Origin of the sequence: Legionella nagasakiensis (assembly GCF_900639915.1) — a bacterium.
GTDB lineage: Bacteria > Pseudomonadota > Gammaproteobacteria > Legionellales > Legionellaceae > Legionella_A > Legionella_A nagasakiensis.
This window is the reverse complement of sequence record NZ_CAAAID010000003.1, coordinates 173014-229497: the sequence shown is the minus strand read 5'-3', so window position 1 is coordinate 229497 and position 56484 is coordinate 173014. Positions and strand designations below refer to the sequence as shown.

The window sequence follows — 56484 nt, the reverse complement described above, 5'->3', positions numbered from 1 at the left end:
CAAATTGTAAAAAGACTTCGGTTTATTCATGTTGTGTCATTCAATCAGGATAATTTTGTATTGGATAAAGGGTAGCCTGGATAGCGCGCAGCGATATCCAGGGGCAATCAAACCCGGTTATTGCTGCACGTAACCAGGCTACATGGCTGAAATTAGCCTTCTTGCAATTTAACATTAATTAGTTAAAGCTTAAATAGATGTGAAATTATTTTTAAAAGGGAGTTAAAAATGAAAAAAATAATAATGGGTGGAACTGGCTTATTGATGTTGTTCAGTCTTGGTAATTTTGCTTATGCAGATGACAATGTCACCAAGCAAATACAATTATTAAATAGCCAAATCCAGGCGCAGTTGCAAAAAATTCAAGCGGATCAACAAAATCAAATCAAACAACTCAATACACAAATTCAAACCCAATTAAAGCAATTGCAACAACAGCTGCAAGATCAAATACAGAAGGTAAATACCGATACGCAAAAACAAATGCAAACCATGCAAACAACGTTAGAAAATCAGATCAAGCAAGTTCAGCAGCAAGCCACTCAGGCTGCCAAAAAGTAATTCAAATCATCAACGATGATTGACATCAAGTCTGCTGCTTTCCTTACAAAGAAAAGCAGCAGACTTGCATGCTTATCCAGGTTATGGTATTTAATTCATGAGCTTATGAATCACCATACCACCAGTTAAACGTTAAGATAGGGAACATCATGTTTAAAAAGCGCTATGCCATTCTGTTTCTTTCGATTTCTCCTTTCTTCAATACGGTCTATGCAGGTAACCCTGCTACCCAGCAATATGTGGATACCAAGGTGCAGGAGGTGTATGTGCAACTGCAATCACAAATTGCCACCATTCCTGTAGGGCCGCAAGGCCCGGCAGGCCCGCAAGGTCCAGCAGGTCCTCAGGGTGCGCAAGGTCCTCAAGGCGCACAAGGTCCTCAGGGTGTGTAAGGTCCTCAGGGTGCGCAAGGTCCTCAAGGCGTGCAAGGTCCAGCAGGGGAGGATGGTGAGGGGGTTCCAGCGGGAGGTACTGCCGGGCAAGTACTCGCTAAGATCGATGGTACTGATTTTAATACCGAATGGGTTGATCAAGGCGGACCGGTGTATGCCGTCGGTGACCCATATCCTGCTGGGGGTCCTCAGGAAGGCATTGTATTCTGGGTGGATGCCACCGGCCAGCATGGCTTGGTTGCGCAAGAAACGAATGTTCCAAATCCTATGTCCATGCCTGCCGATACATTTTCATGGGGAACAGGGCCAGGAGGAGCAGATGGATATCGAGGCACCCAGGCGGATGGGATTGGGATAGGGCAGGCCAATACAGCCGCGATTCTTGCAAATCCACCGCTGCCAGCTACTTTTCCAGCCGCCGATGCATGTAATGATCAAGGAAATGGCTGGTATTTGCCAAGCAAGACTGAGATTAGCCTCTTGTATCAACAACGGGATACAATAGGAGGATTACCAGCTCAGCCTGACAGGTATTGGAGTTCTACCGAGCAAAGTGGAATGGCACAAAGCGAGTTGGCATGGCAACAAAATACCTCCAGTGGAGAGCAACAACCGGGTAACAAGGTAGAGCCACTTCATGTTCGCTGCATCAAGGCCTTTTAATCTTCTCTATTTTTGGCCAGCCAGTAGCCTGGATAGCGCGCAGCGATATCCGGGAAGCTTTCCTCCCTACAGCAAACCTGGTTAACGCATAAACATTAACCAGGCTCCAAAATCATTTTAGCCATCATACAACCATTTAAATGTTAATCCACGCTTAATGTGATCCATTTATAATAGAACGCTAAAGAAATCATCAAAAAGAGTCATATACATGTTTGATGCGGATGTCTTACAGCAAACGGTTGCTCTCCTGTCCAGTTATGGCGGTAAAAGAAACGTTGATCCAGCGTTTGCACGATATCAACGAGGTATTAACGGTGCGTTTAAAGCATTTGTTACAAGCAGTATGGGACAGCCGCTTGCCGAGCAGCTTGCGTATATCGAACAGGAGATGAAGAAAAAAGACGGCATTAAGGCAACGCTTGAAACCGCAAGCAGTGGCAAGCGCACCTGGACGTTGGTGTTTGCCCTGGCGGCTGCAGCGGTTGAACGAAAAAATGCGTTGCCGGAAGATAGCCCGGAGAGAGAGCCTATTAATACACTCTTGTCTGGGTTAAGCAATGGTTGGATCAATGGTTTTGGCTCTTTAGGATTTGGCATTAAACTTAATCACGAGGCAATTAATGCACTATGTCAGGGATTGGATCGTTGGATTGAACAATATGATATTCATCAACTCGATCCAACAATAACTCAGGAAACACTGCTTTCTTCCTATGCCATTATGTGCTATTTCGAAGAAACCATGAAAACCAGTCGTATGGCAGGATTTTTGCCTGAAGATTTAAAGGTAATGTTACCTGCAGTAAAAGAAAAAATAGCAGCGAAATTCAATGCATTGCAAGAAACATTAACGGCAGAGAAGTCTGTAGAATCCAGCCATGCGGTGATCGGACGAAACCTGGTGGATGACGATAATCCATTGACCCGGTTTAAAGCGCAATTAGCGGGTGCAAAACGCCAACAGCAAGTGATTCAACGTAAGACGTCTGGTTTTGATGAAGCACAATGCGAGCGGATGCAGCAATTGCAGCAAGTATTACTCACCGATGATGATTCGTTACAACGTTTTTGGCAACATATTAATACGAAAGAAAAATTTACCCAACTGATGGATGATCTTCATATCCCTGATAATAAGCGAGCAGGCTGGCTTGAATATTTTAATTATCAGCATGGCAGTGTTGGTGGAAAACTTAAAGCCGCGTTCTGGACGGGAAGCTGGGGTATGCCGACGGCTTTAGGTGGGGTCGAAGCAGGAACAGTTTCTCGACAAGGATTGACCGCTTGCATGCATGAAACGTTGGCACGTCTTTCTTCTGAGGTGAGAGATTTAACAGGAGAAGAGCTGTCTGCCGATAAGCCTGAAGAGTTTAAACCCTATGCCCGGCGAGCACAAGAAAGGGCAGAGCGTTCTATTGTGCTTCTGGAAGATATGGAGGTGCAACTGGAAGCATTGGCTGATTTGCAACAAATGGATGTTGCATCGTTGACAGCGCACTGGGAAGGGCTTATAGAAAAATCTCAACCTGAAAACCATGATGTAAATGGAATTCGTGTTATTTATCAGCAAGTGCTTGAGGATATTGATAAGGCAAAAAGCATTTTATTTGCGCAAGAAGATAGGATTAACCGATTGGCAATGATTGAAGAAACGTTGACTTCATTGAGTGCACAAGGCTTGGATATTAAGGATTTACATAGCTCATTTGATGCAATTGTAAGCGAAGTTTATCAGAAGGCAATGGTTGATACGGGATTTGTGACTTCATCCAAACCATCTACTTCTAACGTGAAAATTAATGAGATGAGGGGCGCGATAAAAAGTGCTGCTGAGAACATGGTTTCGATGAAACATTCTATCAATGAGCTGGTTTCTGGGATGAAAGAAGATAAACAACAGTCGGTTATTCAGAAAGCAAATGAATTCATCGCTGCACGCGAAAAGTCTCTTGGCCATTTATTTTTACGTATTTTTTCTCCTTCTTATCGGAAAATGTTTAATCATTTAAAAACGGTTGTACGTAATCCAGAGGTTAACGATCAAGAGCGTTTTGAGTCCATAACCCACGTCTTTGGCCTAACTGATGAATCTCAGCGCCCGCAAAAAATGGCAAAGCAATTTAGGAACTTAAAAGCGGCCGTTGAAGTGGCGGTAGAAGCTAAAAAGATTGTGGTTACCGACGATGAGGCGCCGTCTGCTCCCTCAATAACCATTCGGGCTGGTTGAGATTAATGGGTTAGTTAACTTAAAAAATCCCTTCCAATCTCCTTTTAAATCCAGGGAGGAGTTAAGTACTCTAAGCAATAAAATGCCATTTTTGATAGTACTTTAAATGGCGCCTATTGAAGAAGATGCAAAAAAGATAGGGTTGTGTAAGGTGCGTTCATGAGAAGCCTGCTACAATAATGTTTTTACTAAAGTCAGTTCCGTTATGTTCAAGCCTTTGGCATTCTATATAGGATTGCGTTATACACGCGCTAAAAAGAAAAATCATTTTGTGTCCTTTATTTCATTAAGTTCGATGTTAGGCATTGGGATGGGAGTGATGGTGCTCATTACCGTTCTTTCAGTGATGAACGGCTTTGATGAGGAAATTCACAAGCGGTTTTTTGGCATGGCGCCTGAAATTACGATAACCGGCCAGGATGGGAAAATTAACAATTGGCAAGCACTCGCCAGTCAATTAGAGAAGGAATCTGGCGTCATTGCCATTGCTCCTTATGTTGGGGGGCAGGGATTGCTGACCCGTGAGGGACAAGTGTTGCCGATTGTTTTAACGGGCATTGCGCCTGATTATGAACAACGCGTTAATCATTTGCAGGATAAGTTGCTGGTGGGTGATATGAAAGAATTGCAGCATTTCGGTATTATTCTGGGGCGGGGTTTGGCGGATAGTCTGGGGGTGATGGTAGGAGATAAAGTAACGATCATGATTCCTCAGGCAACGGTGACGCCGGCAGGGATGATTCCTCGTTTTAAGCGATTTACCGTAAAAGGCGTGTTTTCAGCAGGAACAGGATTTAATTTTGATACAAAACTTGCTTTTATCAATCTAGAAGATGCGCAGAAATTATTGCAGCTTGGTGATGCGGTGAGTGGCATAAAAATGAAAATTGCCAATATTTATCAGGCCCCTCAGCTTTCCGAACAATTGGCGGCTAAATTGGGACCGGATTATGAAGTTGGCAACTGGACGCAGCAATTCGGTGCTTTTTTTCAGGCAGTGAAGATGGAAAAAACCATGATGTTTCTTATCCTGCTGCTGATCATCGCGGTAGCTGCCTTTAATCTGGTGTCTTCCTTAGTGATGGTGGTGAATGATAAACAAGCGGAAATAGCCATTTTACGAACCATTGGCGCAACACCATCGTTGATCTTATGGATTTTTATTGTGCAAGGAATGACGGTGGGCCTTGTGGGCACGATATTGGGGTTACTGGGCGGATTATTATTGGCCAGCAACGTAACAGATATTGTCAATGTCTTGCAATCGTTATTTGGGGTGCAATTGTTTTCTTCCAATATCTATTTTGTCGATTATTTGCCGGCAAAAATTCTATTCCGTGATCTCTGGCATATCTGCGCTGCTGCACTTTTGATGAGTTTTGCAGCGACCATCTATCCTTCTTGGCGTGCGGCAAAAACAGTCATTGCGGAGGCATTACATTATGAGTGAACCGATTGTAAATTGTCATGCGCTCAGTAAATCTTATTATGATGGCAATACATCGATTGATGTATTGAAGGCGCTGGATTTTTCCATTAATAAAGGCGACCGAATTGCGATTGTTGGCCCCTCAGGTTCCGGTAAAAGTACCTTATTGCATTTACTGGGAGGACTTGATAAGCCGAGTGAGGGGCAGGTATTTATCCAGGATATGGATTGGCAAAGGTTAACTGAAAAACAGCGTTGCCAGGTGCGTAATAAACACTTAGGCTTCATTTATCAGTTTCATCATTTATTGCCAGAATTTACGGCCCTTGAAAACATTGCCTTGCCTTTGTTATTAGCGGGTCAATCGATTCAGGCGGCACGACTTACCGCTTTTGACATTCTTGAGCAAGTCGGCCTTAGTGCCAGAGCAGAGCATAAGCCTGCTCAACTGTCTGGTGGAGAAAGGCAGCGGGTGGCCATTGCACGAGCGTTGGTTCATCAACCACACTGTGTGTTTGCCGATGAACCAACGGGGAACTTGGATCATGCAACAGCGGTTCGAATCTTTGAGCTGATGTTGCATTTAAATCGTCAGATGAAGACAGCCTTGGTGATTGTGACTCATGATATGGGCTTGGCAAAACGCATGGATAAAATCATGAGCTTGCAGGATGGGCGTTTGTTAGAGGCTTCTTGTTAGAAAAATCCCTTCTAACCTCCCTGTGTTAATAAGGGAGGGATTTTTTAATAATCCGCATGTCCAGGGGTGCGTGGGAAAGGAATGACGTCACGTACGTTATTAATTCCTGTGACATAACCAACCAGGCGTTCAAGTCCCAGACCAAATCCTGCATGAGGAACGGTCCCATAGCGGCGTAAATCTCGATACCAGCTGTAGGTTTCCTTGTTTAAATGACATTCATCCATACGTTTGTCTAACACGTCTAGCCGTTCTTCACGTTGACTGCCGCCTATGATTTCACCAATTCCCGGGGCAAGCACATCCATGGCGGCAACCGTGCGCCCATCGTCATTCAGCCGCATATAAAAACCTTTAATGTCTTTCGGATAATCGGTGATGATGACGGGTTTCTTACATAATTTTTCGGCAAGATAACGCTCATGCTCGGATTGCAGATCCAGTCCCCAATGCACGGGAAACTCAAAATTGGCATTGGCTTTTTGTAAAACATCAATGGCGTGAGTATACGTCATGATCTCAAAATCAGAGTGGATAAGATGCTCAAGACGCTCGATGCATTCTTGATCCACAAATTGATTAAAGAAATTCATATCATCATTACATTCTTCGAGGACAATTTTACATAAATAGTGTAATAAATCTTGACTGAGCTTACAGATGTCTTTAAGCGAAGCAAAAGCTATCTCAGGTTCTACCATCCAAAATTCGGCCAGATGGCGGCTGGTGTTGGAATTTTCAGCACGAAAAGTGGGTCCGAATGTGTATACTTTAGACATTGCCAAGCAATAGGCTTCGACGTTCAATTGCCCAGATACGGTTAGAAAGGTTTCTTTTGCAAAAAAATCTTTGGAAAAATCAATCTGAGCATGTTCAGTTTTAGGAAGATTTTGTAAATCCAGAGTGCTAACACGGAATAGTTCGCCAGCACCCTCGCAGTCGCTGGCAGTAATAATTGGTGTATGAATCCAAAAATAGCCGCGCTCATGGAAAAAGCGATGAATGGCTTGTGAAAGACAATGTCTGACGCGGGTTACTGCACTGATGGTGTTTGTTCGTGGACGTAAATGCGCCACTTCTCTTAAAAACTCAAGCGTATGGCGCTTGGCTTGCATGGGATACGTATCTGGATTTTCAATCCAGCCAACCACCTCAATTTGCTCAGCCTGAATTTCAAACGTTTGCCCTTTTCCTTGGGAGGCAACCAACTTTCCTGAGGCAATAAGAGAGCAACCAGTAGTTAACTTGAGAATGTCTCGCTGGTAATTCGGCAGTTCAGCAGGCGCTACAATCTGGATTGGGGCAAAACACGAGCCATCATGCAGGCTAATAAAAGACAATCCTGCTTTTGAATCTCGGCGGGTTTTTACCCATCCTTGCACGCTCACGGTTTCATCAACACGGATTTCACCGTCTAAACATTGTTTTACTGTGTAAGTGTCAGCCATAATATACTCCAAATAATACTGTATTAGTCGCAACATCTAGGGACTCATCGATACTTCTTGATATGAGGAGGAAGTGTTTGACAGAGGCACGACCGTTTTGTTGATGATAATCAATCAGGAATAATACACTAGGCTTATTCAAAAACTCAATTGGCTCTATGGACAAAAGTCGATTACTGCTTATATGGCAACTAGATTATAATGAATCATGCCCTGGATATTGCTGCGCATTATCCAACAGGCTACCAAAATAAATACAGGAAATATCATGTGGAAGTTTATCTCAAAGTATAGCCGACTTATACCGACAAACTGGATTGGCAAATTAATTGTTCTTATGATGGCATGGCCGGCTTCTCTGTTTGCCAATGATACGGAGTTATTGTTTTATCGGCCTTTTGCCGAGACAAGCCACCATCCTACATTAATCATTGACCGTAAAACATCGGGTTTCTGTCGCCAACAATCGCAGTTGATTGTTCGTGAAGACGCTTGGAAATGCATGGCTGAAGGGAAAATCTATGATCCATGTTTTGTAAAACGCTTTGGTTTGAATGACGAGGCTGTGTGTACAGAATCTCCCTGGTCTGGTCATGGGATAAAAATCACTGTAAATTATCCTTTGGATGACAGTATGCATGAAAAACTGGATATTTCAAACGCTTATCCATGGGCAGTTGAATTGGTTGATGGTGAGCAATGTTTAGCCGTGACAACGGACGATATGTATGATGGTTTAAACGTGCGTTACCGTTGCAATAATAATACTTCTCTTATCGGGCGTATTCAGCGATGCACCACTACGTGGACCATGCTGCAGCGAAACGCTCAAGGCACATCTACCGTACAAATTGCCAAGGCTTGGTTTTAATGGTTGCAAAACAACGTTTTAGAGTGCTCCAAATAGTAAAGTAAGCAGCAGTGTGGTTCAAATAGTGTGGTTCAAATAGTGTGGTTCAAATAGTTGCAAAATAAAGAAATTCAGTCTTTAATTATAAGAGAACCATCAGCAGGGAGCGAGCTATGTTCGGTGCACTTTTTCATTCTTATTTATTGGCTCAGATTTTCGGATTGTACATGATTATCACAGCCATTATTCTTTTGAGCAAAGTTAGTTTTTATCGTGAAATGATTCAGAACCTGCAGGCAAATAATGTATCCATTGTTTGCAGTGCGTCGTTTGGTTTGATGCTGGGGTTATTCCTTATTCTTGTACATAATATATGGGTATGGGAACCTCGGGTGGTCATTACTATTATTTCCTGGTTTATTCTCATTAAATCAGTCTTATGGCTTGCTATGCCGGAATCATTGCTTCATTGGAGCAAAAAAGTATATGCAGGACCCGGGTATTATGTCGCGGTAGTCATTCTTTTTGTGGTGGGTTTTTTCTTGTTGACTAAGGGTTTTTATTTCTATATTCCGGATAGTCACGTCCCCTTTGATTAATGATAATGGACAAGGACCGGAGGCTAGGCCTCCGGGGCTGCCTCAAGAAATGCTGGTAATTCAAGACAATGGTCGTTAATTTCGTTGATAAGTGGGTAATTGCTCATTGAAAAATTAAATCGTTTAGCATTGTAGACTTGTGGAATAAGACAAAGGTCAGCAAGGGTGATATCGTTGCCATAGCAGACATAATGTTTTCGCGGCAGTTCTGCCAATCGTTTTTCCAAAGCATCAAATCCTTTTTTTAACCACAAATGATACCAGTCATTGATCTGGTGATCCGTTGCTTGAAATTGTTGGCGTAATTGTTGTAAAACTCTTAGATTATTAATTGGATGCATATCGCAGGCAATCGTAAAGGCGAGACTTCTTACTACAGCGCGCCCTAAGGGATGCTGAGGTAATAGGGCTGGCGTTGGATTTATTTCGTCCAAATATTCAATGATGGCAAGCGATTGACTGAGAATATGGCCGTTTTCATCCAACGTTGGCACCAGCCCTTGGGGATTGATTTTAAGGTAATCTGGATGATGCTGCTCGCCACCATGATTAATCAAGTGTACAGGGATGGTTTCGTAACTGATGTTTTTCAAATTCAGAGCAATCCGCACTCGATAGCTCGCGGTGGAGCGATAATAATCATATAATTTCACGTCGTTCCTTGGCTTGATGGTTTGGAGTTAACAGGTTACTGGCAGGACAAACTTGTTGTTCGATGGCACCAAAAATACTTTGTCCCTGTTCGTCGTTCATTTCAATGCGGATGGTGTCGCCAAAATGCATAAATGGTGTTGTGGGTTCTCCTTGCGCAAGAATTTCCAGCATTCGCTTTTCCGCGATACAAGAGGAACCTTTGCTACGATCGAGATTCGATACGGTCCCAGAGCCAATAATGGTTCCAGCACATAGGTGTCTGGTTTTGGCGGCATGAGCAATCAATTCCGGGAAAGAAAAGGTCATATCAACACCAGCATTGGGTTGACCAAATAATTGATTATTTAGATAACTTAATAATGGTAAATGCAGGCGCTTTTTATCCCAATGTTGACCCAGTTCATCGGGAGTGACTGCAACTGGGGAGAAACTGCTTGCTGGTTTTGATTGGAAAAACCCAAATCCTTTTGCGATTTCATTGGGAATAAGGTTACGCAAAGAGACATCGTTGACCAGCATCAATAAACAGATATGCCGTTCTGCGGACTCAGGATCAATTCCCATGTCCACATCATCCGTAATGACGGCGACTTCGGCTTCAAAATCAATACCATAAGCTTCATCTGTCACAAGGATTGGCTCTTTAGGGGCAAGAAAACCATCAGAGCCTCCTTGATACATCAGTGGATCAGTCCAAAAATTAGCAGGCATTTCTGCACCACGAGCTTTTCTCACTAATTCGACATGATTAACGTAAGCACTGCCATCAGCCCATTGATAGGCACGTGGTAAAGGAGAGGCAAACGCGCTGGCATCAAAAGGAAATGTGTCTTTGAGATGGCTTTCATTCAATTGCTGATAGATTTCGTCGAGTTGTTTTTTAACAACAGACCAGTTTTCAATTGCGATTTGCAGCGTTGGGGCAATCTGCGCAACACGTATTGCTTTGGTTAGAGTCCTATTGACAACGCACAACTCACCATCGCGAACAGTGTTTGATTTTAGCGTGGCTAATTTCATTTTTATTCCTTTTGTGAAACACGAGATAAATATTAAGATATTAAGCATGGAAATTGCAAAAATGTTTTTGGATTGATAGCACAGATGAAAAATAGAGCGTGTCTCAAATTAAAAGGAACTTTATAATGGTCATCAAGCATGCCTATAGGGAGTTATTGGCGCAGTTTGTCGCATTTAATACAATCTCGCAGCAAAGTAATTTGCCATTTATTGACCACCTGGCTTCTTATTTACGCCATCATCGGTTTGAAACTCACTACTATTACAATCAGGACAAAAGTAAAGCCAATCTGATTGCGGTCATTGGGCCAAAAGAACACAGTGGAATCCTGTTATCGGGTCATACCGATGTTGTTCCAGTGGAAGGCCAGTCTTGGCAGTCACCTCCGTTTCAGCTGATTACAAAAAATAATCGTTTGATTGGTCGAGGTACAGCGGACATGAAAGGATTTATTGCACTTGTTTGTGATGTTGTGGCATCTATTAATTTAAGTTCTCTCAGAAAACCATTATATTTAGTGTTTACCTACGATGAAGAAATTGGTTGTTTTGGTGCAAAAGCATTACAAGAGGAATTGGCCGGGTTAGCAAAATCTATTGATTTTGCTTTAATTGGCGAGCCAACAAACAGTGCCTTGGTCAATGCCCATAAAAGTCTACTGGCAACAAGAACTGAATTTACCGGGAAAGCTGCTCATTCGAGTTGTCCGCATTTAGGGCATAGCGCCATTATGGCTGCGGTTGATTTTTTGCAACAATTATCTGCAATCATGCCTGCTGATAAAGATGAACGGTTTAATCCTCCGCAAACAACGTTTAATGCCGGGAGGATTGATGGCGGTAATGCGCTCAATATTATTGCAGAACATTGTTGGATTGACTGGGAATGCCGGCCGCTTCCGCAGATCAATATGGAGCGATTCAATGATTCTTTGAAGAGCCTCAGTCAAAAAGTTCGCGCTGATTCTCAGGTTGATATGACGCATCAGCTCATTTCGTTCGTGCCAGGCTTAACAGCAACTAAAAATCAGGCGGTTATTCAGTTTTTAAAACAGTTTTTACCTGACGATAAGGTTAAAGTGACTACCGTTCCTTTTGTAACAGAGGCAGGACTTTTTCAACAGGCTTCAATTCCCGCCGTGGTTTTTGGTCCAGGAGAGATAGAGCAGGCACATCAACCTAACGAATCCGTTTGTATGGATGCCATGGAGCGCTATCGCCAGTTCTTATTTGATTTAATAAGTTATTATTGTCATTAATAGCGCATTTTATTGAGTCATCGAGAGATAACGGAGGCCGTCATTCTTGATACGCAGGTCTGTTTGCCTGCCTCATTAAAAATCTCAACATGCCAAACATGGGTTGTACGGCCTATATGAATTGGACGAGTGATTGCAGTGACAATGCCTTCTTTCACTGATCGAATATGATTTGCATTAATTTCTAAGCCAACGCAATAAAACTTACTTAAATCGACTACGGCATTGGCTGCAGTACTGGCAAGCGTTTCTGCTAAAACAACATTGGCACCACCATGAATGATCCCAATAGGTTGCTTTGTTCGTTCATTCGCTGGCATGGTTGCTGTCAGTGAATCTTCTCCCACTTCGATGAAGCGGATGTTAAGAAAATCTGAAAGTGTGTGTTCTCCTCGTCGATTAAGATCGTGTGCAGTTATTGGTTTGAACCATATTGCCATCACTCATATCCTTATTTTAAGTCGTTGTATCAGTCAATGCTATGAATCCCTGTTAAGAACTTGTGCGCTATTTTTAGTGAATTTATTAACAAACTCTAAGGATGATTTTTTCGCACCGATGAAATCAGGACGTTGAATTTGCTTTAATTTAGCATGTAATTTAGTAAATAAAATAGGGAATACGCCATTTCCTGTGACATTCGCAGTCGTTCCAAATGGATCGCAAATTAAATATACAGCAGTGATTAATCCTATCATTTCGCCCGAAAAGCCAAGGTGTGCTTCGAGAATCGGCGCTACCACAATAATGACGCCTCCCGGTACCGCTGCTACCGCATATTTTGCAAGTGCGGTATATAAAGCAAAAATAAAAAATGTGGTGAGGGAAGGGATGGGTAAACCAAAGGTGGATAGGGTTGCCAGGCCTAGAATAGGGATGCCAATCGCACTGCCAATGGTATGAATATTAATAATGGCAGGAACAAGCATTTTAGCTTGCTGAGGATTATTTAAGTTCTTTTCAGTCGAAATAAGCAAGACTGGCATGGATGCAGCGCTTGATATAGTACTTAGGCCAGTCAAGCTTGCAGGCAATACGTTTTTAAAATAAAAAAGTAATTGTTTAAATGAAAAGTTACTGGCGACAAGATACCAGAAACTTAAATACAACCATTGCGTGATAATGACAAGAATTAAGATGGGCCCATAGATTTTTAAGGAGGTTTGTAATACTTGTTCGTATTCTAATTTAAATACAAAACCTAAAATAAATAAGGGCAAGACGGGGATAAATATTTTTTTTAGAAAACCATTGGATAGTTTATTTAAGTGTTCTGCAATTCTCTTGGCTTTTTCATTTGGCCAAATAGAAAAGAAAATTCCTGTCATAAATCCAATGAATAAAGCAATATCATTTGAGATAAGCTTATTTAAATGGAATTGCCACGTTGGAGTTAGGGGTGAGGAGACTCCTAGGGCTGTTTCCTGAAAGTGAAGCAAATTAAGTCCCAGCCGACCAGAAGAATAGCCAATCATAAGAGCCAAGAGATTGGAGCAAAAAACGCAGGTAACCAATAAAAACACAAAAAAGACAGCGCCTTTTTGTAAATTGGCAAGGCATGAAAAGACAAAACTGAAAATAATGAACGGTAATAAAAACTCAAGAATGCTTTTCATGCTCAAGCTTAAAGCATAACTGATGGATTTAATGGCAAAAGGGATATAGGGGCCAAGAAAGAGGGGGCCAATAAGAATGGCAAGAAGGCAAATCGGCAGTTTTATTTTTTTTAGAAACGCTTTAGACATCTTAGTAAATCCTTTAATCAAGCCATACACGTTTAAATTTAACATGGCTATCCTCTCTGAATGGGGAGGGCCGAATGTAAAACATGTAAAATTTATGGGCAATAAGCCGGTTACACTACCATGAAATTTATAATTAGCCAACTTTGGGCGGAAATCGGGCAAGGTAAACGCATCTCATTGTTGCGCACAAAAGGCCCCTATTTTACCTATTTGCGGTGCCTTATGCACAGCATCCATACGATCTTATATCAAGATCTATGTTGGATTCTGCGCAAGCGCGTAACGTAGGCATTTTGACTTTAGGTTGCGCTATTAGATGCGTTTACTCTGAGGAATAGGGTATTACTCTGCTGCAATGATTCTACCCTCGTGTGAAGACAGAAGGTTCTTCGAAACTGAATCAGTAGCATGCTGTAAACGTATATATTCTTTGTTACAGTAATAGGTAGAGAGAGAGTGGTGCATAGGATAAGAGAACAGGAGGTAAATGATGAATAAAAATGCGTATCAACAAGCAAGGGAACATTTGACAAGATGGACTATCCAGCTTCAAGAAAACATGCTGTTAGAACATTCTTGCTTGATGCATACTTACCAATTGTATTTTGCGAATGACCCTGAGTTTATTCATCAACTCATTGATTTTTCACATAAGGTAGCTCATGAATTAGAGCCAGCGGTGATGGAAAATAATGCCGATTCTAACCTTCCAAACATTGAGCAATACAATGCGATTGGTGAGCGGCAGGATAGGGTTGTGCATCACCCTTCCTACATTAGGGCTGGTGATGTCATTTATGGTTCTGGTTTAATGCACTATTTGTTGACGCCTGGTCAAATGTTGAAGACACTCAGCCTGTTTCTACTCGCTTCACATGCAGGGGAAGCAGGGCATAATTGTCCTATTGCTTGCTCAGCAGGCGTGATGCGTATATTAAATCATTATTCTAACTTGCAGGAAAATCAATATTATCTGAATAAATTAACTCAGCCTTCCTTTCGTTTTAACTACACAGGCGCACAATTTCTAACGGAAATACAAGGTGGTTCTGACGTTGGTGCGAACATCACTCAGGCACGGCAGGATGAACAACAACATTGGCGGATTACCGGGGAGAAATGGTTCTGTTCCAATGCAAATGCCGATTTGATTTTAATGACTGCACGATTTGATCGAGAGCGTTCTGGAACGCGAGGATTAGGATTGTTTTTGGTTCCACGCCAATTGCCAGATGGTAGCCAGAATCATTATCACTTGCGACGTTTGAAACAAAAAATCGGTACTCGGACTATGGCAACAGCAGAAATTGATTTTGATGGGGCATTTGCTTATCCCATGGGGGATGTTGAAGACGGAATTCATTTGGTTATGGAAAACGTGCTGCATTTATCAAGAATTTTCAATGCGTTTGCCGTATTAGGTATGGCTCGCCGTGCCCATCAAATTGCTTATTATTACGCTTGTAATCGTTTGGCATTCCAACACAAAATCATTGATTATCCTTTAGTAAAAGAGTTGTTAGCGCAAATCAAAGCAGAAAATGCAGCGATGCTTGCGGCTATTTTTCAGATGGTTCGACAGCAGGATGAGCTTGACTTACAACCGCGAGAAAAGCAGTCTCAAAACCAACAATTGTTGCTAAGAACTTTGGCTAATTTAAATAAATTTTATACAGCACAACGTTGTGTGGAAAACATTCATCATTGCTTGGACATACTGGCTGGCAATGGCACTATTGAAAACTTTTCTTCGTTGCCTCGTTTATTAAGAGATTGTATTGTCTGCGAAAATTGGGAAGGGACGCATTTTACATTATGGATGCAGACGTTAAGGGATATGCATAAGTTTCATGTTGATGAATTGTTTCTTTCCTATTTATCCGACCAGTTAGAACAGGTTAAAGATAATAATCCGCATAAACCATCCTTCAAGAGATGTCTGGATAATTTGGCGGATCGTATAAAAACAATGAAGTTGTTAAGTCAGGATGAACAAAGTTTAAAAATAAAAAATATATTAGAGCAAATGGCGGCAATTAATGCTGCAATTGCTTTGGCACTCGAGATTCAAACGGGCATTCCGCCAGAATCAAAAAAAGCTTTATTAGATTTATTTGTTCATCGAACGCTTAATGGTCATCAACCGCCCCATGAAGTATATATGCCATTGCTGGAGGCAAGCTTAATGGTTGAACAATAAATTTTATACTAGAATTTAGGGCTGTGAGGAAGGTTAGCCGGGCTGAAGCAGGTATAGATCAAGTCGTCGGCCGGCTTTTTACTGTCACAATCAACTCGATGATAGCGCAGTCTGGCTTCGAGTTCAAAGCCGCATTTTTCGGCAACTCGAATGCTTCTTTTATTTTCCGCCTGGATGCAAATTTGTACACGTTTGGCTTGAAGTATTTCGAAGGCATGTTTAGTCAATGCGATCGTGGATTCAACCGCCAGGCCAAGACCTGTATATCGAGTATCAAGCCAGTAGCCAATCTCAAAAAAAGGAACTTGAGGATTGCTATGTTCATTATAACCGCTGCTGCCAACGATGATATTTTTAGGCTTGTATACAATAATCAAGGGAAAATCAGTCTGTTGGGCTGTGTCCCATTGAGCCATTGCTTTTTGAATAAAGTCTTGTGTTATCGCGAGACTTGGATCTTTTGACCATGGCATCCATCGTTGTAGCTCACTTAACGAACGATGTATCGCTTGATTTAAAGGAATTGCATCTTCCGGCTGAGGGGGGCGTAGTAGGAGGCGGTCGGTTTCGATAATGAGGCCCATAGGTTTTAATCCGTAAAATTTAAAACGAAAATGTGGATGGTTGAGGATATTCCTAAACTAGCATAGTTTTTTGGAATTTCAATCAGCACGAAATTTGGTAAGGTTAAATACGATTTTTTATGAAAAAATGAATTGTTATTTTTGACTCGTTGCTGATGTTTTCTTGCATCGATTTTGTTAAGGATTGACGAATGATTTGAATCCGTCTAATTTTTAATAGTTTGCTCTATGTTTTTAATTGCTTTAAAGGAGCCAGTTAACAATCACGGAGGAAATAGCGATGCTTACAAAAAGGGATATTCAAAGAATAATAGATGAGTGTCGTATGGCGGGAAACAATGGTCTTGGTAATGGAAAAAGAGGAACCATTGATGAGCTTGTGATTGATTTTTTGACTCCGCCAAATAATTTCTTGGGAATAGGCAGTAATCCAGCCATTTTTGTAAATGAAAAAACGTATAAGTTATTAGGAAAATATCACCGAACTTGGGAGAAAAATAAAACCATTGCCGTGCAAGAAGATTTTTTAGATAAACCTCCCATGAAAGTGATTGGTATTCTCGTTCATGAAACAGGACATGCGTTTAATATTGCAGCAGGAATCAGCAATACCGAAGCAAATGCTTGTATTTTTGAAATTGAAGTTCTTTCTTTATGGTATAAAACCAACAATTCAACGCTCTTTGACTGTTCCAAAGAAGATTTACTGTCTTACTTTGAGGAGCGGCTTACTAATTATCGAAGTGTCATGGATGAGAATGAGTACTTAAAAAATTTAGTTCGAGATATCCGTGAGCATACAATATTAGATGAGTCCGAATGCAGACCAAGACCTGTAAAAGTTCGAAAAACTCGCCATCCATCTAGATATGAATTGTGCTTGCCAAGCTATCTGGAAATAAGTGCTTTGATTCTATTTAAAGGCAAGCATGCATTAACTTTGCCAACTGCATCGCTAGAAGATAAAATTGAATATGATGTGGAGAAAACAAAACGTAGATGCTCGCTTTTGTGAGTTTGATTTTTTCTTAACATTAGGCAACATTCCTCACGTTGCCTAAGGCATGCCCTAATTATTTATTGCAGGAAGATTTAAATAAGGAAACTCTTCTTGTAATAGCTGCAAAACAGATTCTAAATGTGCTTTGCTTTTGAGAATCAAAAGAACGGTATCATCTCCGGCAATGGTTCCCAGAATTCCTGTTTTTTTTGATTGTTGTGAATTTAGTGCTACATATTTTTGGTCAATAAAGTAACCTAGGCTGTTGGCATTTCCTGGATGTGTGTGCAAAACAATCAAGCCAAATTCAGAGATTTGAACGTTTAAGACAATAGGTAAATTAGGCAAGTTAAAATCAACCATTTTGTAAATATTTGCGACTTTGGCAATTTTTAATTTTTTTAAACGACGTGATAAAGTGGCCTGAGGAATATCATACCCTCTTTCTTTTAACTTATTTTGTAACTCACTTTGTTCGTGAATGTCCTGATTTTGCACAATATTTAATATGTGCTCATCCAAAATCTTATCGTGCATTGATGTCCTTAAAAATGAATACATAGCTATTTTTATGGGATTATATCCAGGTGTGCTTGACGACACAAGTGAAGCTGTTTATATTCAATAAATGGTTTTAAATTAGATTTGTATTCATCATGAGCGAATTCTTAGCTGGTGTTTTAATTGTGGTTACGTTGATTGCGATAGGATTAAAGGAGGAAATACAACGTCAGAATACTCCTACTATACTATTAGTAAGGTCCCTTCCGATGGAGTCTTATCATGCAGAAAGCAATGTTTTAGGGTCTGTTAAAAAGGAAAAGATAAAATGTCAGGGTCTAAAAAGGAGTATTCTGATTTAATGAAACATTTATCCGCTTCTATGCGTCGTAACGTGATGGATATTTTAAATTCATTAATTGAAGAAGGCTATGAAGAAGAGCCTGCCATCGCGATTGCTGTGGATACCATAAACAATCAAATGAAAAGTGCTGCAGGAGGTGAAGAAAACGGTATTGAATACTATGTTCTTCCCCATCCCCGGGGTTGGGCGGTGAGGAAGGTTGGTGGTCAAAAAGCGTCTTATGTGTATGCTCGTAAAGAGGAGGCGGTAGAAAAAGCGATCGATTTGGTCAAGGAGAAGGGGGGACGTTTGGTTATTTATAAAGAAGATGGGACAGTACAAGCCAATCGAGACTATTAAGGTATGCTGATAGGATAGGGAGAAAGACTTGTATCACGTTCTTGTGTCATGTGAACACTTGGTTTGAAGAATGGAAAGCCTACTGGTCTTTCTTCGGTGCCTGCTTGATTGATGATTTCTCTGGCATAATCCATGGCTTTTATCTTGATTTCACGGTTTGTATGGCGCTGTTGTAAATCCTGACAAAGACATTTTGCGTTGGAATGCATTTCTTTTATTCGCTGCCTTTCTGTGATATGAGAAGCGGTATTAACGGCGACAAGGATGGCTAGACCAATGGCTACTGCCAAGGTAGCCCAGCCAATGATTGGGATCGCGCTGAATCCTGTGATGAGGCCTAAACCTGATAATAGACCTACAAATCCTGCTGTACAGCCAGCGACCGCCCCAAAAGCACCTGCCGCACCCATGAACGCTGAGCGTAGTAGGATTGTTTTAGGTATGGGTTTTATTGATACTTGGCGTAGGAGTTTACTGGTCAGCGCATAGATACGGTCGTCCATCTTTTTTTTCATGTTTGCCGACGGCATTCTCTTACTTAACACAAATTGCTCAAACAAATCTTTTGATGCTTCATGATTCAGTAAGGCGGAAAATAAAGACGCAGTGGGAGGTTGTCCATGGCTATCTTTAAGATCTTTGGCTATTTTAGTTTTTAAATACGCAATAATGGCTTCTTTCTCAATGGGTTTATCGGTTTCACCATGGCGATAAAGGCAGTCATGATAACCATCCTCCAAGTAAAGAGAGAGAAGCGTGTTTAGTTTTTTTTGATGGTTAAAGAGTTTGAGTTGTAATGTTGTTTTCTTATTTTGAGTATGTTGATAAGACCAATAAAAAATGGCGCCGCTGATAACACAAAATAATAAACCTGCTATTGAACCAGTCACCAAAGCCAGTGTGCTGCCGGCGGCAATTCCCAGAGATGAGGTAAAAATACCGAAAAATGGCCAGGCAACACCTGCGCCTGTGCCTATTCCATCTAATGAGGATTTAATCAGTGCCATAACAAGTTGATCAGATAAATTTGGGTTATCTTGCCAAAAATTGTAAGAAAGATAAATCAATTGTATAAATTTTTCTATATATTACCTATTTTTTGCATGTTGCGTTATATTAATCTATTTACCTTTTAGTGATACTTCATGCGAATTCTTGTCACCGGAGCAAATGGTTTTATTGGTGGGTATTTGGTCTCCCATCTTTTAAGTCGTGGACATCAAGTTGTATGCTGTGTTCGTGCCATTGCCCAAACCCAATCACGATTTCCTATGACTGAAGTAATATCTTGTGATTTCAGTTGCGATATTCGAGCATCTGATTGGTTACCGCGGTTGGCAAATATTGATGCAGTAGTCAATTGCGTAGGAGTTTTGGCTGCATCCAGCCAGCAACACATTGATAATATTCATTATCAAACGCCTATTGCGCTATTTAAGGCTTGCGAACAGTTGCGGATAAAACGCGTGATTCAGATTTCAGCGCTTGGGGTGGCCGATGGTCCTGATATTGATTATGTCACGACCAAGCGAAAAGCAGATGAAGCCTTATTGAAAATGAATGTATCAGCTTGTATTTTAAGGCCATCCTTAATCTATGCAAGTGGTGCTTATGGAGGGACTTCTTTACTACGTGCTTTGTCCGCTCTTCCCTACGTTGTTCCTTTAATCGGTTCAGGTCAATTCCGCTTCCAGCCCGTTGCTATGTTTGATTTGGTTCGAGTGATTGATTATTTTTTAGCACAAGAGCATCGTGGTATTGTTGATGTGGTTGGACCGAAGACTGCCACCATTAAATCGATTCAGCTCTTTTTACGACAATGGCTAGGGTTGCCGTCGGCAAGAGTCTATTCAATTCCTCAATGGTTTATTAAGCTTTTGGTAAAATTAGGTGATGTTTTTTCTTTAGGGCCATTGAATTCTGTTTCTTATCAAATGATATTACAAGAAAATGTTGGTGATTATAATGCGTTGCGATCATTGCTCAACTTTGATCTGACTTCATTTCCAGAAGGATTAAATTTTTATCCTAGTCAGACGCAAGATAGATGGCATGCCAGGTTATATTTTCTGCAGCCTTTACTGACTTTCAGTTTGTTTTTGCTTTGGTTTTTTTCTGGCCTTATTCCCTTATTAACCAATCAACAATCAGCAGAGCAGTTATTGTTTCACCTTGGCGTCCCATCGACGATGGTTTCTTCTTTGCGAGTTATTAGCTGCCTTTGGGATATTTTTCTTGCTGCAGGAATTATGGCTGCACGTCAAAAGCAATTTTTTGGTATCATGCAATTGTTAACGATTGGTGTTTATACCATGATTTCGACAGTAGGATTATCCAGTTTATGGTTAAATCCACTCGGCCCGTTATTGAAGAATATTCCAATTTTAATGGCTGTTTTAATCTGGATGGTGATGGTGGATGAGCGTTGAGCGGAGAAGAGGTCATGCTTTATTTAATTTTAAAATACATCCATATTATTAGTTCAACGCTAATTTTCGGTACAGGCTTGGGTAGTGCCTTTTATATGTGGCGAGCTAATCAAAGCAAACAGTTGCCAACCATGCAGTTTGCGGCAAAAAATGTAGTCATCGCTGACTGGGTCTTTACGACTCCTGCGGTTATTATTCAACCCATTAGTGGTTTTGGGTTAATGCATATTCTTCACTACCCAATCACTAGTCGGTGGATTATCTGGTCACTGGCGCTCTATGTACTTGCTGGCGCTTGCTGGATTCCTGTGGTTTGGTTGCAGATTAAAATGCATCAGTTGTTAAAAATGACAACATGTCTTGAGTCAGCTTGGCCCTCCAAACGTTATTACACCTATGAGCGACTTTGGTTTTATCTAGGGTGGCCAGCATTTATTGCTGTATTGATTATTTTCTATCTAATGATTTTTAAGCCTATTTAGAGCCGGTATTTAATAGAATGCATTTATCGGCTAATAAGTCTGTAATCATATCGGTCATTAAACGAAATTCTTGTTGGCGGACAGAAGATTTTCTCCATGCAACACCTAGTTCTCGATAAGCATTTTCCGCTTTTGGCTCAAGTACGACTAATTCTGTTGCTAACAAAATGCCACTTTGAATGGCTAACTGAGGTAAGAACGTGACGCCTAGTTTATTGTTGACCATCTGTGTCAAGGTATGAAGACTTGTGGCCAGGAATGGATTAATTTTTTTCTTATCTCTTAACTGACACGCTGCCAGCGCATGATTGGTCATGCAATGTTCACTTTCCAGTAAAAAGATGCTTTCATCAGGCCAAAGGCGAATGTCTTTGGTAAATCCTCTAGATAACCAGTCGCGGTGTAATACCAGCTTGAACGGATCGCGAGCAAGTATTTTCGTATGAAACCGACTGGTTTCATACGGCAGAGCAAGAATAACCATATCGAGATGGCCGTTAGTCAAAGCCTCTAAGGCATTGTCTGTGGTGTCTTCTCTTAAGAGCATTCGTAATTCAGGATAGCGTTTTTTCGTTCGTCTCATCAGATCACTTAAGATAAATGGCGCAATGGTAGGAATGCATCCCAAACGAAGGATGCCTTTCATGGGTTGGCCATGATAACGGGCGCGTTCCACTAAGTTCGTATAGTCTTGGATGATTGGCCGACTCATTCGTACAATGTCATGTCCTAGTGGTGTAAAAATAAATGTTTTGTGATCACGTTCCAGCAATTGTGCTTCTAATTGTTCTTCCAAGTTGGTGATTGCAGCGCTTAAGGTCGATTGACTAATAAAACAAGCTTCGGCTGCTCGGCCGAAGTGTTGATGATCATAAAGAGTGACCAGATATTGTAATTGTCGGATGCTGGGAAGTTTTATCATCGATTTTTCCTATTAAATCAATTTATTTTATTCATTTTATATAATAAATAATCCATCTTAAACTTATCTTGAAGCAATAACCATTTAGGAGAATATTATGCTTACCGTTGGCCAGAAATTACCAGCATTTAACCTCGTTGCAGTCAAACCCGGGTTTAATCATCATGAAGAAAATGGTGTGAGTGCTTTTGAAAAAATTAATGAAAACAGCTTTCCGGGACAATGGAAAGTAATTTTTTTCTATCCTAAGGATTTTACTTTTGTCTGTCCGACCGAGATTGTCGAGTTTGCTAAATTGCAAGGTGAGTTTGCAGACAGGGATGCAGTGATTTTAGGAGGAAGCACGGATAATGAATTTGTGAAATTGGCCTGGCGCCGGGAACATAAAGATTTATCTAAATTAAACCAATATAGCTTTGCTGATACGCAAGGACAACTGACCGATGCATTAGGGATACGTGATTTAACAGAAGGCGTTGCATTAAGGGCAACGTTTATTGTTGATCCGAACAATATTATTCAGCATGTCAGTGTCAATGCACTGAATGTTGGTCGTAACCCGCAAGAGATATTGCGCATTCTTGATGCGTTGCAAACCGATGAACTGTGTCCATGCAACCGGCCGCTTGGTGGTGAAACACTTTAATTTCGATCAATCTTAAGGAGAGATGATGACTATTGAACAATTGAGAGAATCACTTCCGGATTTCGCAAAAGACATCCGATTGAATTTGAGTACTTTATTTAATCATTATACTCAGTCTGGGTTAACGGTGGAGCAATTTTACGGGGTGGCTTTGGCCGTGGCTTTCAGCTTACATAATCATCGTTTGATTACTGCAGTCAAGGAGGAAATGGGCCAGGATGGTCATCCAGCATTGGAGCATGCGGCAAAAATTGCAGCAACATTGATGGCAATGAATAATGTGTATTATCGTTTTATCCATCTTGTTGGTGATAAAGAGTTTGCAAGCATGCCAGCGCAATTGCGGATGAACGGTCTACAGTCCCATGGGGTAGAAAAAGCGGATTTTGAGCTGTTTGCTTTAGCGGTTTCAGCCATTAATGGTTGCGGTTTGTGCATGGATTCGCATGTAAAACAGCTGATCGCTCATGGATTGAGTAAACCAGCCATTCAAACTTCTATTCGCTTAGCTGCTGTATTAAAAGCTGTTGATCAAGCCTTGACAATCGAGAAAATCAATTAGAGTTTGATTTATTTTATCCGACACCGTTAGCAAGCTCTAAGATGGTGTCGGTAAACTATCATCCGCTGCATCGACAAGTACTGCAATTTTTGTTGTCGATTCCATGGATTTTAATACTGAGAACAGTCGGTCTGGGTTACCTAGATTGGCGACGATTTTAAGGGCTTCTCGTTTTGAAAGTATGGCGCTACCTATTTTTTCTCCATTTAACAAGACTGATAAATCAAAATCGGAATAATTATTTCTTTTAATAGTAAAAAATAAATTTCCTTTGACATGATAACTTTTTTCTTCCATCTCTTGATGTTTGGGAAAAAATAAATTGGGTGTTGCAAATGATGACAAAGCGTGCCGTTTCAAAGAAACGTCGGATTCCTTTGGGGCGTTCTTATTCTCAGGTTCACCGCAACTTATTTTTTCATAGTCGTAGCCATGCTTTTTACAATGGGGATTGAAATCATAAAAATCCCCAAATACCAGTATAACTTCATGCACTAATTCTTCCTCGTGGGCAATGACTTCCTGAAGACAGATAATGGCTTCTTCTTCTCGGGAATGAAGAATGGTAGAGCTATCACCACTGGTTGCCGTTTTTTGCATTTCCTTTAATTTTTCAGGATGGATTGCACGGTGAATTTTTGTTAATTCACCCAGATAATGCAAGGTTCTGACTGAACCAATTTGATATAAAAATCCCCGCTGCATTTTATTTAATTCAGCCATATGAATGGGAATCTTATTTGGAAAAAGGGCTTGTACCACTCGACTCATGCGCTCTGTATGATGCTCAGAAGTATGGGCTAACCCTTCCAGCAGTACAGGACTTTTGCTATGCAAACGTAAATATTGGGCAATTTCAAGCTGGTTTTGCAGAAATGTTTGAATGTAGTCATCGGTAGGACCATATTCAAACGGTAATTTATGAAGTTGGCCAAGATGTATTACCTTCATTCATATGCTCGAAATCCTTTCATCTCTACATTATAGACTACAAAATGATTAATAATTTTACTTATTGAGTATTAAGTTTAATACTGACTTGAAATAGGAGAGTAGAGCTAAAATACATCAAATTATAACATTGATGCTGTAAGGGTGAGATGAAGGGTTTCACCGGCCTTTATTAAGATAGATGTCTATAACGGCGAAAGTTTTTGGGTGAGAAGCTATGCAGTGCCAATTGTTGAATTTGCAGAGATACCGATCAGAAAATATAGTCAAAATCAGAAACAGTAGGATATGGAAGGTTCAACTGAAAGTCGGATATTTAACTTGGGTTGAAATTAATAACAGGCAGTCCTTTGGGATGCTAACAGCCGTTAAGCGTTGTGTTTTTCCCATGGACTGTTTGTAGGTAGTGAGAGGGATTTAACAGGGCATGAGCTGCTTGCCCTGATATTTTATACAATGGTTGTGGATATAAACCAATAAAGAGGGTAAGTGTACCTAGTAAAAAAATAGGTGAATAAAGAAAAATACGATCCTTTGCGGAAATAGGCCTCATCGGATATTCTGCCGATTGCAAAAAAACATAACGCCAGATTTTGATCATGGAATATAAGGTGAAAAAGCCTACCAGAAGAGCAAGGAAGGCGCTTAGCCAAAATTTTGAGGTGAGAGCTGCATCCAATATAAGGTATTTGGCCCAGAACCCTGATAAGGGGGGGAGGCCTGCAAGAGAAAAAGCAGGGATAAAAAACAGAATGGTTAGCAGGGGTTTTTTCTGGAAAAAACCTCCCATTTGTCGTAAATCAGCATAACCGCTATAACGGGTTAAAAGTCCTGAAATAAGAAATAGATTAGTTTTAACTAAAATATGATGAATGATATAAAAAATGGCCGCTGTTAAGGCAAACGTTGTTCCTATAGCAATCCCCAAAGTCATATAACCGATTTGCGAAATGATATGAAAAGATAAAATACGGCGGATATGGAAATCGCTCATCGCACCAAAAACGCCTCCCAGCATAGTGAGGCAAGACAACGAAAGAAGAATAGGCATCAATGGCGAATGGGGAGAGAGAAACAGTGTTCCTATACGGATCAATGCATATACACCGACCTTTGTTAATAAGCCCGCCAAAAGCCCGCCGGCAGAGACGCTTGTTAAGTGATAAGAAACAGGCAGCCAAAAATAATAGGGAAATAAAGCTGATTTTATGGCAAAGGCTATGATTAGAAGGGTCAATATCGGCAGGTATGCGGCTGAATAAGTATGGGATTTTAATGCGAGCTGTGCCATATCCAGGGTATCGCTGAGGCCATAGAGAAAGCTAATTGACAAAAGCATGATTAAGGTTGCCAGTACATTTAAGGTAATGTAGTAAACCATCCCAGGTAAAATGTTTTCTCGCGTTAGTGTCATGATGACGGCGGATGAAATGATCATAACTTCAAACCAGACATATAAATTAAACAAATCAGCTGTAGAGAAAGAGCCTGTTACTCCGCTGATTAAGAACCAGAAGGCAGGGTAGAAGAACATTTTACTGTTAATGGTTGAATCACTCATGGAGTAAATTGAAACGGCAAGAACAGTAATGGCGGTAATCAATAACATAAGACAGGAGAAATCATCAAGAATGAAGGATATGGCGAAGCCGGCCGGATGGTTTCCCAGTCGAAAAAAGAGCAACCCTTTTTGCTGAACCAGCCAGTACAGATAAGCGGTAAAAAAAAGATAGAATATCGTTCCAAGTAGATGTATAAACCTTTGCAGGCCCTTATGACTAAAAAAAAGAAGTGTGAATAAAGCTGTGATTAGACAGCCTAGTAAAGGAGCGATGATCATGTTATCCATATTTGCCCTTTTTGTTTTTGCTGCCAGAGATGTTTTCCGGCTTATTTAATGGAAATTCATTATTTTTATAGAGCTTGCGCAAGAGAATCAGGAAAAAGATAATTAGGGCAAAAGAGATAACAATGGCGGTAAGAGCCATAGCTTGGGGTAAGGGATTGACGGATAGGGGCATATTACTGTTGGCAAAAGCAGGTTGGGATAAATAAATACGGCCAGACAGCAGGATATTAATGTTAATAATGGAGGAAAAAAGAATCAAACCATACAATAATCGACCGAGTTGCCGGCTCATTAACAGATATGAGGCTACAGAAGTAAGTATTCCCGTCATGACTATAAGTAAATTCATTCAGGTCTCTCCAATCCTTCTAATACAGCTAATATAGAAAAACAAACAACCAGATAAACACCAACATCGAACAATAAGGGAGAGTTTAGCCAAGCGGTTGTTTTTAGCCATATCCCAGTTAAAAAAGCTTTGCCTGCCAAAATTCCCCAAAGGCCACTCAATAAAAGTAAAAACAAGCCTGAGCTTAGCCAAATTAAGGGTTGAAATCGAATAATAGTTAATAGGCGTTGTCTGCCATAAGCGAGTAAATACAGGGAACAAGCGGATGCTGCAAGTAGCCCGCCGATAAAACCGCCTCCTGCTGCATTATGGCCACGCAATAGGAGCCAGAGGGAAAAAAGCAGCATCCATCCCAGCAAGAGACGGGAAATGGTTTGTAAGATCAAAGAGTTCACCGACTTTCCCCTGAGTGGTATCGTTGTAAAAGCAGAATGCCTATTGCGGCAATTAGTATCACAATGGTTTCGCCCAATGTATCCAGTGCACGGAAATCCACCAAGATGACATTGACTACGTTACGGCCGTGTCCTACAGGAAGGCTATTATTCATAAAGTATCGTCCAACGGTATTGTTAAACGGCTCTCTTAATATGACATTTAATATAAGGGTTATAAATAAGCCAAAAATGATAGCTATGCCCCCTTTTAACCATCGTTGCCGGTTGGTTTCATGTTCAATATCAGGCCACTGAGTTAACCCGGATAAACTGAAAACAATTAAGATAACCATTAATGTTTCGACGAGTGCCTGTGTCATGGCCAAGTCAGGAGCTCCTTGAACAATAAAGAAAAAGGCTAATCCGAGACCAAATGCACTTAGGGCTATCAAGCCGTTAATGAACTTGCGTACAAACAGTAAAGCAATTGCTGAAAGTATCAGCCATAAAATAATAACAATGAAAAGAAACTCTGTTCTACCTGGGTTGAAATTCCACTGTAGGGAAAGTGGGTAAATGAAAATTGTAAGGCATATGGTTAAAAATATTATAGATATGTATTGACTTAAACTTCCTTTTTGCCACCAAGAAGTCCATCCTTGAGCAGTTTTCACGCTCATGTTTAAAAGAAACTGCAAAGCTTTTTGTGGAATAAGCCAGCGCAATATGTTCAACTTGATCAGTCGCTCGCGCAAGGAATGACGGTTAAAATAGAGAAGTATTGCTCCAGTTAATGTTAATACGCTAAGCAATAAAGAAGGGGTTAAGCCTGTGCCCGCTGGTGCAAGCACAATACTTTCTCTCCGTCCAAGGATGGTTTCAGCGGCAGGAGAAAGAACAAAACGATCTAATGTTTCAGTAAAAATACTTAAAAATAAAGTAATAATCGCTACCAGCAATGCATTAACGGACATGTTAACGTTAGCTTCCTTGACATTTAATGGATACTGCTTGCCCCAGAAGGGATTGATGATGAGGATAAAAGCAGTCGCAGCCATCATCATGTTGGCCATAACAACAATGAAGCTAAGAATGTACGCGGCCATGGGCGCTGACAGGCTGGCTTCATAAACCAGTTCTTTAACATAAAATCCCAATAGGGGAGGTAAGCCGGCCATGGAGGCGGAGGCAATCAGCACGGCGAGAAAAGTTACAGGCATGGCTCGGTGCAATCCTCCCAGCTTTTTCAAATGGCGTGTTCCTGTTTGATGCTGAATGTCGCCCACGGCCATAAATAACGTGGCTTTATATAAACCATGTACCAGTAAAAAGCTAACCGCCGCCTTGATAGTAACCTCATAAGTACTGGCCAAGAGGAATACGAGAGAACCCAAAGCAATGACAGTGGTATAAGCAAGCATTAATTTCATGTCAAATTGTTTAAACGCTGCTAATGCGCTCGTCAACATGGTTATGCCGCCTATAGTTGTCAGGCTGACAAACCATAAAAAGGTTTCTCCAAACAAGGGATGAAAACGTCCCAACAGATAGATGCCTAATTGAACCATAGTAGCAGAATGCAGATAGGCGCTCACCGGTGTGGGCGCTTTCATGGCGCCTGGCAACCAGAAGCTGAAAGGAAATTGTGCTGACTTGGTAAATACAGCAATTAAAAACAGAATTAAAATCCAGGGAAAGTAGGAAGAATTATTAATTAAAGCCACGTCTTTTATGAGGGCAGATATTTGATGCATTCCGGTGAGCTGATTTATTAAAATGAAAGCAGTTAGAAGGCAAGAGCCTCCTAACACAGTTATAAATAATGCTTCAATAGCGGATTTTCTTGCCGTACGTTTCGCATGATTTAGACCAATCAATAAAAAAGAGCAGACAGTTGTTATTTCCCAAAATATAAATAATGTTATCATGTCATCTGCCAGAACGGCTCCTGTCATGGACATCATGAACATAAATAATAAAAAATAATAGCGCCCCAAATAAGGGTTTTCTTCGAAGTATGGTTTACTATAAATGGTGATCGGCACGCCGATCCCACTAATTAATAACAAGAAAAGCTGGCTTAGACCGTCTAGACAAAAGGAAAAATGGATGTTTAAGGCGTCAAACCAGGAAATCTGCAAATAAGCAATTTCACCATTGATGAGATGTTTGCTGTTCATTAAGGTAATGAAAAACATGAGAAAAGGAATAAGGGCCAAGAACCAACCCAGGCTGTTGTTGTGAATTTTATGCGCAATGACAGGAGAGAGGAAGGCTGCTAATAATGGTAATAGAAGAAGAGAAGCTATCATCATGAGTTTACAGCAATCTTTGGTTGGGCCTCATTAGCAGCATCTTTATTTTCAGAAAAAGAACATATTATTGCTGACATAAACTTCCAGTGTCTTAAATGGTTTTAAAATTTTATTTCATAGCTTAATAAACAGCAATCAATTCATAACTTTACATCATTCATTGATGTCTGCAGCTGGTCTGAGGGTTTCTACATCATGAGGTTTGACCATGATTTTTATTATAATATCTGTAGTGTTGATTCCTTTGACAGTTACTGCTGTGATAGGATGGGGAGCTTGAGCAATAAAGTAAATAGAACAGGTTTTTCCTGGTTTAACATTCTTACAATTTTTAGCATTCTGTTTGACGTCTTTCCAGTCTTTCGGTAAATCGGCTTTTATTTGCCTTGCCGTTATAGTATCGGAGTAATTGGTCACTGTTAATTTAACTGGGGTAGCGCTGGCTGAGTGCAGGGTAAGAGCTTGTGGCTGCGTCCCAATGACGGCGGTTTCTGCTTTGGTGAAAGTGATATTCAGGCTGTCCTTGTGGCTGGGTTGAGCGCAGAATGGTGTTCTTGGTTTGATATCTATCGATTTGGTCGTTTCACAAACCAGGGGGCCGTGTGTAATTTTTTGGCCAATTTTCTCTCCTTTTATGATTAAATTTAATAGACATTTTTGGCCTGGTTGCAAAGTGAAGGAATCTGAGCAGGCAAGAAGTCCTGTAGTGTCCTGTTTGATGCTTTTTTGAGAAATCAGCGCCAGGGTTACTGTATTTTCGCCAAGATTTTTAACCATATATTGAGCATTGGCTTCCGTATTGATATGAACTAATAAAGGAGCTTTAATAGTGGGCAACAGACTTATTTTTTCATTTTTTGCATAAGTGACTTCGATGCTGAATGGAAATATAAATGCAAAAATGATGAATACCCACATTGTTTTTATATTCATAAGACATTCCTTGTTAAATTTTGCATAATATAAAATTGGTTTGTATTTATTTATAGGCCTTTACAGGCGAGACAAATCCTTGTGGTTTTAAGGCTAATAATGAACAATCAATTTTTTGCAGGATATTTTCTGCTGTATTGCCAATGATAAAGCCGCTAATTCCTGTACGTGCAACGGTTCCCATGACCAGGATATCGATTTTTTTATTTTCAATTTCACTTGGAATAATCTGCTCTGGACGGCCTTTAAGCTGAATGAGCTTATAATCACCGTTGATTGCTGCTTCTTGAATATGTTTTTCCAGCTCCCGTTTGTGGGCCTTTTTTTCCTCATTAAGTAAATGGTTGATTTCTTCAGAGGTTATATTTAGCCAGGGATTTCCTTTTACGTAAACTTCCAGAGTAAAATCCCAGCATGAGATAATGTTTAGTTTTCCAGTATAAAGTGTGGCAAGGAAATGAGAAAGCTGTAAAAGTTCAATAGTAAGATCGTGTCCGGCCTGTTCTTCAGTGAACGGATCAATGGCTACAGCTATATTCAGTTTGTTGTAATTGTGTTTTGACGGGCGATGAAGAAATAAGGCGCACGGACATTTTCGTAACAATGCCATATCCAATGCTTTAAAGCCTTTTGTATTATCTTCCACTTCTATTTCTTTTATTAAAAGGTCGTGAGAATGACGCAACACATGGCGTATAATTCGAATGTCCGGAGTTTTTGCCGATTCTAGATGAACAGTGATATCAGGTTTTTTATTGTCCAGATTTAATTCTGACTTTACTTTCCTTATATATTCATTCATTCGCTCAATGAGTGAATCCTGATAGGATTTCATATAATTCTGCAGGTTTTTGGGAAAGTCCGGGTAGATAATAAGAACATTTAAGGCGGATTTATTCTCTGCAGCCAGCTGGATGGTTTTTTTTAAGATTTCTGTTTCATCATTGATGCCATGACTTACAAACAATATATTGTGAAATTGCCTCATGCCTTAAATCACTCCTAATCATCATGACGTTAATGTTAATTGTAATACAATTTGTCGTTTAATTCTTTTGAAATTTTTAAACAGCAGGAGTACATTGAACGGCTGGTATGGAATGATATGATTATATAAGGAGATAAAAAATGTCTAGAGCAGGTAGTTATTTGATTCGATTTTTTTATCTGCTGTTTTTTGTGGTGTTCGTTATTTATGAAATTATAATTGCCAGTTTTCGTGTCTCGAGATCCGTTTTGTTGCCCCGATATAAGTGGCAGCCAGCCTTGATAGATTTTCCTTTGAGCTGTACAAAAAATACCCAGATAACTTTTCTGGCAAACGTCGTTTCATTAACGCCTGGAACTTTGGCACTAGAAATATCAGCTGATCAAAAAAACATGTTATTGCATATCATGTTTTTTTCAAATAAACAACATTTGATAGAAAGAATAAAACAGAAATTTGAACAACCCATTATGGAGATTTGGCCGTGAGTATTCTATTCTGGTTGTCTTGTTTGTTTGTTGTTCTAGCAATGTTTTTTTGTTTTGCGCGCATGGTTATAGGACCTGATTTGTCAGATCGAGTGGTGGCTATTGATTTGTTGACAAATATCCTAATAGCTTTTGTTATTCTATTCAGTTTGTACAAGCATGAAACGATATATGTTGACTTTGTTATTATTGTAGGGTTAGTTATGTTCTTAAGCATTTCCATGTACGCTCATTATCTGGAAAAAAAATCAGGGATTGTTTCTGAAAATAGCCAAGGAAAATAGCATGTGGAGTAATCTCTTTTTATTGGTTGGAGCAATGTTTATATTGATTGCAGCGTTGGGGATTATGCGCATGCCCGATTTGTTTTTAAGAATGCATGCCGCTGCAAAGGCAGGTACACTTGGGGTCAGTTTAATGTTGGTTGCTGAAGCGCTCTATTTTTCTACCTGGCTAGTAACTTTAAAAGTAAGCATGGCAATAGTTTTCATGTTTTTATCGGCACCGGTTGGTTTTCATTTGATCGGACGGGCCAGTTATCGGCAGAATGTTGCTTTCGATCAAGCCACAAAAAAAGAAGAGAGGACTGAGATTTATAAGTAACAGAAGTTCTGTGAAAGTCTTGGTTTTTTGCTCCGATTTGCATAGTTTATGGATTTCCTGCCACCATTCATTACTGCAGGGCAGCGCCGTTCTTGAGCATGGTTAGTCGCAAAAAAAGAAAGCCAGCTCAGTGCTTCAGCAATAGATATATAAAAAATATATGAATAAGGATATTTTATGAATTGGCTATTGTTATTGCATATCTCAGCAATGCTATGTTGGTGCGGCGCATTGATTTATTTACCGGCTCTTATATTTGGTACAGCTGCCCAAAAAATTCATCTTCAAGAGAAAAACCAGGCCGGCCTTCTTAGAATGGTTTTTAATTTGATTCTTACCCCTGCGGCCTTGATGACCATTGTATCAGGAACACTTGTCTTTATTAAAATGAGAATTTTTACTGTTTGGTTAATGCTCAAATTAACTCTAGTTGTCGGTTTGGTGATATGCCATGTATTCAATGGCTGGTTAATATTAAGAATGGAAGAGCGGTTGCCAAGATATTTGAGTGTTCTTTGTTTTTTTTGCGGCATTTTTTCCATTGTTTTGATTTTGGCTATTATTTGGCTGGTGTTGGCAAAACCACATCTGGAGGTTCTATTATGACAAGTGGTTGTACCAAGCCAGTGCAGGCATACCAATGTTCAGGATTTTATTTTAACGCCTACACCATACTCATAGACAAGCTGTCCGCCCATGATGCTTGTAAGGAAAATCAAAAAAGCTGTCAGCAGAGACATGTATGTTCCGGCAGGAAAAATATTGATGACAGGATCAGGTATACGCAGCATCCAGTTAAATGTTGCCAAAGAGAGCATCATAATCGCAAATATAGCATGACACCAACCGCTAATCAGGCGGCGGATACGGTAAACAGTTATCAGATCAATCAGGCCAATCAAGCCCGAAACAGCTCCGGCTGTTGTACCGACAGCGGCCAGCCAGACACCTGCCCTCGCCCAGAAAAAATCTTTTGTGTAAAGGTAAGTAAAATCTGTCGCAATCAAGCCAAGCAACGCGGCCACAGGAAAATGGATCAACATTGGATGGATAGGATGTCCGGCAATAGACATTCGACTTATAATAGGTTCTCGAGACATTTTAATTCCAATCATTTTATAAAATGTAATAATTTCATTAAGAGATTACCAGCGCTTTCGTCAATATTCATTCTTTTTTTGCTCAACGCTTGTAAAGGGGCGCAATCTACACTTGATCCCGCCGGCCCGGCAGCCCTTTCTGTTGCTAGATTATGGTGGGGGATGTTTATATTTTTTAGCCTAGTGTTCATAGCGATTATAATTTTATGGTTCTATGCGTTGCGGCCTCGTGATAAGGAAGCAAACAAGCGCCAGGTTGAGCGATTAAGCTGTTATTTAATTATAGGTGGAGGCATTCTGTTGCCGGGTATTACTATTTTTGTATTGCTTCTTTTTGGCATTCCCATAGGGCACAGAATGCTGCCCTTGCCTAGCAATGATCAGCAAGTTATGCATATCGATGTTATAGGGCATCAGTGGTTTTGGGAAATTCGTTATCCTGATGCGGGAGTAACTTTGTTCAATGAACTACATTTGCCGCAGGCAAAGCCGATTGATATTCATGCTACGAGTCATGATGTAATTCATTCTTTTTGGGTGCCACGCTTAAATGGCAAGATTGATATGATTCCCGGACATATCAATATCTTGCGAATTCAAGCGGGAAAGACTGGGCATTTTCGTGGTCAGTGCGCAGAATTTTGCGGGGAATCGCATGCACGCATGCTGCTTGACGTTGAAGTTCATTCCCCTGATGATTTTGAAGCCTGGTTGCAATTGCAGAAAAATTCCACCATCTCAAATCATCTAAACACACTAGGATAACAATGGTTTTTAGGAATGGATTTAAATGAATAATATCAGTGATGTAGATCAGCTGCATAAACATGGTGAATTTAACAAAGTTTGGGGTAATCCAAGAGGGTGGCGTGCGTTCACAATTGTTAATCATACAACCATCGGTATCCGTTTCATGTCGACAGCAGCCGTTTTTTTTCTGATAGGCGGCTTGCTGGCAATGATTATACGTGCTCAACTGGCCTTGCCTAAACAGAATATTGTTTCTCCTGATCTTTATAATCAGACCTTTACTATGCACGGTACTGTCATGATGTTTCTTTTTGCTGTGCCAATGATGGAAGGATTAGCGATTTATTTGGTTCCAAAGATGATAGGTTCAAGGGATCTTGTTTTTCCTCGTGTAAGTGTTTTAGGGTATTTTTGTTTTTTATTTGGAGGTTTATTTTTAATCAGCAGCTTTGTTCTGGGTATTGCTCCTAATACTGGATGGTTCATGTATACTCCTTTAACCAGTGAAACTTATTCTCCTGGGAAAAATGCCGATTTTTGGTTGCTGGGCGTGACTTTTGTGGAAATTTCCGCCATTGTTACTGGAATTGAATTGGTAGTTTCCATTATTCGGACACGTACTTCCAAAATGGCATTACATCAAATGCCGCTTTATTGCTGGTATGTTCTGGTTATGGCGTTAATGATTGTTTTTGGTTTTCCTCCTCTGATTCTTGGCAGCATCTTACTTGAGCTTGAAAGGGCGGCGAACATGCCTTTTTTTGATATCAGCCGTGGTGGAGATTCGATCCTTTGGCAACATTTATTCTGGTTATTTGGCCATCCTGATGTTTACATTATTTTTTTGCCAGCGGCAGGCATTGTGTCAACGATTATTCCTGTTTTTGCCAGGCGTGCCATGCTCGGTTATCGCTGGATTGTTCTGTCTGTAATAACGATGGGCTTTATCAGTTTCGGCGTGTGGGTGCATCATATGTTTACGGTAGGAATACCTAAACTGGCGCAGGCTTTTTTTTCAGTAGCTAGCATGCTGGTGGCCATTCCGACAGGCATCCAATTATTTGCTTGGCTGGCTACCCTTATGGCCGGACGTCCGGTTTTTCGGATCCCTATGCTTTGGATTACCGGTTTTTTAATTGTTTTTGTTGCCGGAGGGTTAACCGGTGTTATGTTGGCGCTGGTTCCTTTTGACTGGCAGATGCATGATACCCATTTTGTGGTCGCGCACCTTCATTACGTTACGATAGGCAGCATGTTTTTCCCTCTGGTTGCCGGTCTTTATTATTGGATGCCGCATTTTTCTGGCCGTATGCCCTCGGAGTTTCTTGCCAAATGGGGATTTTGGTTGACGTTTATTGGCTTCAATGTGGCTTTTTTAGTCATGCATTGGACAGGGCTGTTAGGCATGCCTCGACGTATTTATACCTATAATGCCAATCTAGGCTGGGATTGGCCGAATCTGATTTCATCGGTAGGATCTTTCATAATGGCTGCAGGTATTGCAACAATTCTGCTTGATTTGTTTATTCATTTTCGCTTTGGCCGTCCTTGCGGTGTCAATCCTTGGAATGCGGATACTCTGGAATGGGCGACAGGTACGCCGCCCAATCCTTACAATTTTATCAGTCTGCCACAATGCTCCAGTCGTCATCCTTTGTGGGAGAAGCCGGATCTTCAACAAACCATTGCCGAAGGCAGGCATGCGCTGGCCGTGGCCAGCCATGGCCGCCGTGAAACTTGGGGGACAGATCCGGTGACAGGCAGCATACGCGAGGTGATTCATTTACCGGGGAATACTTGGCTGCCGTTTTTGGTTTCATTATCTCTGCTAGTGATTTTTATTTCTTTGCTTTTACGCACCTATTTTCTTTCTAGTGTTGCTTTTGTCTTTTTTCTCATCTTCGTATTGCGTTGGTCTTGGGAAAATGGTGCCCATCCCAAGGCTGCACCGGATGCTAAAACAACGCCTGGCGATCCTCCTTTGCATTCACGCACCTTTGACGGGCCTGGTTTATGGGGCATGGCGATTAGTTTGTTGGCCAATGCAGCATTGTTTATGTCGCTGCTATTTGGTTGGTTTTACTTGTGGACAGTCGCACCGCATTGGCAGATACCTGAGCAGGCGCTTTTTTCCAAGATTGGATTATTTAACAATGGGTTGCTTTTAACTATAACTGTTTTCTGGTTTAACCGGGTTATAAAACGTGTGCGCGGGCGTGAAGTTAAATTTCTGCAAGTTAACCTTTGGTTGGTTGGTTTTTTGGGTTTTATACAATCTGCCACCCTATTATGGTTGTTGATAGATGCCGGTTTAAAACCTACCTCTTCAGCTTATGATGCAGTTATTACGGTGATGTTTTCATATCTAATGGTGCATAGTATTTTGGCAGCAATGATGACGTTGATATTAGCTTTGCGTGTAGCCTATGGTTATATTGGCAAAAAAGCCTTGTATGAGCCGATTGTAGTTGAGCGATGGTGGTTTTATACGTTGTCTATTTTTTGGATTACCTATGCTGTTGTAGTTTTATTTCCTATATCCTGGGGAGGATGATGCCATTTTCTGCCCATCCCATACATTTAGTGCTCGGTTTGATTATATGGAGCCTCTGGTTTGTGCTTATGTACAGTATTTTGTCCATTTCCTGTGCCACATATCTGCAGCCATACGGTTCATTAAGCTGGATAAAAATTGTTCTTTTATGTCTTACCTTACTCACGTTTTTAGTATTGATGTATTTTGTCTATGGTTGTTGGCAGATTTGTCAGCACTCCAAGTCAAAAAATATTGTCCGTTTTATGATCTGGCTCAGCTTGGGAGGTTATCTGGTAGCAATGGCTGCAACGTTTAGTATAGGTATGATGGTTTTGTTTTTTCCACCATGCTTATGACATTGTTATGTAATTTGATTGCCAGCAACAAGGAAGGTATCGTGTTATGAACAAGGAAGTCTCTATATTATGTCTTATATGCTTGAGCGCAATCATTCCCTCTTGGGCGTTTGCTCATGATCCATTTGCTCCCGCTGACGGACAATCACAACTGCCGGCTATGATAAGCGCAGTACTGCTCTTGCTCATCTGGATGCTTTATATGCTGGGTTCCTGGAGATTTTGGCCGGGGTTTAAAAGATGCTTCCTCTTCCAGCTGGCAGTACTTATCATGATAGGAACCATTTTTGGTCCTTTGGATGAATGGGCAGAAACGAATACGGCGGCACATATGACGCAGCATATGTCCATGATGGTTGTGATTACGCCTTTATGGGTGTTATCTCAACCGTTACCGCAATTGTCAATAGCCAGTGGACGGTTGGCAGTCTGGTTTTTCTTGCCTTTTTTCCGTCTGCTTCATTATCCAATGCTGGCGGCTGCTTTGCATGCAGTAATGATTTGGTTCTGGCATGCGCCAAAACCTTATCTTCTTGCTCTTGAAAATCCCTGGTGGCATGTCGTTGAACATGCCTGTTTCATCGTCACTGCTGGCCTATTTTGGTGGGCGGTGATGCGTAGTACTCTCTATACGGCAGCGAAATCTTTTCTTGCCTTACTTTTTACTTTAATGCATACCGGTTTTCTTGGCGCTTTATTAACGTTTTCCCATATTTCTCTGTACGGCCACCACCGCTCGCTTCAAAGCCAGCAGCTTGCTGGTTTGATCATGTGGGTAGCAGGCAGTATACCGTATCTGCTAGCAGTTTTCTGGTGTGGCCAACGTTGGTTTAAGCAGACTCCTAAGTAAGTTTTCCATAAAATATCAAAGGCATGTTGTATACGCCTTTGTATCCAACCTTCTTAACTCGGCAATCACGCAATCCTAAATTTAATGGAGGTATTGACGATATCGTAAATTTGAATTGCCCTGGATTATCAATAAACAAGGCTGGCATGGTGGACTGTATCGTGATTATAATACAAGTGGCAGGCGTTTATTTAGCATAGGAAGTGCTTATCATGATGCAAAAAAATAAAATTGAATGGTTGATGAAAGGGTTTCGTGTGGTATTTAAAACATGGCATATTACTTTGCAAGCCATCGCAACTTTTGCTTCGGATAGTCGATTTCCTTCCGGCTGTCGGGAAATAGACAATTCTCGATTGCAAGATTAGATTATTCATCGCTTGTCCCATCGAGAAAATAATCTATATTTTTTTCACAAACTGAGATTTTAATTTCATAGCACCTATTCCATCAATTTTACAATCAATATTATGATCGCCACTAACCAACCTGATGTTTCTGACTTTAGTTCCCACTTTTACAGTGGATGAAGAGCCTTTCACTTTTAAATCTTTTATGACCTGGACTGTATCACCATCCTGAAGTCTATTTCCATTGACATCTTTAATGATCTCATCGGTTATATCTTCGCCGGCGTTTTTCGTCCATTCATACGCACACTCAGGGCAAATAAAAATTCCACCATCCTCATAAGCATAAACAGAATGACATTTAGGGCAGGTTGGTATGTGGCTCATAACTTTTAACTCCTCAACTGGGGTATATTAGTTAAATAACAAATATGTTGCAAAACAGTTTGTCCTAAAATAGATAAAGCGTATCCGCCTTCCAAGACAGAAATAAGACGTCCAGGGCAATGTTTATCAGCAATTTGTTTGATTTTTTTAGTGATCCAACCATAGTCCTCATCGTCTAACTGAAGATTTGCCATGATGTCTTCACGATGGCCATCAAATCCGGCAGAAATAAATATCATGTCAGGTTTAAATGTATGAATTTTCTCCAACCATTGTTCTTGAACTTGATGACGGAATTCTTTACTTCCTGTGCCGGCCGGTAATGGAACAGGAAGCATGTTATCTTGTTTGGTTGATAATTCAGGATAAGGGTAAAAGGGATGTTGAAACGATGAACAAAGCAGGATGTGTTTATTGCCTCGAAAAATGTCTTCTGTGCCATTAGCATGATGAACATCAAAATCGATGATGGCTATTCGCTTTAGTTCATAATGGGCCAAAGCGTAGGCGGCACCAACCGCAATATTATTAAAGAAACAAAAACCCATCGCTCGGCTTCTTTCGGCATGATGCCCTGGCGGCCTTACATTACAAAATGCTGCATCACAGGTTTTATTCATCACTAAATCCACAGCCATGATAACGCTGCCAGCAGCGCGTAAGACAGCTTGCAAGGTATATTGATTCATCCAGGTGTCTGGATCAAGCTGTATTATGTGCTCGCCTGGATTTATATCAAAAAGATAATCAATATAGTGCTGGTCATGGACTCGTAACAAATCTTTCTGTTTAGCGAGAGGCGCTTCATAATAATGAATATGTTCTTCCAGCTTGGATTGTTTTACAGCCTCAGCAATGACTCTGACTCGCTCCGGACATTCAGGGTGAGATTTACCCATATCATGTAAAAGGCAGTCTGGATGGGAGATGAATGCTAACATGAGCTAATTGTACCGTACGTTTATAACGAAGCAGGTGCAGCCGTTGCGACAGCAGCCTCGCAAGATTCTGGCGGTGAGCTTGGTGTTTGTTGGGGCGGTGTGAAAACCAGTATACCAGAAGCAGCCGCTTTGCGAATGCTGGGCGCAGTTTCTTTAGGAGCAAATTCTGATACACGGCGGGCACAATCATCCATCTTTTCACGCCAGATAGAATCAGCCTTTAATTGATCTCGGGCTGCCAAAATAGGTGGGGCCAGTTGCATCCAGAGTTCTTCCTCTGTGGAGGAAAAACCTGCCAAGCTTGCCAATAGTTTATCCTGTAGATTATAAGCGATGTCCAATTGCCGGCGAAGCTGTGTTATTTTTTCTTCTAACAGCTCCGTTGAACGTGTAATGAGAATACGTTGTTGAGCTCTTATTGTCAGTAATTCTGGCGTTACAAAATCGGTGCAGGAAACTTGCTCACCGAGATCGATATCTGGATACTCTTGTGCCTTTTTGCTGGCTATATGAATCATATCAAGAATGGTTTGGCGATAATTGGGGTCGATGTTTCCCGTTCCTTGGATGGATTCATAGGGGGTAATGTCATCGCCGGCATAATGATTCAGACGCAAGGTCACGTTGGCGGGTAACAATTGAGGGTACGTTTTAAAAAATTGATGCAAATATTCCAGCAAGTCATCTGCTTCGTCACGACATTTCATTCCTTTATCATCGTAAAAATCAAATACAATTGGTTCGTCAGAATGTTTGTTAGCCATTTTATGGATTTGAGCATAGAGAATGGTAAGTTTGCTTAAATCAAATACCCATGAACTATGTTCTCCTGTATATTCTTTATCCATCGCACGAGCATAAGATGTTCCATCTGGCAGGTCACCACAAATGTCAGCAAGTAATAAGGGGTCAAATTCAATCCCAAGGTGATCGCATATAATGCTTATCTCAGGAAAGCAAGAGCCTTTAAATTCGGTTGTGCAAACTCGATCAATTTCGCAAGATTGACGGTTTGAGCCAATGAATGCCGTGATTTGTCTAAAGTCCTGATTTTCTGCCTTAATTCGCTCCAAAAAAGCTTGGTTATGAGTGATGATGTTTTTATTATCAGAAGGGGCATCGCAATAGGCTTCGTTAAAAAGACAGCCATCAAAATCAAACGATAGTACACGTACAGTCATAGATATCCTTATAGATGAAATGATTCAAAAAATACCAAAAAAGCAGTCTAAACATATAATAACTGGAGGGCAAGTATTATAAGTATTTCTCAATTCAAACAGCATTTAAATTTTACTCCACTCCCACAATGACAAGGATCATTACGACCAATTTAAGAGTTGTACGGAAATTTATCAATGTATTGTACAAGGATAGCGTATTATGTTGATTTAAAATTTAACGATGAAAAAAGCATAGGATAATTTTGGTGGGGTTAGGGTGAATAATTTAGACCATTGGGTTGCGTTGCAACCCAACCTACCTCTTGAGGGTCATCGGGGGCATTGAACACAATGCGCTCGTCAGCTCTACCACCTGTCCACGAAACGATTTTGGGTGTGCACATCATGGCCAAGGAGGTTTTGTCTGGTACGATCCCACCTTGGGGCAAGGCCAACAGCACCATTGGAATCCATACTAGGTAATGTCCCTAGAGTTGACCATTTATCATGTTTTTTACTCCAGTTAAGTTTGTTATCTCTTAACTGGTGTGTCCGAAGCCCATTAAACCACGTCACGCTGTATCTTTATTATCGCGATGACAGCGCTTTTAAAAAATTGTTAAACTTGAGCGTTATTGAAGAATGCTTCTATTCTTAATTAATAGAACGTACTGCATCAAATTCTTCTTCTAAATCAAAATCATGGGGTGGATAGAGTCCTGAAGCTGCTGCATTATAATTAGAGTAAAATAAAGTTGTATGGGATTGTTCTTCTTTATTTACTTGTTCTGATTCAGATTCTGAATATTGGTTTTGATTTATCATGATGGCTCCTTTTTGTCTCTCTGCTTATTAAGCATAGTGCAAAAAATAAAAATTGCATGCAGCGATGAAAGTCAGAATAAACCCTGGATAAATACTGGCAGGCTTGCATTGATTGACCTATAGTTATTAAAAGTCAATTAACTTAACAAATGGATAGAAAATTAAACAACTTATCTCTGGTACGACAATGGCGAATGTTGTTGGTATACAACATTTATCGCTTGGGGAGTGTTGTTGCATTGTTCGGCATATTCTTGCTGGACGCATACCATCGTTCGAATTGGATTTATCTTGGATCATTAGCTGCATACTTTATTTTTGGATTGATTTTTCTTTATTTATGGCATCGGCGATTTCCTCGACTTGAACAACAAGTTCTTTGGGCTGGAACCATTGACGTAATCGTTGTGGTCTTTTTAATTAATAAGATTGGTTATATCGAATCAGCGCTTGGTATTTTGTTATACGCTTATATTGCTGCGTTGAGCATTCTTGCACCAGGGCGCTTGGCTATTTATTTTGCGGCAATTGCCAGCTGCTTGTTATTGGCAATCAGTACGGCAAAATACATTCATGGAACTGAGCAAGATCTAAGTAGTTTTTTTTCTGCAGGAATTTATGGCGCAGGTTTTTTTGCAACGGCTTTAACGGCGTGGTACTTGGCAAGGCTCGTTCGTAGCAGTGAACATTTGGCACAAGATCGTGCCAAGGAATTAGCCAGCGTACATCGATTAAATGAATATATTGTTGAACGTTTACAATACGGCGTGATTTACGTGGATTCTAATAGGCAAATTAAGGTGATGAATAAAGCAGCGCGGCGGTTTTTAAGCCTTGCTGATAACCGGGGGCGTTCTACTTTAGAGGAAGTATCACCGCCTTTATATAAAAAATATTTACAATTTTTATCCAAAAAAAAAGCCAATGAACAATCTGCTCAGGCGACCATTAAGAAACCTTATTTGCAAGTTCATTTTTTTTCTGCATCCGATGCTGAGAAAACGGCTGTGTTGATCATTATTAATGACATGATAGACATCGCACAACAAGCCCAGCAATTAAAATTAGCATCTCTAGGACGTTTTTCTGCAAGTATTGCCCATGAATTGCGTAATCCTCTTGGAGCTATTTCTCACGCGATTCAATTGTTAGGGGAAGGAGACTATTTAAATGAAGAGGATAGTCGGCTAAAGCAGCTTATTCTTAAAAATTGTGAACGTATGAATCAAGTGATAAAAAATGTTTTACAAATATCCCGAAGGCAGCAATCCTCGCCCGAAGTGATAGAATTAACTGCATTTCTTCAACAATTTAAACATGAATTTTGTCTTATTAATCAATGTAATATTGTAATAAAATTGCTGAAAAATAAAACCAACGTTGTTTTTGATAAAAGTCAACTGGAGCAGATTTTAATTATTCTTTGTGATAATGCGATGCAACATGGGCGAGATGAAACAGGGGTAGTGACGATCACCATTACCGTTCAAGAGGACACACAACAAATAACACTCACTGTTTGCGACACGGGACCTGGCATCGCAAAAGAAATACGAAATAATATTTTTGATCCTTTTTTTAGCACACTGCAGAGTGGCAATGGCATGGGTTTATTCATTGCCAAGGATTTATGTGAAATCAATCAGGCACGTCTTAATTTACTTGAAAATGATCATGGTTGTTGTTTTAGCATTCATTTTAATCATGATAACGAGATAAAACTATGAGTAACGAAAAAGTGCTTATTATTGATGATGAGCCAGATATTTGCGAGTTATTGTCACTGACCTTAAAGCGTATGGGATTATCTTGTGATACGGCGGCAAGTTTTAAAGAAGGTATGATGTGTATAAATAAAAATAAGAATTATTTTCTAGTATTGACCGATATGCGTCTTCCTGATGGTCAGGGCTATGAAATTGTTCGTTATATACAGCAACACTTGCCACAACTGCCAGTCGCTGTGATTACTGCTTATGGAAATGTGGAGGGTGCCGTAAATACATTAAAAGCAGGGGCGTTTGATTATGTCTCTAAACCAATTGATTTAGCGATGCTGAAATCACTGGTGAATACAGCATTGCGTATGTATCATCGGCCAGAGCTACCTGATGAATTACTTTTGGGAAATAGTGATGTCATGCAAGCATTACGATTAAATGTTCGCAAATTGGCACGCAGCCAAGCACCTGTATTTATTCAGGGGGAATCAGGTGTTGGTAAGGAACTGGTGGCTCGTTTGATTCATGCCCATGGCCCAAGAAGCGAAAAACCGTTTATTGCAATTAATTGTGGAGCAATTCCTAGTGAATTAATGGAGTCAGAATTTTTTGGACATATAAAGGGAAGTTTTACGGGGGCATTTGCTGATAAACAAGGATTGTTTTTGGCTGCGGCTGGTGGAACTTTATTTCTTGATGAAGTGGCCGAGTTACCATTGGCCATGCAGGTGAAATTATTGCGTGCAATCCAGGAAAAAGCCGTCAAACCGATTGGAGAGTTAAGAGAAATACCAGTGGATGTTCGTATTTTAAGTGCAAGCAACAAGAATTTGCAGGATGAAATCACAGCAGGCCGCTTTCGCCAAGAATTATATTATCGAATCAATGTAATAGAATTGCGTGTCCCTGCTTTACAGGAACGCGTGTCTGACATTCCCTTGCTTGCTGATAATATTTTACAAAAACTTGCAAAAGAGCAAGAGAAAGAGTCTCCTATTTTATCTAAAGCAGCGATGCAGGCACTACAATCTTATTCTTTTCCTGGCAATGTACGTGAACTTGAGAATATTTTGGAGCGTGCTCTGACGCTATGTAATGGTGAGACCATTGAGGTAGATGATTTACAGCTTTCTCAAGCACTACAGAGACCTCTGTCATTGACGTTAGAATCCCTTGATCTTGCGAAAACGCTGCAAGCGCATGAAAAAGAATTAATTTTACACGCTCTGGAAAAAACAAAATGGAATCGTACCGCAGCAGCACGGCTACTGGGAGTCAGTTTTCGTACTTTACGTTATCGCTTAAAAAAACTTGGTCTTGATTAGAGGGGAGAAGAGAAAGGCAATGAAATTCTAACTAAAAGGCCGCCTTCTTTGCGATTTTTTGCTTGAATTTCACCCTGATGCAGTTTGATGGCTTGTTGGGCGATGGCCAATCCTAATCCGAACCCTCCTGTTTTTTTTTCTCTTGACGTATCAACACGGTAAAAGGGGTAAAAAATATTGGTTAATTGGCTTTCCGGAACACCGGGACCATGGTCTTTGATATCAATATAGACGCTTTTTTCTTGAGGATTGATTTTTAGAGAAACTAACACAGGGTCTTGGGGAGAGGAGTGACGTAAAGCATTACGTAGAATGTTTTCAATGGCGCGATGAATGAAGCGTTTATCGACTGCCAATGTGCAGGGATCTATATGTTGTTTGATAACGCGGGGGTGTTCACCGGGAAATTCATAATTTGCATCTTGAATGATTTGATCGAGTAATTCATGCAAATGCACTGCAGAGCGTTTGACCGAATTGGTTGATTTTTCAAGTCGAGCGTATTCTAGTATTTCGCCAATCAGGGTGTTTAGACGACAGCATTCCAATTCCATACGGTTAAACTCATCATCCGCAAGATGGTTTGTTTTTTTACGACCAAGCTCAATGGCTAGATTCAAGCGGGCAAGCGGTGATCGTAATTCGTGGGAAATATCCTGCAGTAACCGTTCTTTTGATTTAACAAGAGTTTCGAGTTGCTCAGCCATACGATCAAATTCATCACTGAGTTTGGCTATTTCATCCTTATGATGTCCAATAAAAGAACCGACTCGTGTGCTTAATTTTCCCGTAGCAATGGATTTAGCGGCAAGTTGTAAAGAATGCAAAGGTTGGGTTAAATAAACGGAAAGTAAATAACAGATAAGGCCGCTAATAAAAATCGCAATGAGTAAACGGATGGTCAAACCTGCCCAGGGTATTTGGACAAAATGCGCAAGTGGCTTTTCGCTCACCGCCGCAAGCCGATAAGCAATCCCTGACGTTGATAGAATTTCATGGCTGACAAACAGATTACCAGATTTTAGGATTCCTTCGTCTAATTGATCGTATTCCAGATTTTTAGCCACTTTTTTAACAATATCCGGAGGATTCTGATCACTAATAATCTCTCCCTTACTGGTTAATAAGTAAAGATTCATATGTTGATTCAGACCTGATTTTTTTAGCCATTGGATTAAGGCTTGGTGGTGTCCAGATTCAAAGGTAGCAACCGCTGCATTTGCGTAACTATCCATAAAAACTTGTTCTCTGGCGGGAATGGATGATTTTTTAGCGATTTCACTGGTTATCCATGCAATGGTTAGAATGATAAGAATGGTTGCCAACCAGAAGGAAAAGAAAATTTTCCAATATAAACTACGCATTAAATAAATAACCAAAGCCGCGTACGGTTTTGACCCAATCGTCACCTTGAGGATTGTGGCCAAGTTTATTACGCAAATTGCTGATGTGTACATCAATGCTACGGTCATAAGCCGTGTACTTACGGCCTAGAGCATATTCGGTTAATTCTTCTTTAGAGAATGCTTGCCCTGGTGATTTTATAAGCATTTCCAAAATATTAAACTCAGCATTGGTTAATTCTAATAGAGCGCCATTGATTGATGCAGTGCGTTTTGAACAATCAACCCGAATATTTTCATGTTCAATAATGGGGCGATGTACCGGGTATTTCTGGGTGCGTCGTAAGATAGCTCGCAAACGTGCTATCAATTCGCGGGGATTACATGGTTTCGCCAGATAATCGTCAGCACCAATCTCAAGCCCGACAATACGATCAATGTCATCACCGCGTGCCGTTAACATTAATACTGGCGTATCCAGATGTTCACGAATGGTTTTTAATACTTCAAAGCCATTAAGTTTGGGTAGCATCACATCAAGGATCATGGCATCAAAGGGCTGATTCAGCGCTTTTTTAATAGCAGTTTCACCATCATGAACACAAGTAATGCTGAATCCCTCAGGCTCCATGTATTGTTTAAGAAGATCGGTTAGTTCTGTATCATCATCAATAATTAGAATTTTATTATTCATCACCCGATTTCCTTTAAGAATGGCTGTTTGTTTCGTCGGTCAAAACACTCAAGAAGCTTAATCCGTCTAGCATCGGCATTTAGAATTTTAAATTCGAATTGATCAATCGTAATGACTTCTCCGCGTTTGGGTAAGTAGCCGAAATTGGCCATCACAATACCGCCTATGGTGTCATAAGATTCATCACTGAAATTCGCGTGCAGTTGTTCATTAAATTCTTCGATAGGGGTATGTGCTTTTAAAATGTAATGGGCATCACCATGCGCTTTTATATAAGCTTCTTCATCGACGTCAAATTCATCTTCGATATCACCGATAATTTGTTCAATAATATCTTCAATAGTTACGAATCCAGCAACCGCGCCATATTCATCAACAACGATAGCCATATGATTACGATTGCTGCGAAATTCGCTTAAGAGGGAATCAAGCCGTTTACTTTCGGGAACAAAGGTTACCTGTCTGGCAATATCGAGCAAATCAAATGGTATATTTTGCTGAACTTGAAAACGCAAGAGATCTTTAGCATGAAGGATTCCAACAACGTCATCTTTGCTGTCACCAGTCACTGGGAAACGAGAATGCCCTGATTGGGTAACAATATCTATGATTTTATGTAATTCAGCATCTTGAGGGATACAAGTCATCTGCTTTTTGGGAAGCATAATATCACGGACTTTCATTTGAGAAAATAAAATTACTCCCTCAATCATGGCAAGTGTTTCAGCGTCAATTAAGGCACGAATTTGGGCATCTCGCAGCAAGCTTATTAATTGTTCTTTATTTTGTGGTTCAACCTGTAAAAATTGTTTTAATCGCATGAACCAATTGGTGTCTTCTTCTTTACTCAATTTCATTTCCCTCTGTTTTATATGGATTCTCAAAACCGAGCTTGGCAAGTAATTCAATTTCAAGTGCTTGCATGATGTTTGTGTCTTCTTCGTTTATATGGTCATACCCTAGCAAATGAAGTACGCCATGGATCACAATGTGTGCGCAATGCGCTGTTAATGGTTTATTTTGTATTAGACTTTCCTCTTTTAAAACGGCAGGGCAAATAATTACATCACCAAGCAGGGGGTATTCTAATTCAATGGTTTGAGGGAGATTGACGGGAAAAGCGAGCACGTTGGTTGCCTTATTTTTATGACGATACGTGTGATTTAAATGGGTCATTTCCTCTGAGTCGACAAATCTTAAAGTGAGTTCAGCAGAATCTTTATGTGGCTTGAGAGGGAGTACTGCCCACTGAGTTAAGGTTTCATCAGCTACCGGAAGAGGTTCATCACAAGCGTGTTGAATATCAATATGATAACTCATTTTTTATAATCCTTTATTTCCTCATCATAGCGGTCAATAATTTTTGAAACCAACGGATGTCGTACAATTTCGCGACTGGTGAACGTATGAATGGCAATGCCTTCAGTGGCTTTAAATAAGTGTACGGCATTAGCGAGACCTGAGTCTGTGCCTTTGGGTAAATCGACTTGAGTCATATCTCCCGTGACGACTGATCTAGAACCAAAACCAATACGAGTCAAGAACATTTTCATCTGCATCAAGGTGGTGTTTTGTGCCTCATCCAAAATGATAAATGCTTCATTCAGTGTTCGGCCACGCATGAATGCTAAGGGTAAGATTTCAATGACATCGCTTTGAATTAATTTCTGTGCTTCTTTGAAACCTATCATTTCGTACAAGGCATCGTATATAGGCCTTAGGTAGGGAAGGACTTTTTCTACCAAATCTCCGGGGAGGAAGCCCAATTTTTCTCCTGCTTCCACGGCAGGACGAACAAAGACTAGCCGTTGAACTTCACCTTTTTCAAAATATTCTATTGCCTTGGCTACTGCAAGATAGGTTTTCCCTGTGCCGGCTGGACCTACGGCAAAAGTCAGATCATGTTGGTCAATGCTATTTAGATAGTCCATTTGTTTGGCATTACGTGGTTTAATAATTTTACGGTTTAATTTAACTTGATTGGTCATCTCAGTTTGGTATTCCTCCTGATTCAGTAATGACATAATGGTCTGTGTACTAATGGGTTGATCGGCATAGGTGTGTAATTTAACCAGCATTTTTTTTGCCCGATGAATGTTACGGGCTGAAAAACCCCTTAGAGCGATGCCGTTTTGTTGGGGCCTGATGGTGACCTCGTAGATTTTTTCCAGCATTTTGATGTTTTGATGCAAAGAACCACACAAGTTGGCTAGTTCAAGTGCGCTAAAGGCAGGTGATATCAGTGAATCGTCAAAAAATGTACTGCTCAAAGTGTTATTAAAGTAGATTAATATACCATAAGGATAGTGCATGGACTGGAGGTTAGGCAAGTAAATCTGCATGAAGTATACTTCACAGATCACATTTTCGTTTTTTTAAAAAATACGGTAATACAAAAAGTGGGGTATAATTGCTTTTTTAAATGATTTTATTCTGTATATGATTGATTTGCATTGCCATAGCTATTTTTCTGATGGTGCTTTAAGTCCTGCCGATATACTCAAAAGAGCTATGGAGGCTGGTATTAAAACGTTGGCATTGACTGATCATGATACAATGGCAGGGCTTGTTCCTTTGCATGCTGCTGTTGAAAACAATGGAAGTGATATTACCATTATCAATGGCATTGAGCTTAGTGTTCGTTGGAAAAAATACGACATTCATATTATTGGCTTAAACGTTTCTACGGAAGAATCCGTACTAAATAACTTGATTAAACAACAACAGAAAAGCCGTACGGTAAGGGCTTTGAAAATTGCAGAACGTTTGGAAAAGCAGGGGGTATGTGATGCTTATAATAAAGCGTGTGCTGTGGCAGGACATGACCGGCTGACTAGACCTCATTTTGCTCAGGTTTTATTGAATGAGGGATTAACAAAGGATATTCAAAGCGGATTTAAGCGTTATTTGGCACGTGGCCGCAGCGCTTATGTGCCAACGCCATGGATAACGATTGAAGAAGCCGTTACGGGTATTATGCAAGCAGGAGGCGAGGCGGTCATTGCTCATCCACTTAAGTATTCATTGACTCGCACAAAACTGCATGAGTTAATCATTGCATTTAAAATGGCAGGTGGTATTGGCATGGAGGTTGTGTCAGGGGATATGACACTTGCACAGCTCAATGAGCTTGCTTTGCTTTGTGAGCGTTTTGATTTGTTGGCTTCCACTGGATCCGATTTTCATCGCGATGACTTATCCCGTACGGCGCTTGGCCGACAATCGAAATTACCGTTAAACTGTAAGCCCATATGGCATCAATGGACTATTTAACCGGGGATATTATGAGCCAGATTTTTGCAATACATCCAGATAATCCACAAGCACGACTGTTGAGGCAGGCGGCAACGATTATCGAAGAAGGAGGATTGATCGTCTATCCAACGGATTCAGGTTATGCTCTTGGATGTGCTTTAGGGAATAAATCTGCGCTAGAACGCATTCGCCATTTACGACAGTTAGACAAGCATCATAATATGACGCTGGTTTGCCGTGATTTGTCGCAATTAGGGACTTACGCCAAAGTAAGTAATGCCATATTTCGCTTATTAAAAGCATTCACGCCTGGGTCTTATACCTTTATTTTAAATGCGACCAGTGAAGTCCCAAGATTGATGCTACATCCTAAACGAAAAACGCTTGGTTTAAGAGTGCCAGAAAATGTTATTTCATTATCGTTACTTGAAACGCTTGATGCTCCGCTAATGAGTTCGACTTTAATATTACCTGGTGCGGCTGCACCACTGAGTGAGCCTGAAGCGATTCGAGACTTGTTAGGTAGTCAGGTTGATTTAATTATTGATGGGGGTAATTGCAGTCAGCAACCAACAACGGTGGTTGATCTGACGGGAGATTATCCTGCCATTTTACGCGAAGGGAAAGGGGATCCGACCCCATTTAGATAATAGTATGTATGATCGAGGGTTTTGATGTCAGCTTTATTTAGTGCAAACAAACGGGTTGTTTCAGGCATGCGGGCTAGTGGTAAATTGCATCTTGGCCATTATCACGGTGTGCTGAAGAACTGGATAAAATTACAACATCAATACGATTGTTATTTCTTTGTTGCTGATTGGCATGGATTAACCACGCATTACGATGAACCAAGAAGGATAGAACAGTTTCTTTGGGACATGGTGGTCGATTGGTTGGCTTGCGGCATTAATCCCAACCTTTCACATATCTTTATTCAATCCTGGGTTCCTGAGCATGCCGAATTGCATTTGTTGCTTTCTATGATTACTCCTTTAGGGTGGTTGGAGCGTGTTCCCAGCTATAAAGAACAGCAGGAAAAACTGCATGAAAAAGATCTCTCAACCTATGGTTTCTTAGGCTATCCATTATTACAAAGTGCGGATGTATTGTTGTATAAGGCTGATTATGTGCCAGTCGGTGAAGATCAAGCGCCGCATGTGGAGTTGATTCGAGAAGTCGCCCGACGATTTAATTATCTTTATGGACGTGAGCCTAATTTTGAGAATTTAGTCCATGAAGCCATCAAAAAAATGGGCAAAAAAAATGGTAAGCTTTATGTCCAACTACGTAAAAAATTTCAGCAAGAAGGTTGTCACGAATCCCTAAATACCGCAAGAGCATTGCTTACTAATCAGCCAAATTTATCCATAGGTGATAAAGAGCGATTACTGGGGTATCTGGATGGCGAAGGTAAAATTATCCTACCTGAACCACAAATTATGTTGACTGAGCATGCAAAAATGCCAGGGCTTGATGGCAATAAAATGTCCAAATCTTACAATAATACCATCAGTTTACGCGAAGAACCTGAGCAGGTTGAAAAGAAAATTCTAACCATGCCAACCGATCCAGCCAGAGTTAAACGAACAGATCCCGGCGAACCAGAACGATGTCCTCTGTGGCAATTTCATAAAGTGTATTCGAATGAAGAGGTAAAAGATTGGGTGCAGCAAGGATGCCGTACGGCAGGTATTGGTTGCATCGATTGTAAGCGTCCTGTTATTGATGCCATTAATCGTGAATTACAACCCATACAACAAGCCATCAAGGAATATGAATCTGATATGGGATCAGTCAAGCGTATTTTGGTTGAAGGAAGTGAACAGGCACGCGAAGAAGCAAATAAAACGCTGGAGGATGTGCGTGAAGCCATGGGGCTGGATTATTGATGATAAGTAATCACTCACCACATTTTGAATGCTTTAGGGGAAAAGTCAGATTTAAGTGTAGGTTGAATGTGGTGAATCGTTACGATGATAACTGAGCGGACAGAGACAGACCGTGGGGTTTTAGCAATCGTTGCAGGCAAACCATTAACCGCGATGCCGAATGATTTGTTTATTCCTCCAGATGCTTTGGAAGTTCTATTAGATTCTTTTAGCGGCCCGCTTGATTTGCTGCTTTATCTGATTCGACGCCAGAATATTGATATTTTGAATATTCCAATGACACTGATCACGCAGCAATATATGCAATATATCCATCTTATGGGAAAAAGGCGATTAGAACTTGCGGCTGATTATCTGGTTATGGCTGCTTTGCTGACCGAAATTAAGTCTCGGCTGTTGCTTCCATCTTGTTCAGAGCAACAAAATGATGATGAGGAAGAAGATCCTCGATTGGTTTTAGTCAGACAGCTACAAGCATATGAGCAAATTAAGGCAGCCGCTGAGTTTATCGATACGTTACCGCGGTATGAACGTGATGTGTTCCACGTGCAATTAGAGGGTGAGATAGGCATAGAAAAAGAACATCCGGACGTTCGATTGATTGATTTAGGTGACGTTTTTGCGGCTTTATTGCAACGTCAGGCCCATCAGGAACATCATCATATTGCCCGTGAACCTTTATCAGTGCGTGAGCGTATGAGTATGGTGTTAGCATCCTTACAAGAAGGACGTTTGCTTGAGTTTCGTTCTTTGTTAATTCTTTCAGAAGGTCGAATGGGTTTGGTTGTTACTTTGCTTGCCATTCTTGAGCTTTCTCGACAATCCCTGCTTGTCATCACGCAAACAGATCATTTTGCTCCCATCTATCTGAAGGCGGCTCATTATGGATGATTTAGAGCTGAAATTGGTGATGGAAGCGTTGTTGATGAGCAGCAGGGAGCCCTTATCTTTGGAAAAGATTCAAGACGCTTTTGAGGAAGACCAAAAACCGACGAGAGAACGATTGAGTCTCATACTGGAAGAATTGGCAAATGATTACTGTCATCGTGCAATTGAGTTAAAATGTTTGGCAGGTGGCTATTGTTTGCAAACCAAAGCAGTTTATAGTCCGTGGATAGCGCGTTTATTGATTGAAAAACCCGTAAAATATTCACGTGCCTTATTAGAAACGCTAGCCATTATCGCCTATAAGCAACCAGTAACCCGCGGGGATATTGAATCGATACGAGGGGTGGCTGTTAGCACATCTATGCTAAAAACTTTATTGGAAAGAGAATGGATTCGTATAGCCGCTTATAAGGATGTTCCCGGAAAACCGGCAGTATATACAACAACAAAAACATTTCTTGATTATTTTAATTTAAAAAGTCTGAATGACTTACCTTCTTTGGATAAAATGCAACATGAGCAATGAGCGATTACAAAAAATCTTAAGCCAGGCAGGCTTGGGGTCCAGAAGAGAGATGGAACGATGGATTGATCGTGGTCTCATTCATGTGAATGGTGTACAAGCCAGATTGGGAGACGTTGCAACAGCAGACGATAAGATAAGTGTTCGTGGTCGAGTCATTGAAAATCCTTTAAAGTTAGCTCAAAAAACTCGTATTTTGCTTTATAATAAAGCAATAGGTGAAATTTCAAGTCGTCATGATCCTAAGCATGTTAAAACAGTTTTTGATCATCTTCCTCCTTTGAAACAAGGTCGATGGGTGCAGGTAGGGCGTTTGGATATTAACACGTCTGGGTTATTAATTTTTACGAATAATGGGGAATTGGCCAATCGTTTGATGCATCCCAAATATGAGATAGAGCGGGAATATGCTGTTCGTGTTCATGGTCATGTTCATTCGGAATCTATCAATATACTCCTAAAAGGTGTTGAGTTAGAGGATGGCTTTGCCCAATTTAAACGAATTGAATTTCGCGGTGGGGAAGGAAAAAACAGTTGGTATCATGTTATTTTGAGTGAAGGCAAAAATCGGGAAGTCAGACGCTTGTGGCAATCGCAAGGCGTGGAAGTCAGTCGCTTGATTCGTATCCGTTATGGTTCGATACAAATGCCACGTTCATTGGCTCGAGGACGATTTATTGAATTATCCCCCGAAGACGTTGAAACATTTATATCCAGTTTAAAATAGTTTGGATTTGATTTATGAGTAAAAAAAGTCGTCGGACATTGCCTCCGCCTGTAACCGCAACCATTGAACATTTCAGCCATGATGGACGTGGAATTACGCATATCAATGGAAAAACAACGTTTATCCAGGGAGCACTCCCAGCGGAAACAGTGACGTTTCAATATCTACGCCAAAAGCGTGATTACGATGAGGGAAAACTATTGACTGTTGTCACGCCTTCTTTGCAGCGAGTGGAACCTCGTTGCAGTCATTATTCTCTTTGTGGTGGTTGTTCTTTGCAACATTTGGATGAAAAGACCCAAATTCAGGAAAAACAAGCGTTATTATTGGATTTATTAGGGCGTATAGGACATACTCAACCGGATTTCTTATTGGAACCTTTGAGCAGTGAACATTGGTATTATCGTAATAAGGCGCGTCTAAGTGTTCGTTTTGTTGAAAAAAAGAATGCAACGCTGATTGGGTTTAGGGAAAAAAATAATCCACGTTATATTACAGAAATTGTGAACTGTCCCATCTTGCATGCTCAGGTTGATGCTGAAATTATTCATTTGCGTGCTTTGGTTGACTCGCTGTCTGACCCTCGCTGCATCGCACAAATTGAAGTGGCGGCAGGCGATGAAGAAATTGCTTTAATATTTCGAAATCTTTCGCCACTGACGCCCAGTGATGAGGATAAAATTTGTGCTTTTGCACAACACACGAATTTTCGAATTTTTTTACAACCTGGTGGTATAGATAGTGTCTATTTGTTTTATCCTAACGATGGCCGTGAGTTTTTAAATTACTGTTTGCCAGAAGAACATGTTCGTATTGACTTTCATCCTACGGATTTTACCCAAGTCAATTCCGGATTGAATCGGCTCATGGTCAGGCGTGCTGTGCAATTATTAGAATTAGAGGCAAAAGACAACGTCCTTGATTTGTTTTGTGGTTTGGGTAATTTTTCCTTACCCATTGCCCGGCATTGTGCGTACGTGCTTGGCGTTGAAGGCAGTGAGGTTATGGTGACACGGGCACGTGCAAATGCAAAAGTAAATGCTCTGAATAACACTGATTTTATAAGTGCAAATTTAGATGAAGAATCTTCAATGGCTCAATTTAGCGGGCGAGCTTTTGACAAACTATTACTTGACCCCCCTCGCATTGGAGCAATGGCTGTTGTGAAGCAAATCCATAAAATCATGCCAAAACGAATTGTGTACGTCTCTTGTAATCCGGCAACGTTAGCAAGAGATGCCGATATTTTAGTGAACCAACAAGGTTATCGGTTTAAAGCCGCCGGTGTTATGGATATGTTTCCTCAGACGGCACATGTTGAGTCAATGGCTGTATTTGAAAAAAACTAGGGGTCGGTGCTTCCTCTGATCATTAAGGATAAAAAAGAAGTCATGGTTAAAGTTAAAGAAAATATACCGTTATTATCCGATGGAAACATCGATGTGGAGCAATGGTTGCATCAAATAAGCAGCAAAGGATATTTTCAAGAGATTGAATCAATTCGTAATGCTTGCACGCTCAGTCAATTGGCGGGTTATGAGCAGGCAACAGAAACAGGGGAATCCTGCTTCCAACAGGGACTTGCTATGGCGGATATTTTAGCTGATCTGGAAGTGGATCAGGATACTCTTTCGGCAGCGCTTGTTTATGAAAGTGTTCATTATGCTGAATTGTCTTTGGATGTGGTAGAAGAGCAGTTAGGCAGTAATATTGCAAGACTCGTGAAAGGTATTGAAAAAATGAATGCCATTTCAAATCTTCAGGCCTTAAATAAATATCCGCAAAGTAAACATCAAGTAGATAATGTCCGTAAAATGTTGCTTGCGATGGTTGATGATGTACGCGTGGTTCTTATTAAACTTGCGGAGCGGTTATGTGTTTTGCGATCTTCGGCTCCTTTGCCGGAGGGAATGCGTCAACAAATTGCAACTGAGGCGATGGAAATTTATGCACCTTTAGCCAATCGTCTTGGGATAGGCGCCATCAAATGGGAAATGGAGGATTTGTCATTCCGTCATTTGTATCCTAACGATTATAAAACAATTGCAAAAGGATTAAAGGCCAAGCGGTTGGAACGAGATCGTTTTGTTAATTTTATCGTGGAGGAATTAAATCGCCATATTGCCGATTTAGGATTAGAGCACTTCGCAGTTTACGGTCGTTCTAAACATATTCATAGCATTTATCGCAAAATGCAGCGCAAAAATGTTCCTTTAGATGAAATTTATGATGCAACGGCAGTCAGGATATTGGTTGATACGCGGGAGCAATGTTATGAGGTTTTGGGTTTAGTGCACTCTTTATGGCAGCAAGTCATTGCAGAATTTGATGATTATATCGTTAATCCTAAACCGAATGGCTATCAATCATTGCATACGGCTGTTAAGGGTTCAGAAGGAAGGGTATTTGAAGTACAGATTCGCACCTTT

The 56484-nt window shown here is 40.6% G+C and carries 63 protein-coding genes (2 of these 63 cut by a window edge); 34 read left to right on the top strand and 29 right to left on the bottom strand.

From position 1 onward, the window contains the following. On the bottom strand, positions 1 to 30 hold the beginning of the coding sequence (nhaA, locus tag E1O52_RS04050) for a Na+/H+ antiporter NhaA (RefSeq protein ID WP_133127420.1). The gene continues 1140 nt to the left of window position 1, outside the view; 30 of the gene's 1170 nt are visible here — the first part of the coding sequence; the start codon lies at positions 28 to 30; the stop codon falls past the left edge of the window. Between the two features lie 198 nt (positions 31 to 228). Here nhaA and E1O52_RS04045 point away from each other — a divergent pair, with 198 nt between their 5' ends. The 6 genes from E1O52_RS04045 (at position 229) to lolD (ending at position 5975) form a co-directional block, all read left to right on the top strand. After that, complete coding sequence (locus tag E1O52_RS04045; protein ID WP_133127419.1) at positions 229 to 561, top strand: hypothetical protein; 333 nt, start codon at positions 229 to 231, stop codon at positions 559 to 561. A gap of 149 nt (positions 562 to 710) precedes the next feature. Beyond that, positions 711 to 953, top strand: a complete 243-nt coding sequence (locus E1O52_RS13275; RefSeq protein ID WP_207384173.1) for a collagen-like protein — start codon at positions 711 to 713, stop codon at positions 951 to 953. A gap of 30 nt (positions 954 to 983) precedes the next feature. Then, complete coding sequence (locus E1O52_RS04035; RefSeq protein WP_133127418.1) at positions 984 to 1616, top strand: Lcl C-terminal domain-containing protein; 633 nt, start codon at positions 984 to 986, stop codon at positions 1614 to 1616. A gap of 211 nt (positions 1617 to 1827) precedes the next feature. Continuing rightward, positions 1828 to 3846, top strand: coding sequence for a hypothetical protein (locus E1O52_RS04030; RefSeq protein WP_133127417.1), 2019 nt, complete (start codon positions 1828 to 1830; stop codon positions 3844 to 3846). A gap of 205 nt (positions 3847 to 4051) precedes the next feature. Further along, positions 4052 to 5296 carry a lipoprotein-releasing ABC transporter permease subunit gene (locus E1O52_RS04025; protein WP_133127416.1) on the top strand — a complete coding sequence of 415 codons (1245 nt, stop codon included), beginning with the start codon at positions 4052 to 4054 and terminating at the stop codon, positions 5294 to 5296. Then, positions 5289 to 5975 (top strand): lipoprotein-releasing ABC transporter ATP-binding protein LolD, encoded by a 687-nt coding sequence (lolD, locus tag E1O52_RS04020; RefSeq protein ID WP_133127415.1) that lies wholly within the window; start codon positions 5289 to 5291, stop codon positions 5973 to 5975. The genes E1O52_RS04025 and lolD overlap by 8 nt, the downstream gene beginning before the upstream one ends. A 44-nt stretch (positions 5976 to 6019) precedes the next feature. Here the strand turns inward: lolD and asnS are convergent, their stop codons facing one another. Next, a complete protein-coding gene (asnS, locus tag E1O52_RS04015) occupies positions 6020 to 7423 on the bottom strand; it encodes an asparagine--tRNA ligase (protein WP_133127414.1) in 1404 nt (467 codons plus the stop codon). Positions 7424 to 7691: 268 nt separating this feature from the next. Here asnS and E1O52_RS13330 point away from each other — a divergent pair, with 268 nt between their 5' ends. Then, complete coding sequence (locus tag E1O52_RS13330; RefSeq protein WP_242602149.1) at positions 7692 to 8294, top strand: hypothetical protein; 603 nt, start codon at positions 7692 to 7694, stop codon at positions 8292 to 8294. Positions 8295 to 8446: 152 nt separating this feature from the next. Then, entirely contained in the window at positions 8447 to 8872 is a 426-nt protein-coding gene (locus E1O52_RS04005) for a hypothetical protein (RefSeq protein ID WP_133127413.1), read from the top strand. A 23-nt stretch (positions 8873 to 8895) separates the two neighbouring features. Here E1O52_RS04005 and maiA read toward each other — a convergent pair whose 3' ends face one another. Both maiA and E1O52_RS03995 read right to left on the bottom strand, forming a co-directional pair. Continuing rightward, positions 8896 to 9525, bottom strand: coding sequence for a maleylacetoacetate isomerase (gene maiA / locus E1O52_RS04000; protein ID WP_133127412.1), 630 nt, complete (start codon positions 9523 to 9525; stop codon positions 8896 to 8898). After that, entirely contained in the window at positions 9512 to 10546 is a 1035-nt protein-coding gene (locus E1O52_RS03995; RefSeq protein WP_133127411.1) for a fumarylacetoacetate hydrolase family protein, read from the bottom strand. Before E1O52_RS03995 ends, maiA begins: the two co-directional genes overlap by 14 nt. Positions 10547 to 10671: 125 nt before the next feature. On the opposite strand from E1O52_RS03995, the gene argE reads away from it, so the two are divergent. Next, on the top strand, positions 10672 to 11805 hold the full coding sequence (gene argE, locus E1O52_RS03990) for an acetylornithine deacetylase (RefSeq protein ID WP_133127410.1): 1134 nt from the start codon (positions 10672 to 10674) through the stop codon (positions 11803 to 11805). 17 nt (positions 11806 to 11822) lie between these two features. Here the strand turns inward: argE and E1O52_RS03985 are convergent, their stop codons facing one another. Together E1O52_RS03985 and E1O52_RS03980 are read right to left on the bottom strand one after the other, a co-directional pair. Beyond that, complete coding sequence (locus E1O52_RS03985) at positions 11823 to 12245, bottom strand: hotdog fold thioesterase (RefSeq protein WP_133127409.1); 423 nt, start codon at positions 12243 to 12245, stop codon at positions 11823 to 11825. A 39-nt stretch (positions 12246 to 12284) separates the two neighbouring features. Beyond that, positions 12285 to 13595, bottom strand: coding sequence for a cation:dicarboxylate symporter family transporter (locus E1O52_RS03980; protein ID WP_133127408.1), 1311 nt, complete (start codon positions 13593 to 13595; stop codon positions 12285 to 12287). Between the two features lie 442 nt (positions 13596 to 14037). Here E1O52_RS03980 and E1O52_RS03975 point away from each other — a divergent pair, with 442 nt between their 5' ends. Beyond that, positions 14038 to 15750 (top strand): acyl-CoA dehydrogenase family protein, encoded by a 1713-nt coding sequence (locus tag E1O52_RS03975; protein ID WP_133127407.1) that lies wholly within the window; start codon positions 14038 to 14040, stop codon positions 15748 to 15750. 8 nt (positions 15751 to 15758) lie between these two features. Here E1O52_RS03975 and E1O52_RS03970 read toward each other — a convergent pair whose 3' ends face one another. Next, on the bottom strand, positions 15759 to 16334 hold the full coding sequence (locus tag E1O52_RS03970) for a GNAT family N-acetyltransferase (RefSeq protein WP_133127406.1): 576 nt from the start codon (positions 16332 to 16334) through the stop codon (positions 15759 to 15761). 280 nt (positions 16335 to 16614) lie between these two features. Here E1O52_RS03970 and E1O52_RS03965 point away from each other — a divergent pair, with 280 nt between their 5' ends. Next, positions 16615 to 17349, top strand: a complete 735-nt coding sequence (locus E1O52_RS03965) for a hypothetical protein (protein ID WP_133127405.1) — start codon at positions 16615 to 16617, stop codon at positions 17347 to 17349. 54 nt (positions 17350 to 17403) lie between these two features. Here the strand turns inward: E1O52_RS03965 and E1O52_RS03960 are convergent, their stop codons facing one another. Next, positions 17404 to 17871 (bottom strand): arginine repressor, encoded by a 468-nt coding sequence (locus E1O52_RS03960; protein ID WP_133127404.1) that lies wholly within the window; start codon positions 17869 to 17871, stop codon positions 17404 to 17406. Between the two features lie 292 nt (positions 17872 to 18163). On the opposite strand from E1O52_RS03960, the gene E1O52_RS03955 reads away from it, so the two are divergent. Beyond that, a complete protein-coding gene (locus E1O52_RS03955) occupies positions 18164 to 18538 on the top strand; it encodes a DUF2188 domain-containing protein (protein ID WP_133127403.1) in 375 nt (124 codons plus the stop codon). On the opposite strand, the gene E1O52_RS03950 is transcribed toward E1O52_RS03955, so the two are convergent. Next, positions 18535 to 19545 carry a hypothetical protein gene (locus tag E1O52_RS03950; protein ID WP_133127402.1) on the bottom strand — a complete coding sequence of 337 codons (1011 nt, stop codon included), beginning with the start codon at positions 19543 to 19545 and terminating at the stop codon, positions 18535 to 18537. The two genes, E1O52_RS03955 and E1O52_RS03950, sit on opposite strands and share 4 nt — an antisense overlap. Before the next feature lie 138 nt (positions 19546 to 19683). Here E1O52_RS03950 and E1O52_RS03945 point away from each other — a divergent pair, with 138 nt between their 5' ends. Continuing rightward, the gene (locus tag E1O52_RS03945; protein WP_133127401.1) at positions 19684 to 20967 is read left to right on the top strand and encodes an SDR family oxidoreductase; all 1284 of its coding nucleotides are present in this window, start codon (positions 19684 to 19686) and stop codon (positions 20965 to 20967) included. Positions 20968 to 20981: 14 nt separating this feature from the next. Further along, positions 20982 to 21449, top strand: a complete 468-nt coding sequence (locus tag E1O52_RS03940; protein WP_133127400.1) for a DUF2269 family protein — start codon at positions 20982 to 20984, stop codon at positions 21447 to 21449. Here the strand turns inward: E1O52_RS03940 and E1O52_RS03935 are convergent. After that, positions 21442 to 22371: a hydrogen peroxide-inducible genes activator gene (locus E1O52_RS03935; RefSeq protein WP_133127399.1), complete on the bottom strand. Its 930-nt coding sequence runs from the start codon at positions 22369 to 22371 to the stop codon at positions 21442 to 21444. The genes E1O52_RS03940 and E1O52_RS03935 overlap by 8 nt on opposite strands. Before the next feature lie 97 nt (positions 22372 to 22468). On the opposite strand from E1O52_RS03935, the gene E1O52_RS03930 reads away from it, so the two are divergent. Continuing rightward, entirely contained in the window at positions 22469 to 23017 is a 549-nt protein-coding gene (locus tag E1O52_RS03930) for a peroxiredoxin (RefSeq protein ID WP_133127398.1), read from the top strand. Between the two features lie 22 nt (positions 23018 to 23039). Then, positions 23040 to 23579 (top strand): carboxymuconolactone decarboxylase family protein, encoded by a 540-nt coding sequence (locus tag E1O52_RS03925; RefSeq protein WP_242602148.1) that lies wholly within the window; start codon positions 23040 to 23042, stop codon positions 23577 to 23579. Positions 23580 to 23615: 36 nt separating this feature from the next. On the opposite strand, the gene E1O52_RS03920 is transcribed toward E1O52_RS03925, so the two are convergent. The 7 genes from E1O52_RS03920 to E1O52_RS03890 all read right to left on the bottom strand — a co-directional run bounded on the left by E1O52_RS03920 (position 23616) and on the right by E1O52_RS03890 (position 31341). Next, a complete protein-coding gene (locus E1O52_RS03920) occupies positions 23616 to 24530 on the bottom strand; it encodes a hypothetical protein (RefSeq protein WP_133127396.1) in 915 nt (304 codons plus the stop codon). Positions 24531 to 24888: 358 nt separating this feature from the next. After that, positions 24889 to 26379 (bottom strand): proton-conducting transporter transmembrane domain-containing protein, encoded by a 1491-nt coding sequence (locus tag E1O52_RS03915; protein ID WP_133127395.1) that lies wholly within the window; start codon positions 26377 to 26379, stop codon positions 24889 to 24891. Next, positions 26372 to 26728: a sodium:proton antiporter gene (locus E1O52_RS03910; RefSeq protein ID WP_133127394.1), complete on the bottom strand. Its 357-nt coding sequence runs from the start codon at positions 26726 to 26728 to the stop codon at positions 26372 to 26374. The genes E1O52_RS03915 and E1O52_RS03910 overlap by 8 nt, the downstream gene beginning before the upstream one ends. Continuing rightward, the gene (locus E1O52_RS03905) at positions 26725 to 27123 is read right to left on the bottom strand and encodes an MnhB domain-containing protein (protein ID WP_133127393.1); all 399 of its coding nucleotides are present in this window, start codon (positions 27121 to 27123) and stop codon (positions 26725 to 26727) included. The genes E1O52_RS03910 and E1O52_RS03905 overlap by 4 nt, the downstream gene beginning before the upstream one ends. Continuing rightward, positions 27120 to 29420, bottom strand: a complete 2301-nt coding sequence (gene mbhE / locus E1O52_RS03900) for a hydrogen gas-evolving membrane-bound hydrogenase subunit E (protein ID WP_242602147.1) — start codon at positions 29418 to 29420, stop codon at positions 27120 to 27122. Before mbhE ends, E1O52_RS03905 begins: the two co-directional genes overlap by 4 nt. Positions 29421 to 29573: 153 nt before the next feature. Continuing rightward, positions 29574 to 30353 carry a COG1470 family protein gene (locus tag E1O52_RS03895; RefSeq protein ID WP_133127392.1) on the bottom strand — a complete coding sequence of 260 codons (780 nt, stop codon included), beginning with the start codon at positions 30351 to 30353 and terminating at the stop codon, positions 29574 to 29576. Between the two features lie 46 nt (positions 30354 to 30399). Continuing rightward, on the bottom strand, positions 30400 to 31341 hold the full coding sequence (locus tag E1O52_RS03890; RefSeq protein ID WP_133127391.1) for a universal stress protein: 942 nt from the start codon (positions 31339 to 31341) through the stop codon (positions 30400 to 30402). Positions 31342 to 31481: 140 nt separating this feature from the next. On the opposite strand from E1O52_RS03890, the gene E1O52_RS13455 reads away from it, so the two are divergent. The 4 genes from E1O52_RS13455 (at position 31482) to E1O52_RS03870 (ending at position 33038) form a co-directional block, all read left to right on the top strand. Continuing rightward, on the top strand, positions 31482 to 31829 hold the full coding sequence (locus E1O52_RS13455) for a Na+/H+ antiporter subunit E (protein ID WP_133127390.1): 348 nt from the start codon (positions 31482 to 31484) through the stop codon (positions 31827 to 31829). Further along, entirely contained in the window at positions 31826 to 32113 is a 288-nt protein-coding gene (locus E1O52_RS03880) for an MrpF/PhaF family protein (protein ID WP_133127389.1), read from the top strand. The genes E1O52_RS13455 and E1O52_RS03880 overlap by 4 nt, the downstream gene beginning before the upstream one ends. A 1-nt stretch (position 32114) precedes the next feature. Beyond that, a complete protein-coding gene (gene mnhG, locus E1O52_RS03875) occupies positions 32115 to 32432 on the top strand; it encodes a monovalent cation/H(+) antiporter subunit G (RefSeq protein WP_133127388.1) in 318 nt (105 codons plus the stop codon). A 177-nt stretch (positions 32433 to 32609) separates the two neighbouring features. Beyond that, positions 32610 to 33038, top strand: a complete 429-nt coding sequence (locus E1O52_RS03870; protein ID WP_133127387.1) for a CopD family protein — start codon at positions 32610 to 32612, stop codon at positions 33036 to 33038. A gap of 38 nt (positions 33039 to 33076) precedes the next feature. On the opposite strand, the gene E1O52_RS03865 is transcribed toward E1O52_RS03870, so the two are convergent. Beyond that, the gene (locus E1O52_RS03865; protein WP_133127386.1) at positions 33077 to 33532 is read right to left on the bottom strand and encodes a DUF2231 domain-containing protein; all 456 of its coding nucleotides are present in this window, start codon (positions 33530 to 33532) and stop codon (positions 33077 to 33079) included. Here E1O52_RS03865 and coxB point away from each other — a divergent pair. The 4 genes from coxB to E1O52_RS13140 all read left to right on the top strand — a co-directional run bounded on the left by coxB (position 33464) and on the right by E1O52_RS13140 (position 38392). Next, positions 33464 to 34297, top strand: coding sequence for a cytochrome c oxidase subunit II (gene coxB / locus E1O52_RS03860; protein WP_133127385.1), 834 nt, complete (start codon positions 33464 to 33466; stop codon positions 34295 to 34297). The two genes, E1O52_RS03865 and coxB, sit on opposite strands and share 69 nt — an antisense overlap. A gap of 25 nt (positions 34298 to 34322) precedes the next feature. Further along, positions 34323 to 36836, top strand: a complete 2514-nt coding sequence (ctaD, locus tag E1O52_RS03855) for a cytochrome c oxidase subunit I (RefSeq protein ID WP_133127384.1) — start codon at positions 34323 to 34325, stop codon at positions 36834 to 36836. Positions 36837 to 37220: 384 nt separating this feature from the next. Beyond that, positions 37221 to 38024 (top strand): cytochrome c oxidase assembly protein, encoded by an 804-nt coding sequence (locus E1O52_RS03850; protein WP_133127383.1) that lies wholly within the window; start codon positions 37221 to 37223, stop codon positions 38022 to 38024. 212 nt (positions 38025 to 38236) lie between these two features. Then, positions 38237 to 38392, top strand: a complete 156-nt coding sequence (locus E1O52_RS13140) for a hypothetical protein (RefSeq protein WP_165474696.1) — start codon at positions 38237 to 38239, stop codon at positions 38390 to 38392. 33 nt (positions 38393 to 38425) lie between these two features. Here E1O52_RS13140 and E1O52_RS03845 read toward each other — a convergent pair whose 3' ends face one another. The 6 genes from E1O52_RS03845 to E1O52_RS13135 form a co-directional block, all read right to left on the bottom strand. Continuing rightward, entirely contained in the window at positions 38426 to 38761 is a 336-nt protein-coding gene (locus tag E1O52_RS03845) for a zinc ribbon domain-containing protein YjdM (protein WP_133127382.1), read from the bottom strand. 5 nt (positions 38762 to 38766) lie between these two features. Then, positions 38767 to 39702 carry a histone deacetylase family protein gene (locus E1O52_RS03840; protein WP_133127381.1) on the bottom strand — a complete coding sequence of 312 codons (936 nt, stop codon included), beginning with the start codon at positions 39700 to 39702 and terminating at the stop codon, positions 38767 to 38769. A 20-nt stretch (positions 39703 to 39722) separates the two neighbouring features. After that, on the bottom strand, positions 39723 to 40883 hold the full coding sequence (locus E1O52_RS03835; RefSeq protein ID WP_133127380.1) for a hypothetical protein: 1161 nt from the start codon (positions 40881 to 40883) through the stop codon (positions 39723 to 39725). 89 nt (positions 40884 to 40972) lie between these two features. Next, positions 40973 to 41035, bottom strand: a complete 63-nt coding sequence (locus tag E1O52_RS13450) for an SEC-C metal-binding domain-containing protein (RefSeq protein ID WP_133127493.1) — start codon at positions 41033 to 41035, stop codon at positions 40973 to 40975. Positions 41036 to 41137: 102 nt separating this feature from the next. Beyond that, positions 41138 to 41329: a hypothetical protein gene (locus tag E1O52_RS03825; protein ID WP_133127379.1), complete on the bottom strand. Its 192-nt coding sequence runs from the start codon at positions 41327 to 41329 to the stop codon at positions 41138 to 41140. 190 nt (positions 41330 to 41519) lie between these two features. Next, entirely contained in the window at positions 41520 to 41690 is a 171-nt protein-coding gene (locus E1O52_RS13135) for a hypothetical protein (protein WP_165474695.1), read from the bottom strand. 149 nt (positions 41691 to 41839) lie between these two features. On the opposite strand from E1O52_RS13135, the gene E1O52_RS03820 reads away from it, so the two are divergent. Next, complete coding sequence (locus E1O52_RS03820) at positions 41840 to 43417, top strand: sensor histidine kinase (RefSeq protein WP_133127378.1); 1578 nt, start codon at positions 41840 to 41842, stop codon at positions 43415 to 43417. Then, entirely contained in the window at positions 43414 to 44736 is a 1323-nt protein-coding gene (locus E1O52_RS03815) for a sigma-54-dependent transcriptional regulator (protein ID WP_133127377.1), read from the top strand. The genes E1O52_RS03820 and E1O52_RS03815 overlap by 4 nt, the downstream gene beginning before the upstream one ends. On the opposite strand, the gene cpxA is transcribed toward E1O52_RS03815, so the two are convergent. From cpxA to E1O52_RS03790, 5 genes are read right to left on the bottom strand one after another with little or no spacing between them, the layout of a single operon-like run. Beyond that, positions 44733 to 46100: a two-component system sensor histidine kinase CpxA gene (gene cpxA, locus E1O52_RS03810; RefSeq protein WP_133127376.1), complete on the bottom strand. Its 1368-nt coding sequence runs from the start codon at positions 46098 to 46100 to the stop codon at positions 44733 to 44735. The genes E1O52_RS03815 and cpxA overlap by 4 nt on opposite strands. Next, positions 46093 to 46773 carry a two-component system response regulator CpxR gene (gene cpxR, locus E1O52_RS03805; RefSeq protein ID WP_133127375.1) on the bottom strand — a complete coding sequence of 227 codons (681 nt, stop codon included), beginning with the start codon at positions 46771 to 46773 and terminating at the stop codon, positions 46093 to 46095. The genes cpxA and cpxR overlap by 8 nt, the downstream gene beginning before the upstream one ends. After that, entirely contained in the window at positions 46773 to 47630 is an 858-nt protein-coding gene (locus tag E1O52_RS03800) for an HlyC/CorC family transporter (protein ID WP_207384171.1), read from the bottom strand. Before E1O52_RS03800 ends, cpxR begins: the two co-directional genes overlap by 1 nt. Continuing rightward, positions 47617 to 48093: an rRNA maturation RNase YbeY gene (gene ybeY / locus E1O52_RS03795; protein WP_133127373.1), complete on the bottom strand. Its 477-nt coding sequence runs from the start codon at positions 48091 to 48093 to the stop codon at positions 47617 to 47619. The genes E1O52_RS03800 and ybeY overlap by 14 nt, the downstream gene beginning before the upstream one ends. Beyond that, positions 48090 to 49115: a PhoH family protein gene (locus E1O52_RS03790; RefSeq protein WP_242602145.1), complete on the bottom strand. Its 1026-nt coding sequence runs from the start codon at positions 49113 to 49115 to the stop codon at positions 48090 to 48092. Before E1O52_RS03790 ends, ybeY begins: the two co-directional genes overlap by 4 nt. 97 nt (positions 49116 to 49212) lie before the next feature. Between E1O52_RS03790 and E1O52_RS03785 the strand changes: the two genes are divergently transcribed. From E1O52_RS03785 to relA, 8 genes are all read left to right on the top strand, one after another. Next, positions 49213 to 50046 carry a PHP domain-containing protein gene (locus E1O52_RS03785; RefSeq protein ID WP_133127372.1) on the top strand — a complete coding sequence of 278 codons (834 nt, stop codon included), beginning with the start codon at positions 49213 to 49215 and terminating at the stop codon, positions 50044 to 50046. 11 nt (positions 50047 to 50057) lie between these two features. Continuing rightward, a complete protein-coding gene (locus E1O52_RS03780; protein ID WP_133127371.1) occupies positions 50058 to 50678 on the top strand; it encodes an L-threonylcarbamoyladenylate synthase in 621 nt (206 codons plus the stop codon). Positions 50679 to 50702: 24 nt separating this feature from the next. Further along, positions 50703 to 51917, top strand: a complete 1215-nt coding sequence (locus E1O52_RS03775; RefSeq protein WP_133127370.1) for a tryptophan--tRNA ligase — start codon at positions 50703 to 50705, stop codon at positions 51915 to 51917. Positions 51918 to 52001: 84 nt separating this feature from the next. After that, positions 52002 to 52808: a segregation and condensation protein A gene (locus E1O52_RS03770; protein WP_133127369.1), complete on the top strand. Its 807-nt coding sequence runs from the start codon at positions 52002 to 52004 to the stop codon at positions 52806 to 52808. Further along, on the top strand, positions 52801 to 53331 hold the full coding sequence (scpB, locus tag E1O52_RS03765) for an SMC-Scp complex subunit ScpB (RefSeq protein WP_133127368.1): 531 nt from the start codon (positions 52801 to 52803) through the stop codon (positions 53329 to 53331). Before E1O52_RS03770 ends, scpB begins: the two co-directional genes overlap by 8 nt. Next, complete coding sequence (locus E1O52_RS03760; protein ID WP_133127367.1) at positions 53321 to 54055, top strand: pseudouridine synthase; 735 nt, start codon at positions 53321 to 53323, stop codon at positions 54053 to 54055. Before scpB ends, E1O52_RS03760 begins: the two co-directional genes overlap by 11 nt. 14 nt (positions 54056 to 54069) lie before the next feature. Continuing rightward, complete coding sequence (rlmD, locus tag E1O52_RS03755; RefSeq protein WP_133127366.1) at positions 54070 to 55404, top strand: 23S rRNA (uracil(1939)-C(5))-methyltransferase RlmD; 1335 nt, start codon at positions 54070 to 54072, stop codon at positions 55402 to 55404. Positions 55405 to 55446: 42 nt separating this feature from the next. Further along, positions 55447 to 56484, top strand: partial view of a GTP diphosphokinase gene (gene relA, locus E1O52_RS03750; RefSeq protein ID WP_133127365.1) — the beginning only. The gene runs 1167 nt beyond the window's last position; only the first 1038 of its 2205 coding nucleotides appear in the window; the start codon lies at positions 55447 to 55449; its stop codon lies off the right edge, out of view.

Excerpts from the sequence above, each read along its gene's own strand:
- E1O52_RS03870 (WP_133127387.1), top strand. The coding sequence starts at position 32,610 with ATGAATTGGCTATTGTTATTGCATATCTCAGCAATGCTATGTTGGTGC.
- E1O52_RS03770 (WP_133127369.1), top strand. The coding sequence starts at position 52,002 with ATGATAACTGAGCGGACAGAGACAGACCGTGGGGTTTTAGCAATCGTT.
- E1O52_RS04025 (WP_133127416.1), top strand. The coding sequence starts at position 4,052 with ATGTTCAAGCCTTTGGCATTCTATATAGGATTGCGTTATACACGCGCT.
- E1O52_RS03910 (WP_133127394.1), bottom strand. The coding sequence starts at position 26,728 with ATGAATTTACTTATAGTCATGACGGGAATACTTACTTCTGTAGCCTCA.
- ybeY (WP_133127373.1), bottom strand. The coding sequence starts at position 48,093 with ATGAGTTATCATATTGATATTCAACACGCTTGTGATGAACCTCTTCCG.
- E1O52_RS03935 (WP_133127399.1), bottom strand. The coding sequence starts at position 22,371 with ATGATAAAACTTCCCAGCATCCGACAATTACAATATCTGGTCACTCTT.
- rlmD (WP_133127366.1), top strand. The coding sequence starts at position 54,070 with ATGAGTAAAAAAAGTCGTCGGACATTGCCTCCGCCTGTAACCGCAACC.
- cpxA (WP_133127376.1), bottom strand. The coding sequence starts at position 46,100 with ATGCGTAGTTTATATTGGAAAATTTTCTTTTCCTTCTGGTTGGCAACC.
- E1O52_RS03760 (WP_133127367.1), top strand. The coding sequence starts at position 53,321 with ATGAGCAATGAGCGATTACAAAAAATCTTAAGCCAGGCAGGCTTGGGG.
- E1O52_RS03820 (WP_133127378.1), top strand. The coding sequence starts at position 41,840 with ATGGATAGAAAATTAAACAACTTATCTCTGGTACGACAATGGCGAATG.
- E1O52_RS03995 (WP_133127411.1), bottom strand. The coding sequence starts at position 10,546 with ATGAAATTAGCCACGCTAAAATCAAACACTGTTCGCGATGGTGAGTTG.
- coxB (WP_133127385.1), top strand. The coding sequence starts at position 33,464 with ATGGATCAACATTGGATGGATAGGATGTCCGGCAATAGACATTCGACT.
- E1O52_RS03825 (WP_133127379.1), bottom strand. The coding sequence starts at position 41,329 with ATGGTGCTGTTGGCCTTGCCCCAAGGTGGGATCGTACCAGACAAAACC.
- scpB (WP_133127368.1), top strand. The coding sequence starts at position 52,801 with ATGGATGATTTAGAGCTGAAATTGGTGATGGAAGCGTTGTTGATGAGC.
- asnS (WP_133127414.1), bottom strand. The coding sequence starts at position 7,423 with ATGGCTGACACTTACACAGTAAAACAATGTTTAGACGGTGAAATCCGT.
- E1O52_RS03780 (WP_133127371.1), top strand. The coding sequence starts at position 50,058 with ATGAGCCAGATTTTTGCAATACATCCAGATAATCCACAAGCACGACTG.
- E1O52_RS03975 (WP_133127407.1), top strand. The coding sequence starts at position 14,038 with ATGATGAATAAAAATGCGTATCAACAAGCAAGGGAACATTTGACAAGA.
- E1O52_RS03835 (WP_133127380.1), bottom strand. The coding sequence starts at position 40,883 with ATGACTGTACGTGTACTATCGTTTGATTTTGATGGCTGTCTTTTTAAC.
- E1O52_RS03945 (WP_133127401.1), top strand. The coding sequence starts at position 19,684 with ATGCGAATTCTTGTCACCGGAGCAAATGGTTTTATTGGTGGGTATTTG.
- E1O52_RS13455 (WP_133127390.1), top strand. The coding sequence starts at position 31,482 with ATGTCTAGAGCAGGTAGTTATTTGATTCGATTTTTTTATCTGCTGTTT.
- argE (WP_133127410.1), top strand. The coding sequence starts at position 10,672 with ATGGTCATCAAGCATGCCTATAGGGAGTTATTGGCGCAGTTTGTCGCA.
- E1O52_RS13135 (WP_165474695.1), bottom strand. The coding sequence starts at position 41,690 with ATGATAAATCAAAACCAATATTCAGAATCTGAATCAGAACAAGTAAAT.
- E1O52_RS03865 (WP_133127386.1), bottom strand. The coding sequence starts at position 33,532 with ATGTCTCGAGAACCTATTATAAGTCGAATGTCTATTGCCGGACATCCT.
- E1O52_RS13275 (WP_207384173.1), top strand. The coding sequence starts at position 711 with ATGTTTAAAAAGCGCTATGCCATTCTGTTTCTTTCGATTTCTCCTTTC.
- cpxR (WP_133127375.1), bottom strand. The coding sequence starts at position 46,773 with ATGAATAATAAAATTCTAATTATTGATGATGATACAGAACTAACCGAT.
- E1O52_RS03895 (WP_133127392.1), bottom strand. The coding sequence starts at position 30,353 with ATGAATATAAAAACAATGTGGGTATTCATCATTTTTGCATTTATATTT.
- E1O52_RS03970 (WP_133127406.1), bottom strand. The coding sequence starts at position 16,334 with ATGGGCCTCATTATCGAAACCGACCGCCTCCTACTACGCCCCCCTCAG.
- E1O52_RS03840 (WP_133127381.1), bottom strand. The coding sequence starts at position 39,702 with ATGTTAGCATTCATCTCCCATCCAGACTGCCTTTTACATGATATGGGT.
- E1O52_RS03940 (WP_133127400.1), top strand. The coding sequence starts at position 20,982 with ATGCTTTATTTAATTTTAAAATACATCCATATTATTAGTTCAACGCTA.
- E1O52_RS13140 (WP_165474696.1), top strand. The coding sequence starts at position 38,237 with ATGATGCAAAAAAATAAAATTGAATGGTTGATGAAAGGGTTTCGTGTG.
- E1O52_RS03775 (WP_133127370.1), top strand. The coding sequence starts at position 50,703 with ATGTCAGCTTTATTTAGTGCAAACAAACGGGTTGTTTCAGGCATGCGG.
- mnhG (WP_133127388.1), top strand. The coding sequence starts at position 32,115 with ATGTGGAGTAATCTCTTTTTATTGGTTGGAGCAATGTTTATATTGATT.
- E1O52_RS03960 (WP_133127404.1), bottom strand. The coding sequence starts at position 17,871 with ATGCACGATAAGATTTTGGATGAGCACATATTAAATATTGTGCAAAAT.
- E1O52_RS13330 (WP_242602149.1), top strand. The coding sequence starts at position 7,692 with ATGTGGAAGTTTATCTCAAAGTATAGCCGACTTATACCGACAAACTGG.
- E1O52_RS03800 (WP_207384171.1), bottom strand. The coding sequence starts at position 47,630 with ATGAAATTGAGTAAAGAAGAAGACACCAATTGGTTCATGCGATTAAAA.
- E1O52_RS03950 (WP_133127402.1), bottom strand. The coding sequence starts at position 19,545 with ATGGCACTGATTAAATCCTCATTAGATGGAATAGGCACAGGCGCAGGT.
- ctaD (WP_133127384.1), top strand. The coding sequence starts at position 34,323 with ATGAATAATATCAGTGATGTAGATCAGCTGCATAAACATGGTGAATTT.
- E1O52_RS03890 (WP_133127391.1), bottom strand. The coding sequence starts at position 31,341 with ATGAGGCAATTTCACAATATATTGTTTGTAAGTCATGGCATCAATGAT.
- mbhE (WP_242602147.1), bottom strand. The coding sequence starts at position 29,420 with ATGATGATAGCTTCTCTTCTTCTATTACCATTATTAGCAGCCTTCCTC.
- E1O52_RS04005 (WP_133127413.1), top strand. The coding sequence starts at position 8,447 with ATGTTCGGTGCACTTTTTCATTCTTATTTATTGGCTCAGATTTTCGGA.
- E1O52_RS04045 (WP_133127419.1), top strand. The coding sequence starts at position 229 with ATGAAAAAAATAATAATGGGTGGAACTGGCTTATTGATGTTGTTCAGT.
- E1O52_RS03915 (WP_133127395.1), bottom strand. The coding sequence starts at position 26,379 with ATGGATAACATGATCATCGCTCCTTTACTAGGCTGTCTAATCACAGCT.
- E1O52_RS03930 (WP_133127398.1), top strand. The coding sequence starts at position 22,469 with ATGCTTACCGTTGGCCAGAAATTACCAGCATTTAACCTCGTTGCAGTC.
- E1O52_RS03785 (WP_133127372.1), top strand. The coding sequence starts at position 49,213 with ATGATTGATTTGCATTGCCATAGCTATTTTTCTGATGGTGCTTTAAGT.
- lolD (WP_133127415.1), top strand. The coding sequence starts at position 5,289 with ATGAGTGAACCGATTGTAAATTGTCATGCGCTCAGTAAATCTTATTAT.
- E1O52_RS04030 (WP_133127417.1), top strand. The coding sequence starts at position 1,828 with ATGTTTGATGCGGATGTCTTACAGCAAACGGTTGCTCTCCTGTCCAGT.
- E1O52_RS03850 (WP_133127383.1), top strand. The coding sequence starts at position 37,221 with ATGAACAAGGAAGTCTCTATATTATGTCTTATATGCTTGAGCGCAATC.
- E1O52_RS03985 (WP_133127409.1), bottom strand. The coding sequence starts at position 12,245 with ATGGCAATATGGTTCAAACCAATAACTGCACACGATCTTAATCGACGA.
- E1O52_RS03965 (WP_133127405.1), top strand. The coding sequence starts at position 16,615 with ATGCTTACAAAAAGGGATATTCAAAGAATAATAGATGAGTGTCGTATG.
- E1O52_RS03980 (WP_133127408.1), bottom strand. The coding sequence starts at position 13,595 with ATGTTAAATTTAAACGTGTATGGCTTGATTAAAGGATTTACTAAGATG.
- E1O52_RS03925 (WP_242602148.1), top strand. The coding sequence starts at position 23,040 with ATGATGACTATTGAACAATTGAGAGAATCACTTCCGGATTTCGCAAAA.
- E1O52_RS03955 (WP_133127403.1), top strand. The coding sequence starts at position 18,164 with ATGTCAGGGTCTAAAAAGGAGTATTCTGATTTAATGAAACATTTATCC.
- E1O52_RS03920 (WP_133127396.1), bottom strand. The coding sequence starts at position 24,530 with ATGAAGGTAATACATCTTGGCCAACTTCATAAATTACCGTTTGAATAT.
- E1O52_RS03845 (WP_133127382.1), bottom strand. The coding sequence starts at position 38,761 with ATGAGCCACATACCAACCTGCCCTAAATGTCATTCTGTTTATGCTTAT.
- E1O52_RS03815 (WP_133127377.1), top strand. The coding sequence starts at position 43,414 with ATGAGTAACGAAAAAGTGCTTATTATTGATGATGAGCCAGATATTTGC.
- E1O52_RS03790 (WP_242602145.1), bottom strand. The coding sequence starts at position 49,115 with ATGCAGATTTACTTGCCTAACCTCCAGTCCATGCACTATCCTTATGGT.